At 40.1% G+C, this 57,036-nt stretch carries 64 protein-coding genes (2 of these 64 running past the window's edge); 35 read left to right on the top strand and 29 right to left on the bottom strand.

Annotated features, from left to right (window positions below; translation table 11 throughout):
- The 3 genes in view from RIC88_RS03655 to RIC88_RS03645 are tightly spaced (at most 10 nt apart) and all read right to left on the bottom strand, a layout consistent with a single transcriptional unit that may run on beyond the window.
- Positions 1–361, bottom strand: the 5' portion of a protein-coding gene (locus RIC88_RS03655; protein WP_350216116.1) for an MCP four helix bundle domain-containing protein. Its footprint begins 281 nt before the window's first position; 361 of the gene's 642 nt are visible here — the first part of the coding sequence; its start codon is at positions 359–361; its stop codon lies off the left edge, out of view.
- Positions 362–371: 10 nt separating this feature from the next.
- Positions 372–545, bottom strand: coding sequence for a hypothetical protein (locus tag RIC88_RS03650; protein WP_350216115.1), 174 nt, complete (start codon positions 543–545; stop codon positions 372–374).
- Positions 546–555: 10 nt separating this feature from the next.
- Positions 556–1,131: a hypothetical protein gene (locus RIC88_RS03645; RefSeq protein WP_350216113.1), complete on the bottom strand. Its 576-nt coding sequence runs from the start codon at positions 1,129–1,131 to the stop codon at positions 556–558.
- A 161-nt stretch (positions 1,132–1,292) separates the two neighbouring features.
- On the opposite strand from RIC88_RS03645, the gene RIC88_RS03640 reads away from it, so the two are divergent.
- Positions 1,293–1,649, top strand: coding sequence for a hypothetical protein (locus tag RIC88_RS03640; protein ID WP_350216112.1), 357 nt, complete (start codon positions 1,293–1,295; stop codon positions 1,647–1,649).
- Positions 1,650–1,667: 18 nt separating this feature from the next.
- Here the strand turns inward: RIC88_RS03640 and RIC88_RS03635 are convergent, their stop codons facing one another.
- A complete protein-coding gene (locus RIC88_RS03635) occupies positions 1,668–2,447 on the bottom strand; it encodes a hypothetical protein (RefSeq protein WP_350216111.1) in 780 nt (259 codons plus the stop codon).
- 83 nt (positions 2,448–2,530) lie between these two features.
- On the opposite strand from RIC88_RS03635, the gene RIC88_RS03630 reads away from it, so the two are divergent.
- Entirely contained in the window at positions 2,531–3,682 is a 1,152-nt protein-coding gene (locus RIC88_RS03630; protein ID WP_350216110.1) for a methionine aminotransferase, read from the top strand.
- A 119-nt stretch (positions 3,683–3,801) separates the two neighbouring features.
- Here RIC88_RS03630 and RIC88_RS03625 read toward each other — a convergent pair whose 3' ends face one another.
- Entirely contained in the window at positions 3,802–4,848 is a 1,047-nt protein-coding gene (locus RIC88_RS03625) for an AI-2E family transporter (RefSeq protein ID WP_350216109.1), read from the bottom strand.
- Positions 4,849–4,942: 94 nt separating this feature from the next.
- Positions 4,943–5,506 (bottom strand): DUF3109 family protein, encoded by a 564-nt coding sequence (locus tag RIC88_RS03620; RefSeq protein ID WP_350216108.1) that lies wholly within the window; start codon positions 5,504–5,506, stop codon positions 4,943–4,945.
- Between the two features lie 119 nt (positions 5,507–5,625).
- Between RIC88_RS03620 and RIC88_RS03615 the strand changes: the two genes are divergently transcribed.
- On the top strand, positions 5,626–6,195 hold the full coding sequence (locus RIC88_RS03615; protein WP_350216107.1) for a YceI family protein: 570 nt from the start codon (positions 5,626–5,628) through the stop codon (positions 6,193–6,195).
- 298 nt (positions 6,196–6,493) lie between these two features.
- Here RIC88_RS03615 and thiL read toward each other — a convergent pair whose 3' ends face one another.
- Positions 6,494–7,525, bottom strand: a complete 1,032-nt coding sequence (gene thiL, locus RIC88_RS03610) for a thiamine-phosphate kinase (RefSeq protein WP_350216106.1) — start codon at positions 7,523–7,525, stop codon at positions 6,494–6,496.
- 217 nt (positions 7,526–7,742) lie between these two features.
- A complete protein-coding gene (mce, locus tag RIC88_RS03605) occupies positions 7,743–8,147 on the bottom strand; it encodes a methylmalonyl-CoA epimerase (RefSeq protein ID WP_350216105.1) in 405 nt (134 codons plus the stop codon).
- Between the two features lie 79 nt (positions 8,148–8,226).
- Here mce and RIC88_RS03600 point away from each other — a divergent pair, with 79 nt between their 5' ends.
- The 6 genes from RIC88_RS03600 to RIC88_RS03575 all read left to right on the top strand — a co-directional run bounded on the left by RIC88_RS03600 (position 8,227) and on the right by RIC88_RS03575 (position 11,338).
- A complete protein-coding gene (locus tag RIC88_RS03600) occupies positions 8,227–8,634 on the top strand; it encodes a hypothetical protein (RefSeq protein WP_350216104.1) in 408 nt (135 codons plus the stop codon).
- The gene (locus RIC88_RS03595) at positions 8,634–8,960 is read left to right on the top strand and encodes a HesB/IscA family protein (protein ID WP_350216103.1); all 327 of its coding nucleotides are present in this window, start codon (positions 8,634–8,636) and stop codon (positions 8,958–8,960) included. The genes RIC88_RS03600 and RIC88_RS03595 overlap by 1 nt, the downstream gene beginning before the upstream one ends.
- Before the next feature lies 1 nt (position 8,961).
- Entirely contained in the window at positions 8,962–9,501 is a 540-nt protein-coding gene (locus tag RIC88_RS03590) for a hypothetical protein (protein WP_350216102.1), read from the top strand.
- 87 nt (positions 9,502–9,588) lie between these two features.
- Positions 9,589–10,113: a hypothetical protein gene (locus RIC88_RS03585; RefSeq protein ID WP_350216101.1), complete on the top strand. Its 525-nt coding sequence runs from the start codon at positions 9,589–9,591 to the stop codon at positions 10,111–10,113.
- A 92-nt stretch (positions 10,114–10,205) separates the two neighbouring features.
- Positions 10,206–10,631 carry a MarR family winged helix-turn-helix transcriptional regulator gene (locus RIC88_RS03580; protein ID WP_350216100.1) on the top strand — a complete coding sequence of 142 codons (426 nt, stop codon included), beginning with the start codon at positions 10,206–10,208 and terminating at the stop codon, positions 10,629–10,631.
- Positions 10,628–11,338: a hypothetical protein gene (locus RIC88_RS03575; RefSeq protein ID WP_350216099.1), complete on the top strand. Its 711-nt coding sequence runs from the start codon at positions 10,628–10,630 to the stop codon at positions 11,336–11,338. The genes RIC88_RS03580 and RIC88_RS03575 overlap by 4 nt, the downstream gene beginning before the upstream one ends.
- Positions 11,339–11,417: 79 nt before the next feature.
- Here the strand turns inward: RIC88_RS03575 and RIC88_RS03570 are convergent, their stop codons facing one another.
- The 15 genes from RIC88_RS03570 to RIC88_RS03500 form a co-directional block, all read right to left on the bottom strand.
- A complete protein-coding gene (locus RIC88_RS03570) occupies positions 11,418–13,304 on the bottom strand; it encodes a class II glutamine amidotransferase (RefSeq protein WP_350216098.1) in 1,887 nt (628 codons plus the stop codon).
- Entirely contained in the window at positions 13,297–14,730 is a 1,434-nt protein-coding gene (locus RIC88_RS03565) for an NADH-quinone oxidoreductase subunit N (RefSeq protein ID WP_350216097.1), read from the bottom strand. The genes RIC88_RS03570 and RIC88_RS03565 overlap by 8 nt, the downstream gene beginning before the upstream one ends.
- Positions 14,727–16,310, bottom strand: coding sequence for a complex I subunit 4 family protein (locus RIC88_RS03560; protein ID WP_350216096.1), 1,584 nt, complete (start codon positions 16,308–16,310; stop codon positions 14,727–14,729). The genes RIC88_RS03565 and RIC88_RS03560 overlap by 4 nt, the downstream gene beginning before the upstream one ends.
- Before the next feature lie 10 nt (positions 16,311–16,320).
- Positions 16,321–16,746, bottom strand: a complete 426-nt coding sequence (locus RIC88_RS03555; RefSeq protein ID WP_350216095.1) for a putative toxin-antitoxin system toxin component, PIN family — start codon at positions 16,744–16,746, stop codon at positions 16,321–16,323.
- Entirely contained in the window at positions 16,727–16,954 is a 228-nt protein-coding gene (locus RIC88_RS03550; RefSeq protein ID WP_350216094.1) for a hypothetical protein, read from the bottom strand. Before RIC88_RS03550 ends, RIC88_RS03555 begins: the two co-directional genes overlap by 20 nt.
- 49 nt (positions 16,955–17,003) lie before the next feature.
- Positions 17,004–18,941 carry an NADH-quinone oxidoreductase subunit 5 family protein gene (locus RIC88_RS03545; RefSeq protein WP_350216093.1) on the bottom strand — a complete coding sequence of 646 codons (1,938 nt, stop codon included), beginning with the start codon at positions 18,939–18,941 and terminating at the stop codon, positions 17,004–17,006.
- Positions 18,890–19,717, bottom strand: a complete 828-nt coding sequence (locus RIC88_RS03540; protein ID WP_350216092.1) for a sulfurtransferase — start codon at positions 19,715–19,717, stop codon at positions 18,890–18,892. The genes RIC88_RS03545 and RIC88_RS03540 overlap by 52 nt, the downstream gene beginning before the upstream one ends.
- Entirely contained in the window at positions 19,714–20,025 is a 312-nt protein-coding gene (gene nuoK, locus RIC88_RS03535) for an NADH-quinone oxidoreductase subunit NuoK (RefSeq protein ID WP_089356123.1), read from the bottom strand. Before nuoK ends, RIC88_RS03540 begins: the two co-directional genes overlap by 4 nt.
- The gene (locus RIC88_RS03530) at positions 20,018–20,512 is read right to left on the bottom strand and encodes an NADH-quinone oxidoreductase subunit J family protein (RefSeq protein WP_350216091.1); all 495 of its coding nucleotides are present in this window, start codon (positions 20,510–20,512) and stop codon (positions 20,018–20,020) included. Before RIC88_RS03530 ends, nuoK begins: the two co-directional genes overlap by 8 nt.
- Entirely contained in the window at positions 20,509–21,159 is a 651-nt protein-coding gene (locus tag RIC88_RS03525) for a 4Fe-4S dicluster domain-containing protein (protein WP_350216090.1), read from the bottom strand. The genes RIC88_RS03530 and RIC88_RS03525 overlap by 4 nt, the downstream gene beginning before the upstream one ends.
- A gap of 1 nt (position 21,160) precedes the next feature.
- Entirely contained in the window at positions 21,161–22,135 is a 975-nt protein-coding gene (nuoH, locus tag RIC88_RS03520; RefSeq protein ID WP_350216089.1) for an NADH-quinone oxidoreductase subunit NuoH, read from the bottom strand.
- Positions 22,136–22,192: 57 nt separating this feature from the next.
- Positions 22,193–22,681, bottom strand: coding sequence for a hypothetical protein (locus RIC88_RS03515; RefSeq protein ID WP_350216088.1), 489 nt, complete (start codon positions 22,679–22,681; stop codon positions 22,193–22,195).
- 9 nt (positions 22,682–22,690) lie between these two features.
- Positions 22,691–23,515, bottom strand: coding sequence for a glutamate racemase (gene murI / locus RIC88_RS03510; RefSeq protein WP_350216087.1), 825 nt, complete (start codon positions 23,513–23,515; stop codon positions 22,691–22,693).
- A gap of 94 nt (positions 23,516–23,609) precedes the next feature.
- Complete coding sequence (locus tag RIC88_RS03505; RefSeq protein WP_350216086.1) at positions 23,610–23,963, bottom strand: four helix bundle protein; 354 nt, start codon at positions 23,961–23,963, stop codon at positions 23,610–23,612.
- Positions 23,964–24,099: 136 nt separating this feature from the next.
- Positions 24,100–25,473, bottom strand: a complete 1,374-nt coding sequence (locus tag RIC88_RS03500) for a cystathionine beta-synthase (protein WP_350216085.1) — start codon at positions 25,471–25,473, stop codon at positions 24,100–24,102.
- A 152-nt stretch (positions 25,474–25,625) separates the two neighbouring features.
- Here RIC88_RS03500 and RIC88_RS03495 point away from each other — a divergent pair, with 152 nt between their 5' ends.
- From RIC88_RS03495 to RIC88_RS03475, 5 genes are read left to right on the top strand one after another with little or no spacing between them, the layout of a single operon-like run.
- Entirely contained in the window at positions 25,626–26,789 is a 1,164-nt protein-coding gene (locus tag RIC88_RS03495; protein ID WP_350216084.1) for a T9SS type A sorting domain-containing protein, read from the top strand.
- Between the two features lie 43 nt (positions 26,790–26,832).
- On the top strand, positions 26,833–28,185 hold the full coding sequence (locus RIC88_RS03490; protein WP_350216083.1) for a M24 family metallopeptidase: 1,353 nt from the start codon (positions 26,833–26,835) through the stop codon (positions 28,183–28,185).
- Positions 28,182–29,000: an AraC family transcriptional regulator gene (locus tag RIC88_RS03485; protein WP_350216082.1), complete on the top strand. Its 819-nt coding sequence runs from the start codon at positions 28,182–28,184 to the stop codon at positions 28,998–29,000. Before RIC88_RS03490 ends, RIC88_RS03485 begins: the two co-directional genes overlap by 4 nt.
- A gap of 53 nt (positions 29,001–29,053) precedes the next feature.
- Positions 29,054–29,461 carry a DUF1761 domain-containing protein gene (locus RIC88_RS03480; RefSeq protein ID WP_350216081.1) on the top strand — a complete coding sequence of 136 codons (408 nt, stop codon included), beginning with the start codon at positions 29,054–29,056 and terminating at the stop codon, positions 29,459–29,461.
- Between the two features lie 8 nt (positions 29,462–29,469).
- Positions 29,470–30,453: a TolB family protein gene (locus RIC88_RS03475; RefSeq protein ID WP_350216080.1), complete on the top strand. Its 984-nt coding sequence runs from the start codon at positions 29,470–29,472 to the stop codon at positions 30,451–30,453.
- Between the two features lie 142 nt (positions 30,454–30,595).
- Here the strand turns inward: RIC88_RS03475 and RIC88_RS03470 are convergent, their stop codons facing one another.
- Complete coding sequence (locus RIC88_RS03470; protein WP_350216079.1) at positions 30,596–31,003, bottom strand: DUF1761 domain-containing protein; 408 nt, start codon at positions 31,001–31,003, stop codon at positions 30,596–30,598.
- 157 nt (positions 31,004–31,160) lie between these two features.
- Here RIC88_RS03470 and RIC88_RS03465 point away from each other — a divergent pair, with 157 nt between their 5' ends.
- The 3 genes from RIC88_RS03465 to RIC88_RS03455 all read left to right on the top strand — a co-directional run bounded on the left by RIC88_RS03465 (position 31,161) and on the right by RIC88_RS03455 (position 35,978).
- Complete coding sequence (locus RIC88_RS03465; RefSeq protein ID WP_350216078.1) at positions 31,161–33,428, top strand: ATP-dependent helicase; 2,268 nt, start codon at positions 31,161–31,163, stop codon at positions 33,426–33,428.
- A gap of 34 nt (positions 33,429–33,462) precedes the next feature.
- Positions 33,463–35,304 (top strand): PLP-dependent aminotransferase family protein, encoded by a 1,842-nt coding sequence (locus tag RIC88_RS03460; RefSeq protein ID WP_350216077.1) that lies wholly within the window; start codon positions 33,463–33,465, stop codon positions 35,302–35,304.
- A gap of 98 nt (positions 35,305–35,402) precedes the next feature.
- Positions 35,403–35,978 (top strand): hypothetical protein, encoded by a 576-nt coding sequence (locus RIC88_RS03455; RefSeq protein ID WP_350216076.1) that lies wholly within the window; start codon positions 35,403–35,405, stop codon positions 35,976–35,978.
- A 137-nt stretch (positions 35,979–36,115) separates the two neighbouring features.
- On the opposite strand, the gene RIC88_RS03450 is transcribed toward RIC88_RS03455, so the two are convergent.
- Positions 36,116–36,838 (bottom strand): tetratricopeptide repeat protein, encoded by a 723-nt coding sequence (locus tag RIC88_RS03450; protein ID WP_350216075.1) that lies wholly within the window; start codon positions 36,836–36,838, stop codon positions 36,116–36,118.
- 78 nt (positions 36,839–36,916) lie between these two features.
- Between RIC88_RS03450 and RIC88_RS03445 the strand changes: the two genes are divergently transcribed.
- The 4 genes from RIC88_RS03445 to RIC88_RS03430 all read left to right on the top strand — a co-directional run bounded on the left by RIC88_RS03445 (position 36,917) and on the right by RIC88_RS03430 (position 40,217).
- Positions 36,917–38,527, top strand: coding sequence for a VRR-NUC domain-containing protein (locus tag RIC88_RS03445; RefSeq protein ID WP_350216074.1), 1,611 nt, complete (start codon positions 36,917–36,919; stop codon positions 38,525–38,527).
- Between the two features lie 37 nt (positions 38,528–38,564).
- Positions 38,565–38,771: a hypothetical protein gene (locus tag RIC88_RS03440; RefSeq protein WP_350216073.1), complete on the top strand. Its 207-nt coding sequence runs from the start codon at positions 38,565–38,567 to the stop codon at positions 38,769–38,771.
- Positions 38,761–38,970: a hypothetical protein gene (locus RIC88_RS03435; protein ID WP_350216072.1), complete on the top strand. Its 210-nt coding sequence runs from the start codon at positions 38,761–38,763 to the stop codon at positions 38,968–38,970. The genes RIC88_RS03440 and RIC88_RS03435 overlap by 11 nt, the downstream gene beginning before the upstream one ends.
- A 125-nt stretch (positions 38,971–39,095) precedes the next feature.
- Entirely contained in the window at positions 39,096–40,217 is a 1,122-nt protein-coding gene (locus tag RIC88_RS03430) for an NAD(P)/FAD-dependent oxidoreductase (RefSeq protein ID WP_350216071.1), read from the top strand.
- Here the strand turns inward: RIC88_RS03430 and RIC88_RS03425 are convergent.
- On the bottom strand, positions 40,207–42,000 hold the full coding sequence (locus tag RIC88_RS03425; protein ID WP_350216070.1) for an ATP-binding protein: 1,794 nt from the start codon (positions 41,998–42,000) through the stop codon (positions 40,207–40,209). The genes RIC88_RS03430 and RIC88_RS03425 overlap by 11 nt on opposite strands.
- A 138-nt stretch (positions 42,001–42,138) precedes the next feature.
- On the opposite strand from RIC88_RS03425, the gene RIC88_RS03420 reads away from it, so the two are divergent.
- The 9 genes from RIC88_RS03420 (at position 42,139) to RIC88_RS03380 (ending at position 50,346) form a co-directional block, all read left to right on the top strand.
- Positions 42,139–42,795 (top strand): hypothetical protein, encoded by a 657-nt coding sequence (locus RIC88_RS03420; RefSeq protein WP_350216069.1) that lies wholly within the window; start codon positions 42,139–42,141, stop codon positions 42,793–42,795.
- Positions 42,795–44,111 carry an ABC1 kinase family protein gene (locus RIC88_RS03415; RefSeq protein ID WP_350216068.1) on the top strand — a complete coding sequence of 439 codons (1,317 nt, stop codon included), beginning with the start codon at positions 42,795–42,797 and terminating at the stop codon, positions 44,109–44,111. Before RIC88_RS03420 ends, RIC88_RS03415 begins: the two co-directional genes overlap by 1 nt.
- 49 nt (positions 44,112–44,160) lie before the next feature.
- The gene (locus RIC88_RS03410) at positions 44,161–44,727 is read left to right on the top strand and encodes a YkgJ family cysteine cluster protein (protein ID WP_350216067.1); all 567 of its coding nucleotides are present in this window, start codon (positions 44,161–44,163) and stop codon (positions 44,725–44,727) included.
- 90 nt (positions 44,728–44,817) lie between these two features.
- A complete protein-coding gene (gene nhaC, locus RIC88_RS03405; protein ID WP_350216066.1) occupies positions 44,818–46,308 on the top strand; it encodes a Na+/H+ antiporter NhaC in 1,491 nt (496 codons plus the stop codon).
- Positions 46,301–46,897: a 3'-5' exonuclease gene (locus tag RIC88_RS03400; RefSeq protein ID WP_350216065.1), complete on the top strand. Its 597-nt coding sequence runs from the start codon at positions 46,301–46,303 to the stop codon at positions 46,895–46,897. The genes nhaC and RIC88_RS03400 overlap by 8 nt, the downstream gene beginning before the upstream one ends.
- 74 nt (positions 46,898–46,971) lie before the next feature.
- Positions 46,972–49,188, top strand: coding sequence for a DUF5916 domain-containing protein (locus RIC88_RS03395; RefSeq protein WP_350216064.1), 2,217 nt, complete (start codon positions 46,972–46,974; stop codon positions 49,186–49,188).
- Between the two features lie 23 nt (positions 49,189–49,211).
- Positions 49,212–49,562, top strand: coding sequence for a hypothetical protein (locus tag RIC88_RS03390; RefSeq protein WP_350216063.1), 351 nt, complete (start codon positions 49,212–49,214; stop codon positions 49,560–49,562).
- Entirely contained in the window at positions 49,559–50,017 is a 459-nt protein-coding gene (locus RIC88_RS03385; RefSeq protein ID WP_350216062.1) for a YybH family protein, read from the top strand. The genes RIC88_RS03390 and RIC88_RS03385 overlap by 4 nt, the downstream gene beginning before the upstream one ends.
- Positions 50,014–50,346, top strand: a complete 333-nt coding sequence (locus RIC88_RS03380; protein WP_350216061.1) for a cupin domain-containing protein — start codon at positions 50,014–50,016, stop codon at positions 50,344–50,346. Before RIC88_RS03385 ends, RIC88_RS03380 begins: the two co-directional genes overlap by 4 nt.
- Positions 50,347–50,396: 50 nt before the next feature.
- Here RIC88_RS03380 and RIC88_RS03375 read toward each other — a convergent pair whose 3' ends face one another.
- Positions 50,397–51,182: a hypothetical protein gene (locus RIC88_RS03375; RefSeq protein WP_350216060.1), complete on the bottom strand. Its 786-nt coding sequence runs from the start codon at positions 51,180–51,182 to the stop codon at positions 50,397–50,399.
- A gap of 95 nt (positions 51,183–51,277) precedes the next feature.
- Here RIC88_RS03375 and RIC88_RS03370 point away from each other — a divergent pair, with 95 nt between their 5' ends.
- From RIC88_RS03370 to RIC88_RS03350, 5 genes are all read left to right on the top strand, one after another.
- Positions 51,278–51,601 carry a TraR/DksA C4-type zinc finger protein gene (locus RIC88_RS03370; RefSeq protein WP_350216059.1) on the top strand — a complete coding sequence of 108 codons (324 nt, stop codon included), beginning with the start codon at positions 51,278–51,280 and terminating at the stop codon, positions 51,599–51,601.
- Positions 51,591–52,283, top strand: coding sequence for a Dph6-related ATP pyrophosphatase (locus RIC88_RS03365; protein ID WP_350216058.1), 693 nt, complete (start codon positions 51,591–51,593; stop codon positions 52,281–52,283). Before RIC88_RS03370 ends, RIC88_RS03365 begins: the two co-directional genes overlap by 11 nt.
- Positions 52,280–53,680, top strand: a complete 1,401-nt coding sequence (locus RIC88_RS03360) for a pyridoxal phosphate-dependent decarboxylase family protein (protein WP_350216057.1) — start codon at positions 52,280–52,282, stop codon at positions 53,678–53,680. Before RIC88_RS03365 ends, RIC88_RS03360 begins: the two co-directional genes overlap by 4 nt.
- Positions 53,681–53,720: 40 nt before the next feature.
- Complete coding sequence (locus RIC88_RS03355; protein WP_350216056.1) at positions 53,721–55,460, top strand: ABC transporter ATP-binding protein; 1,740 nt, start codon at positions 53,721–53,723, stop codon at positions 55,458–55,460.
- A 171-nt stretch (positions 55,461–55,631) separates the two neighbouring features.
- Complete coding sequence (locus RIC88_RS03350; RefSeq protein ID WP_350216055.1) at positions 55,632–55,847, top strand: YgaP family membrane protein; 216 nt, start codon at positions 55,632–55,634, stop codon at positions 55,845–55,847.
- Here RIC88_RS03350 and RIC88_RS03345 read toward each other — a convergent pair.
- Positions 55,839–56,525 (bottom strand): LytR/AlgR family response regulator transcription factor, encoded by a 687-nt coding sequence (locus tag RIC88_RS03345; RefSeq protein WP_350216054.1) that lies wholly within the window; start codon positions 56,523–56,525, stop codon positions 55,839–55,841. The genes RIC88_RS03350 and RIC88_RS03345 overlap by 9 nt on opposite strands.
- A gap of 5 nt (positions 56,526–56,530) precedes the next feature.
- Positions 56,531–57,036 carry the 3' end of a sensor histidine kinase gene (locus tag RIC88_RS03340; protein WP_350216053.1) on the bottom strand. It continues 529 nt past the right edge of the window, so 506 of the gene's 1,035 nt are visible here — the last part of the coding sequence; the start codon falls outside the window, past its right edge; the stop codon is at positions 56,531–56,533.

Below are 57,036 nucleotides of genomic sequence, written 5' to 3'. Positions count from 1 at the left end.
ATTCAACTGATAGATTTATATCATCCTTTAATTTCCTTAGTAACATATTCTCTTCTTCTGTCAATCTGGTCTTCTCATAACTTTCCAAAAGTTGATCTATGGAATGATTGGTTAATGTAATTGACTCTATCAATTCATCCTCTGCAGTACTCAATGCAACTTTCTTTGAATCAATCTTTCTTGACAAATCGAAAATGTAATCCTTGGCAACTAATCTATCCTTATAAATAGTGGTAATCGATTCTTCCAGATCAGATAGATGTTTATTGTGCATAGAGGCCACCATCGCAATCATCAATAGTACCGAAAATAGGATCAGTGTTTCGTTTCGCTTTTTATTTAGTATGCTTTTCCATTTCATGGCGATTCATTTAATCAATTTTCATTCCGTTTATTCTTAACCATTGCTTGAGTTCTGCCTGATCATTTGAGCTTAAATATTTAAGTCCTTTTCTATATTCTTTTTCAATTAACTCCTGATCGAAACTGAGCTTACTTAAAAGAACCTTGCAGTACTCCAACATAGTCATCGTATTCTTTTGCATTTTGCCCATATTAAGTTGTTTGATATTCATGCTCCCATACCTTTCGCCGAATGTAAAAGTGCTCTACATTCCTTTTAATACTTTTTACTCTTTTGGTTAACCGTTTTAGGTACCTGTACATTACCACTTCCTGGGCATATACCCTTCCGCCATAAGAATGCGTCCCAAATCCAGCTTTATAATGGTCGGAATACTTTTCGATTTTTGATTGGAATGAACATTGATCTTTAAAGAAACTAGTGAAGCTTTCAGGGTTGAATTTATGATCCAGCTTGTCCATGTGATTCAAAATTCGCTGGATCGTCCGTTTGGAGTGATTGTAAGTAGTGGCTTGAAGATCCTTTTCCAGCATGTCATGATACTCATGAATTTGATCCAGCATACCGAAAATTGTCTGCCGGTAACTACTTTCATTACAAAAGGCTTTTAGGTTTTTATACTTAGAAAGCTCCATCATTTCAACATCAAGGTTTACTGACAATAGTAAGATCCTTTTCTCAACCTTGTAAGGTTCGGATAGATGAGTTCGTTTGGCGTGTGCCGTAAATGAAACTAAAAACAATATTTGGATAATTACAGCTTTCATATATCAAATGAACGCAGTTTACTTAAATGAGTGAATAGCAATTATTTGGTAATTTTTTTGCTCGAAATACGTATGCGAATAATAGCGTTTAAGCTCTTGTTTTACGAATTAATACCTTTCATAAACTCAATATGTATAGTTTTAACATTTAAAAATCGTCCATGCCTGTTTCGTACATTACCCATAAAGGTCGGAGAATCCTATATGTCAATTTTAAAGACTTAAAGTCAAAAGAAGTTGTGCTGGCCAATCTGGAAGAGATGAAGAAATTCTATTTGGAGGCAACTGAAAAAATCTATTTGCTTCTGGATGTTAGGGGTACATTCACAGATCCTGAAGTCATGGATCGTCTCAAAAACTATGGCAAGCAATACTTTAATGGGAAATCTGAAAAACGTGCTGTTCTAGGTATTACCGGAGTGAAAAAAATTCTACTAAAAGGCTATAATTTGGTGACAAAGACAGAAGTGGCCCCATTCGATTCAGAAGAAGAAGCAAAGGATTATTTGGTAGGGTAAGGATCTTTGGGTGTTACATTATTGAGTAGTAGTAATAACTAAATGTGATTCTCCAAAATAGTAATCTTTTTCTGAAAGCTGTATATCCAACTGTCGCTTTCTAATTTCTTCAATGTTTTGACTGAAATCTTTAATAACAACCTTAAATCCATTATCATCTTTTTCAGTTGCCATTGGTATCAAAGGGTTTTTTTCAGCAATCAATTTGATGTATTCGGTCCCACATGGACACTTAACATCCCATTCAAACGGTAATTCAATGGTTTGATTGATACGATCTTTTCCAATGTAATAATTCTCCATCATCAAAACCTGGGTACCATCATCCCATATATTAAGCAGTGTTATAAAAACAGGGCGGGTAGCACTCACATATAAACTCAAATTGTCTCCGGATCCAAAAACAAGCCTTCTTGTACCCTTTTGAGTGACAAGATCCACCTGAACTCCTCCATTTGCCTCATTCAAAAGAAACTCTGATCGTACCCTCGAGACATGGCGATCATCCGGGTAAAACACAAGCCCCTTCTCCAAAAGATCGTCTTTCGGTATGAAAACTGATTCTGATGCAAAAACTTTAACGGCTTCTTCCCCATCAAATTGTTTTAGCGAAAAAGCAACCAGAATATTTTCGTCTTTTAACCAATAGGAACTGATTAGTTTAAACTTAGATTCGCTAACGACTTCCACCTCTTGTGTAGGCAATATTGTGCGTAATTCATCTTCTAAATAACTCGAGAAGGTGCTGACCAAATCGGTGTTCTTATAGGTTATCGGCGTTACCTCAAATTGATTCATTTTCGATTCTTTTAGAATCGATTGCACCATAATTTTGAGACGATCACTTAGAAATTCTCAACTAACTTTGAATTATACCAAATATGATCAAAACAGTATCTAAGCTGCCCTCCTCCGGCACCACCATTTTTACGGTGATGTCCAAACTAGCATCCGAGTATAAGGCAATAAACCTGGGTCAGGGATTTCCTGATTTTGAATGCGATGAAAAGCTCAAAGACCTGGTAGCCAAACATGTGAAAGAAGGGAAAAACCAGTACGCCCCTTTAGCAGGATTGCCAAAACTAAACGAGACCTTGAGTAAAAAAATGAAGCATGTCTATGGCATGCCTATTGACCCAAATACTCAAATCTGTGTCACCGCAGGAGCTACGCAAGCACTTTATACTGCTATTATGGCTTTTGTGAATAAAGGAGATGAAGTAATCATCTTTGAGCCTGCCTATGACTGCTACACTCCTCAGATTCAGTTGGCAGGAGGAGTTGTGAAACCATATACCATGACTTATCCGGATTATGGGATTGACTGGAATAGGGTCAGAGACATGGTGAATAACAGGACACGAATGATCATCATAAACACCCCTCATAATCCTAGTGGAACTATACTAACAAAGCAAGACATGGAAGCTTTGGAAGCAATTATAAAGGATAATAATATAGTAGTACTTAGTGATGAGGTATACGAACACCTAATCTTCGATGGAGAACAACACCAAAGTATCATGCGATTTCCTAATCTATTTGAACAGTCAATGGCCGTGTTTTCATTTGGGAAGACGCTCCATGCTACAGGATGGAAATTGGGGTATATCGTTGGGCCTGAATACCTGATTAAAGAGTTTAAAGTCGTACATCAATGGAATGTATTTTGCACCAATTCATTTGTTCAATTTGCCATTGCAGATTATTTGGCTGATCCTAAAAACTACGAATACCTTCCCTCCTTTTTTGAGAAGAAAAGAGACAAAATGAACGGACTCTTAAAGGATGTTCCATTAATCCCTAAAGTGGCAAAAGGAACCTATTTTCAAGCTTATAATTACGAAGAAGTTAGTGATTTAGGTGATCTAGAATTCGCCAAGTACCTCACCGCAGAAATCGGTGTTGCTGCCATCCCAATGTCTCCTTTTTATACGAATCCCCCGGGGGATAAAGTCATTCGATTATGTTTCGCTAAGCAGGAAAAAACAATTGAAGCTGCAGCAGAACGATTAATAAAATTGAAGGCTTAATTAAGGGGTCTATTGTTTAATAGATTCTGAAACAAGTTCAGAATGACTCGGATCATTAATTTCCTACCCCACAATCATCCGCTTCAGCACCCGCAAAAAGAGGAACAATTAAATCCGTATCATGCCAAACTATTCCTTGATTTACCAGATATCAATTCCGAAATGACTTTTGTGCGGTCAGATTGATCAAAAAGTATTTTAAGAAATACCGTAATAGGAATAGACATAATCAATCCCGGGATTCCCCAAACATATCCCCAAAGCATCAGCATTATCAAGATCGTGATCACATTGATAGAAAATGATTTTCCCATAAAAATTGGTTCTAAAACACCTCCAAATAAAGTTTGAACCCCCGTTGTTGTAAGAACGAATAAGAAAAGCATAGATGCTGACTCTATTTCCACAAAAGCAAAAATAGCCAGGAGTACCACCGTGATTACCGATCCAATCATCTGGAGGAAATTGATCATAAAGGCGAACAATCCCCAAAAGATGGGAAAGCTTACACCGAAACCCCAACAGGCAATTCCTATACCTATGCCGGTGAATAAGCTTAGAAAGAATTTTACCTTAATGAAGGTAATTAACTCTTTCTCTATCTTCATGAAAGTTTTGACCGATGAAAAGTGCTGCTTCAGAATAGTGCTGTTCAATACCTTTTGCATATCAATAGAACCTGCCAGAAAGAGGACCACAAAGAATATCGTGACAAGTGTCATAGAAACTGTATCCGTAATAAAGCCCACTGTAGGGGCAAAGTTTTTGATGATCGTATCTTTTTGAATCAATGAACCTAAGGTATCCTCTCCTTGCAAAAAATCAACGCCGAAGAATACTTCAAGTGAATTCAATAATGTGGTGAGTTTAATCTTCGCTTTTTCAAAAAAGGCATTGTCAGTAGCTAAGATCTCTCGGCTGGAAAGTTGAATCAATTCACCACTTAGCTTAAAGAAAGCTGCTATAATTAGAATTACGATCGTAATGCTCAAGACCTTAGGCACGCGTTTCTTTTTAAACCATCTCATTAGAGGTAAAAAAAGCAACGCAATAAACATCGAGGAAACCAACGGAATGAAAATAAAAGAAAGTGTTTTAAGTAAATAAAACACCAGCGGCACGACGATAATTAAAAGTAAGATGTTGGTGGTTTTTCTATCGTTCATGCTTATTGAATGGAATATAATGAGAGTAATGCCTATTGGCCTAGTTTAGTTCAACCAGATTTCTTTCAGAAGAAATATACGTATGATCAATAACTCAAGCCTCGTTCACGCGCTCCTCCAACTCCGAATACCAATCCGCTCCATACTTTCGGATCAGGGCTTCTTTAAGAAATTTGTAGACAGGAACTTTTAGCTCTTTTCCCAGATCACATGCGGGTGAGCAGATTTGCCAGCGATCATAATTGAGTGCTTCAAAATCAGGAAGTTTTGAAATTCTGATTGGATATAAATGGCAAGAGATTGGTTTCTTGAAATTGGTTTTTCCTTCCTTATGAGCTTGTTCTATACTACACTTCAGAATTTTGTTTTCATCATAGAAAGCAAACGCACACTCTTTTCCATTGATTGTGGTAGTAGACAGGTCGCCATCTTCGTCTAAAAGATATCCTCCCTCCTTTTCCAACACTTCAATTGCTTCGTCTGTAAGGTAAGGCTTAACCAAATCAATCACTTTATCAATCTCTTCCAGTTCTTCCTCCAACAGCGGTGCACCCAGGTCGCCATCCACACAGCAGGCTCCTTTACACTTTGTCAAATCACAAACAAATGCTTCCGAAACTACATCATCGGAAATCAACGTTTTCCCTACCTCAATCATGACTTTCAAATTTTCTTCAAAATTATGGAACAATTTTGAACTATGTACGTTACTTGTTTGTACATTATATGTATATACATTTAATTTGTAAGTAAAAGAGAAATTTAAAACACAGAACCATGATTAAAGCATTTATGATTTTTGCAGCACTGTTAAGCAGTGAGGCAAAAGAAACCTACAAAGTGAACATTGAGAAAAGCACAGTGGAATGGGTAGGTAAAAAAGTAACCGGCCAGCATAACGGAGTTATCGACCTTAAAGGTGGAAGGCTAGAAATGGAAGACGGAAAACTTGTTGGTGGAATCTTCACCATAGATATGACTACTATTGAAGACAAAGACCTTTCCGGAGAGTATAAAGGTAAATTGGAAGGTCACCTGAAATCTGATGATTTCTTTGGAGTAGAAAAATATCCAACTTCCACATTCGTCATTACAAAAGCAGTCCCACAAGGACCTGGCAGATACAAAGTGATAGGAAATATTACGATTAAGGAAAAAACAGAACAAATTCAGTTTACAGCTAATGTTGAAGAAAAAGAAGGTAAAATATACGCTTCTGCTACATTAACAATTGATCGTTCAAAGTTTGATGTTCGATTTGGTTCAGGAAGCTTTTTTGACAACCTGGGTGACAAAACGATCTATGATAATTTCGATCTTACCGTCAACCTTGTAGCAAACAAATAAGATACAGAGTAGTGATTAGGTGATTGGGCCGCTCCGAGCAATCGGGCGGCTTTTTTTATGCAAGATTTCAAACTCAGAATGCAAAATATTAAAGTCTGTTCAGTCAACTTTTGCGCAACAGTCATCAACTAGTTACAAACGTGAATTTTAATGAGCGCCTGAGGGCGAAACCAATCACATTGATTTATAATAAGATCTATGACGAATGGAGGGTATACAGAAGTAATACCTTACTGTTTATCGGCAATAAATCAAATTGCCAAAAATTTATTTCGGAAACGCAAGAGCCTGAGAATCCTTAGAAGTGCTTCCAACCCTGCGCCTGTAGCTCTACTACATTCTGACTTCTGGTTACAAACGTTCTCCCTTTCTCCTTTGCCTGCATATAGCCAATCGTATGAATGTCAGCATGATTTTTAATTTTCTCAAAATCATCCTGACCGATGGTGAATAAAAGTTCATAATCTTCCCCTCCATTCAGTGCGCATGAGTTTGGATCAATGCTAAATTCTGCAGCGGTTTCATACGCCTGTTTTTCAATTGGAAGCTTATCTTCATAGATGGCAACACCCAGCCCTGACTGCTTGCATAAATGGAAAGCTTCTGAAGCCAGTCCGTCCGATACATCTATCATTGAGGTCGGTCTAATGCCCAAGTCCTTAAACTCATGGATGATATCCATACGTGCCTTCGGTTTCAACTGACGTCCAACCACATAATCATACTTGTCAAGCTTTGGTTGCATGTCCGGGTTGGCCATAAATTCTGCTTTTTCTCTTTCCAGAACTTGCAACCCTACAAAAGCTCCTCCAAGATCGCCGGTTACACACAGGATGTCGCTTTCCATCGCACCATTTCGATACACAACTTTATCCCGATCTACTTCACCAAGTGCGGTAACAGAAATCACTAAACCGGAGGAAGACGAAGTGGTATCCCCTCCTACCAAATCAACATTATATTCATCACAGGCAGCCTTTACACCCTCATAAAGTGCCTCCACAGCTTCCACAGAAAACCGATTGCTCAATCCCAAATTCACAGTTATTTGTTTTGGAGTGCCGTTCATTGCAGCTATGTCCGAGATGTTTACTGCCACTGCTTTGTATCCCAGATGAGGTAAGGGCATATATGAAAGGTCGAAGTGCACCCCTTCTAGCAGCATGTCCGTTGTAGTCAGGAGGTATTTGTCACCCATATCATATACTGCCGTATCATCACCGATCCCTTTGACAGTCTTTTCGTTTTTAGGTTCGAACTTTTCAGCTATTCGGTCGATCAGACCAAACTCCCCTATTTCACCAATTTCTGTTCTTTTTTCTTCGCTCATATTTTTTATTTAATCGCAGAAAAAACTGAGAATAAACAGAGACATCTGTGAAAAATCAGTTTCTCTATTATTTTTTTAATCTTAACCCAAAGATCGCTGAGAAACGCACGGCGACCTCAGAGACCAACTCGACTATATATCATTAACCCTAAATTGAGAAAGACTCAAAGAGCTCAGAAATCTCTGCGTAAAATCTCTGTGTTCTCTGTGGTTATAATTATTTAATTTCCTGACACAACTCCACCAGCACGCCATTAGCTGATTTTGGGTGTACAAAACATACCAGTTTATTATCTGCACCTTTAAACACCTCAGGCTTTGTAAACTGAAAACCATCTTCTTGCAGGCGTTTCAATTCATGGTGGATATCTTCCACTTCAAAAGCAATGTGATGAATGCCCTCCCCCCGTTTCTCTATGAATTTAGCAATAGCACTGTCTTCTCCATTTGCAGAAAGAAACTCAATCTTCGTTTCTCCAACCTTAAAAAAGGAGGTGTCCACTTGCTCGGAAGCCACAGACTCCAACTTGTAAGGAGGTTGTCCGAAAAGTCGGGTATATACCTCATTTACATGCTTCAAATCCTTAACCGCTATGCCGATATGTTCTACGTTTTTCCACATTTTGCTCGTTCTCTAGTAACTTTGCAAAAATGCAGGAACTTTCAGTCGATCTGAAAAGTTTACCAACATATTGACAGAAATGGAGCTACGATCTGATGTACATGTAGAATCTGCAAAGATTCAGAATGAAATAAAGAACTTTCTTGGGCTGAGAAGTGATGAAGTGATTTTTGAATTTTCCAACGCCGATGGAAAAATGAAACTTGATTTAATCACGATCAACCCACGACACAATCAGTCTTTCTTGTTTAAAACCATAACCGGTTTTGACAAGACAGATTCACTTCACAAAATGCTCGATTATGTTCGTACGCACAAGGACAAGGAAAGCTCTTTCACCATTCAATGGATGATGAAAGGGATGAACGAACTGCAAACGTCCTATTTCCGCGCAAAAAACATGTATGATGCTATGGACAAGCTCTATTATGGTCGAGACATGAATAACTTGACTGTTTTTAGCATTGTATTAAACCCGGTAGCCTGATGATAAATGTAACTGACAAAGCGAGAGAAGAGATTGTGACCTTGCTGACTAAAGAGGGTAAATCACTGGAGAACAACATTCGTGTTTCTGTAAAAGGAGGCGGATGCTCGGGATTGATGTATGATTTATCATTCGATCCGAAGATTCATGCTGCGGATGAAGTGTTTGAAGATAAAGGGGTGAAAATTCTCGTTGATAAAAAGAGCCTTTTGTATCTTCTAGGAACCACATTGGATTTCTCTGATGGTTTAAATGGTAAAGGGTTTCAGTTTGTAAACCCGAATGCTTCAAGGACTTGCGGTTGTGGTGAGAGTTTTTCTGTGTAGCATGAGAGGAATTCTGTTTGCAATAATTTTTGCTATTTTCTTCCAATCATATTCACAAAAACTAGAAAATGGCGTTTATCCTACGGTAAGCTCATTTATTCTAAACAAACCAATAGATGGAATCTCTATAAATGAAATAGCTACACCAAAAGCAAAGAAATCGCTTAAGGCTAATTCTATCGAGACGAATCCAGAATTTAATCTTAATTCTAGTAGGATATTTGGTTTGACGGACGGAATTAATTTTTATATCAATTCAAATGAATATGACCCTGGAAACCTAGTGAGATATACAAGGCTTCTTTATTGTGGTTTTAGGTTAGGATATTTCTATAAGACAACAGAACGTTATGGAGCTGGTTATACAATAATAGATTTTAAGACCGGACATACTTATCCAATGAATAAAAATTCAATTACCAAAATGTTAAATGATAGACCGGAATTAAAAGAAGACTTTTTAAAAGAAAAGAAAGGCATTGAAACCTATGCTAAATATCTAAAGTTGTACGATCAAACTATGTTTCAACAGTTTAGATAAGAAAAGATAGTACCCATAAAATACATATAGATCATTAATTCAAATACTCATTTCGTCTAATACGCTCCGTATGGCTATTTTAGTCACATGAAAAAGTGGTCTTCAGACAGATGGCTAAGCTTAGTTGCTATCATAGCCTCACTCGGCACATTATTTACCATTGTTTATCAAACAGATCTGATCCGGAAGCAGCAATATGCCTCTGTTCTTCCCTATCTGGAAATGTGGAACTCCCAGCCTGGACGACCGGGTGAATCATATATCTACCTTTTAATGAACAATGGCATAGGACCTGCATTCATCAAAGAAGTTAAGATTCATTACAAGGATTCTGTTTACAATCACGACCCTGCAAGTTTTACCTTTAGCGTAATCAAACCGATTGATTCGATCACCAATGTATCCTATTCAAATATTAAAAAAGGAAGACTGGTGCCTGCCGGTGAGCAAATGGAACTGGTTGGTGTTACCAAAGACACGGTGAATGCTCCTATTCTTAAAAAATGGTTTTCAGATCAGGATGTTATCCAGGTCGAAATCATCTACGAGTCTGTATATGGAGAGCGATGGAGTGCCAGGGGAATTGCCAGCGAGCCGATGAAGCTATACTAGCATTGTCATTTATATAACCTCACCTAATGTAGTAAGACCATGAAATAATAACCTTTTTACAAATTTTTCGTAAAGTTGTATATACAACCTATATGAGCTATCCATTACTTGAATCCACAGACCCCACAACATGCCTCTCCGGGAAAATGAGTCGGATAAGCAGAATAACGGCCAAAATCTTTAGAAAGCACATCAAAGAGCATGGATTATCCAACAGTCAGATGAGCTTGCTTTTCATTCTTTCAAAGCGCAGTGATTTGACTCAGAAAGAACTATGTGATATTCTATTTATGGAAAAATCGACCCTCAACCGAAACCTAAAACGGTTGGTAGATCACGGGTATGTCACTAAAAAAGACTTTCCTGCTTTAAATATTAGCGAAGCAGGAAAGGTGCAACTTGAAAAAGCCATTCCGGCATGGCAAAAGGCTATGGAAGAAATTCGTTCTCTCCTTCAGGATGATGGAGAAGAGGCTGTCAATACTGTCTTGTCTAAATTAAAAACCACACAACCATGATGCTAAAACTTGGCTATATCGGATTAACAATCGCGGTATGCGTACTCTTAATCCACTTTGGTTTTACTGCCATTGATAAAACTTTCAATGAAGAAAGTAGGAAAAGAAAAAAGACTATCCTGATTTCAGGGCTTGTATTGTGGCAGGTCTATATCTTTTTTGTAGCCGCTTCAGGATTTATTCAAACCTTTTCATTTCCACCACGATTTGCATTATCGATGATCATTCCATCGTTCATTTTCATCGGAATGTTCGTTTATCAAAATCGTGATAAAAGCTGGATCATGAATATTTCTCCCAACTGGCTATTCTTCTTTCAATCTTTCAGAATCCTGGTGGAGTTGCTTTTCGTTGGATCGGTTGCTGCCGGCTTTCTTCACAAAGAGGCGTCTATTGAAGGCTATAACTTTGATATGGTTTATGCTTTTACCATTCTGATCGTTGGCTATTTTGTGTTCGTTAAGCAAGCCGCAGGATTGAGACTCATTCGAGCATGGAATTATCTTGGATTATTAGTACTGGCTTCTATCATTTTCGTATTCATGTCTACAATTTATAAGCCTGAACTTTATGGGGCTACCGAGCCAATGTTGCCAATAGATGGTTTGACTTATCCATATGTGCTTGTCGCCGGATTCCTAATGCCTGTGGCCGTGTTTATACACGTGCTTTCCATAACACAATTAAATAGGTTGATAAAGAAGTAATATTTGGTAGTGTCGTAAAGTAAAAATTTTAGTCATCCTGAACTTGTTTCAGGATCTATTTAAAGTTTAAAACTTTTTTTTAATAAGCCCTTACTTCTACGCCTTTCATGTAGTTCACAAAGGCCCTATTCACTACTTTGTTTCCTCCTGAAGTAGGGTAATTACCCGTGAAGTACCAATCACCCAGGTGATTTGGACATGCTTTATGGAGATTATCCACAGTCTGATATACCACCTCTACCTCCGCCTTAATTCCGGCAGGCTTTACGATCTCTGTGATCTTTTGTGAGACCTCTTCATAACTAAACGGCTCATAGAGCTCATTCACATAGTTCTTAGGATTTTTCTCAGACTGACTAGTCAGGCACTTATCAAAAACCACATCCAAAAGATCTTCTTTGTTGTGCTCTTTTAGCAGAGCCAGAACTGCCCTGAACGCAAGGAATTCTTTCATCTTGCTCATATCAATTCCATAGCAATCAGGGAAACGGATTTGAGGTGCTGAAGAAACTATTACGATCTTCTTAGGCTCCAATCGATCGAGTAATGTAAGAATGCTCTTCTCGAGTGTAGTCCCCCTCACAATACTGTCATCGATCACAACCAGTGTGTCTGTGCGTTTATTGATCACCTCATAAGTGGTGTCATAAACATGAGAAACAAGCTCATCCCTCCCCTTATCATCGGTAATGAAAGTCCTCAACTTAGCATCCTTCAACACCAGCTTCTCAACCCGAGGTTGGAAATTGAGCATTTCCTCAATTGAATCTGCGGTAGGTTTCCCTTCTAAAATGACTTCTTTTCTTTTTGCAATCAGATACTGCTCTACTCCTTTCATCAAACCAAGGAAAGACGTTTCTGCAGTGTTAGGGATGTAAGAAAATACTGTGTTTCGAAGGTCAAAATTGATAGACTTCAATACCTGTGGAACAAGTAACTCACCCAGCTTCTTTCGCTCTTTGTAAATATCAGGATCAGTACCACGCGAAAAATAGATGCGCTCAAACGAGCACGATTTTCTTTCTAAAGGCTCAATAAACTGTTTTTGCTCGTAATCGCCATCTTTTGATATGATAAGCGCGTGTCCGGGCTTCACTTCCTGAATTTCAGAGTATTCACAGCCAAATGCTGTTTTGATGGCTTGCTTTTCGGAAGTAACAACCACAACCTCATCATCTGCATAATAGTAGGCCGGTCTGATACCCGCAGGGTCTCTGGCTACAAAGGAAGCACCGTACCCAATGATACCTGCCATCGCGTAACCACCATCAAAATCTCTACATGAGCGATGGAGTACCCTTTGAAGATCTATCTCCTCCTCTATTTTGTAGGTAATCTCTTCGTTGGATAGCTTGTCTTTATACTTATCAAAAATTCGTTGATTCTCCTCGTCAAGGAAGTGGCCGATCTTTTCCATTACCGTCACCGTATCCACTTTATCTTTTGGAAACTGACCCAGCCCAACAAGGATGTTGAATAGCTCCTCAACATTGGTCATATTGAAGTTTCCGGCCATGACCAGGTTTCTACTCCGCCAGTTATTTTGTCTAAGAAACGGATGGCAGTTTTCTATGCTATTCTTACCATGTGTACCATACCTCAGGTGGCCCAACCAGGACTCCCCGGTGAAGGCATAATTTTCTTTCAACCACTCGGCATTCGTATCATCGCCACTCGGGTCCTTTTTAGCTTTCAGATATTTTTTACTGATCTTTCCAAAAATCTCTTCAATCGGATTCGAGCTAATTGTACGGTATCGGGAAATATACCTCAGCCCTGGTGGGATATCGATTTTGATACTTGCAACTCCAACTCCATCCTGCCCGCGATTACTTTGCTTTTTCATCAGCAGGTACATCTTTTTGGCAGCATAAGCAGGCGTGCCGTATTTGTCAATGTAATATTGGAGGGGTTTCCTTAAGCGGAGGTGGGCTATGCCACATTCGTGTTTTATCGGGTCACTCATGGACGTTGTTAAGCAATTGTTGCGCTTCCATTACCATCTGAGGTACAAAGAACAACAATAACAACACAATACAGAAAAGAGTTGCCAGAATTTTCGTCGATAAATTCAAATTGATTGATTGGGTGTCTTCTGACTTGCTTAGAAATATCTCTCTTGGAATTCGCAGGTAGAAAAACAGCGATCCAACAGTGGCTATTACTGAGACAATTAAATACCACAACATCTGACTGTTTCCAAATGAAGAATATCCTTCCCATAAGGTGGTGAACTGGAACAGTTTAGCTGTAAAACCGGCCAATGGCGGTAACCCCACAAGCGATACAAGTATCAATGAAAATGTCGCTCCTACCCAAACAGATTTAGAGGTTTGTTTGTAATCATCGATTTCATCGATTCCTTTTCGCTCATACATATCCAATAGATAAAAAGCTGCCATATTCATGACAGCATAAACAACAGAGTAATACCAAAATGACTCATATGCAGTGGACGATTGGATCAATGCAAACGGCAATAAAAAACCGGAATGAGCAATAGCTCCAAAGCTGATCATTCGCCTGGCGTTTCTTTGTCTGAAAGCTCCTAAGGTGCCTACAATAATCGTGAGAATCCCTAGCCCCAATACAAGACTGTATACCCAATGGTCTGAGACAAAAATTTGTAAATCAAATATTCTCTTTAGCAGCACAAGGGCTGCAAGCTTTGGAACGATGGACATAAATGCAGTTGCGTCCGCAGGTGCTTCCTGGTAAGTGGCTGGTACCCATAAATGTGCTGGTGCAATTGATATTTTGAAGAAAATTCCAACTAAAAGCAGAACGAACCCTACCTGAGGAAAGAGGGCATTAAATGTTTCAGAGCTCCATTCACTAACCAAAAAGGTTCCGGTAGATCCATAGATCATCCCAAGACCAAATAGCATAACGGCAGAACAAATTGCTCCAAATAGTAGGTATTTTATGCTTGCTTCGAACCCCTGCTTTTTAAATGAAAAATTGGTTAGGATGTATGAAGAAAATGAAACGAGTTCAATGGATAAGTAGATGATGAGCAAGCTATTAGCCTTCATCATGAACAAACTCCCTGCCAACATCGAGAGGATGAAGAAGTGGTACTCGGTGATGTGCTCTGCTCCTCTCTTGAAAAGCAGCAACAAAGAAGCTACCATTAGAAAAAGGCTTCCAAAAGTGGCAGTCTGACCCGAAAGCGATACTGCATCAGAAAGGATTTCACCGCTTAATACATTCGATAAGTTCAGATAGAAACCTATCAATAAAACGATCAGAAATAATGCTTTTGTTAAAATGGAATTTGATTTGATCAAACCTAGTATCAAAACAGCGATCCCCCCTAGCATCAAGGCACTCTCCGTCCATGCGCCCTGCAGGTCAGCCAATATTCCATTTAATTGGTCAATCAAACTCATGGTTGACCGATGCTAAATTGCTGAATGAAAAAGTTGATGGTTTCATTGCTATAATCCAGCACCAACCGTGGGTAAATACCCAAAGCAATCACCAGAATGGCCAGCGGAATTAACATGAGTTTTTCTCTGGCTGTGAGATCAAACATATTACTCTCCCAAGCTGATTCCCGAACAAAGTATTTTCCATAAAACATACGCTGGATCGTCCACAAGAAGTATGCGGCTGATATAGCTATACCTAATGTAGAAAGAATGCCAATCCAAAGTGAGAACTTTGAGCTTCCAAAAGCTCCCATTAATACCATCAACTCACCCACAAACCCTGAAAGTCCAGGCAATCCCAATCCTGCAAAAAAGAATACAGCCATGAAAAAAGTATAGACCGGCATCCTGGCTGCCAATCCACTAAAATTCTCCATTTGTCTGTTACCCGTTCGATCATAAATCACCCCGGCAATCAGGAAGAGTGCGGGAGAAATCAATCCATGCGAAACCATGTGAAAAAGTGATCCTGAGAAACCCACAGCTGTCAGTGATGCCAAACCCACCAATACAAACCCCATGTGCGAAACAGATGAGTAAGCGACCATGCGCTTAAGGTCTCTTTGAGCTAATGCATTCATTCCTCCATACAGGATGGAAATCACCCCGATGATTGCCACAAAACCGGAAAAGTCAATCGCTACATCCGGGAATATTCCATAAGCGATGCGGAGTAATCCATAAGCACCTACCTTTAGCAAAAGGCCAGCTAACACTACGGAAATTGGTGTTGGTGCCTCAACGTGCGCGTCAGGTAGCCAGGTATGAACCGGAACAGCCGGCAGCTTAATTCCGAACCCAATGATTAAGAAAATGAAGGCCAGTACTCGCGCTGAATACCCAAAAATCAATTGCGGAGATCCCGGGTCTAGCACAGTATCTGAGGCATAAGAACCATCCAGCATTTTCACCATACTAAAGGTGTTTGCATCTCCATCTACTACGCTCAAATAAAGTCCAATCATCACCACCAGAATGAACAATGAACCTAATAGTGTGTAAAGAAAAAACTTAATGGAGGCATACGAGCGCCTTGCACCTCCCCAAATTCCGATAAGGAAAAACATCGGCAGCAGCATGAACTCAAAGCACAGGTAGAAAAGGAAAAAATCCAGTGCAATGAAACAGCCTATGATACTCGAACTCAGAATCAAGTACAGGATGTGATAGCCTTTCGCTTTTTCTTCAATGTTCCAGGATGAAATCACCCCGATAAGCAGAACAAAGCTTGAAAGTGCTACCAATGGCATGCTGATGCCATCAACGCCCAAGTAATATTGGATGCTAATCGTGCCTATACTTCCAAGGGACATATTGATCCAGTTTACTTTTTCTACAAACTGAAAGGCTCCTTCCCAACTTTCTGGAACCAGTGATTGATCAAAGTTGATCATCAGTATGATTGAAAGCACCAGCTGGATTGCTACAGCAGCAAAAGATAGCCTTCTAAATACTTTCCATCGCTCGGCCGGGATGAAAAGCATAACCAGTGCAACAAGCAATGGAAACAGGAATATATAGGTGAGGGTGTTTTGCATTAGTGATTAATCATTCATGATTCGGTCGATAGTTTTCCCAATATTCAGTAGGGTTCAAAATTATCGTTTCTTCAATTCTATCAAATGTAAAATCCGATGAATTGCCTGTGATCAGATACTGGGCTTTAGATTCAATAGCAAGCTCCAACAATCTATTATCATTGTCATCATGAATGATTTTTAATTTCTCTTTGGGAGTTATCTTTCTAGACAACTCATAAATTCTAAATAACACAATTTCAGCATTTACCACAAATTCCGGATATTTTGAGAATTTAGGTCTTGAGAGAACCTCCAAGTATTCTTTAAAGACTTCATCAGAAAGCTGTACTTCCACTAAATCATTTAAGATCAAGTCATTGATTATCTTAAAAGGATAGCCTTTTGAAATTAAAGAAGAAACGATTACGTTGGTGTCAACGATTATTTTTTGCATCTCTCATAGCCTTGACTTCATCATTGATTTCCTTCATGGTCATTCCTGATAAATCGGATGTTGAGGCAATTTTTTGACACTTTTTCATGGCTTCCCTTGCAAGAGTATTTCTAACCTTTTCAACAAATTTTTTGAAAGAAATATTATCAGAATCAAATTGATACTTTTCAAAATCCTTATCTGATAAATCCAGGGTTATTGTTTTCATAATGCCATTTAAACCATTTTATAAGATACTATAATTTGGGCTTATAAGTTCAAATTAGAAGTATCCAACTTAAAATCAAAATAACTCCTACAAGTAGCCAGGCCAATTGTGTTTGTATATCACGTGAACTCAAACCTGCAAAACGCCTCCCAACGAATGCTGAAATATGACCAAACAGGTTTACTGGTCCGTCTACCATGAAACGATCTACCAGGGCGATCACTTTAGATAATACCACTGAACCAACACCAACGAAATGAATGAATCCATCTACGACCTTTTGATCGACAGCAAAAGTGAATTGTGAAACCTGACTGAAACCTCTTCCGATAGATTGATACAATGCTACCAGATAAAATCCATTGAAAGCTAATTTGAACTTTCCAACTTTCAGCCTGGAGTACGATTGCTCATAGTTTGATCCCGGCTTGAAAAACGAATACGACAAAACCAATCCTGCAGCTGCCAGCAATATTGACAATATCATCACCATCACCGAAATAAAATCGCTTGAATGGTTTGAAATACTCTCCCAATAGCCAAAAAGCCAGCTTTTATGTGCGAATGGGTTCCAGTTATAGAAAAACCAAAGTGATCCCAATGCCAAAACGACCAATGGAATTTTCAATGCCAAATTCTCAGAAAAAGAAGAGATCTTTTCAGTTAGCCTGCTTCCACCATGAAATACCAACAAAACCATTCTTCCAACATAGAGCGCGGTAAGAAAAGCCGTAATCAATCCGATATCCGGCACGATGTACGCCCAGGTACCTACCTGTTCTGCCCACTCCCACCCGGCAATGATGATTCCTTCTTTCGACATAAATCCGCTAAAGAATGGTATGCCCGCAAGCGCAAGTGCACAAATCAAAAAGGTACGATAAGTCCATGGAAGTGCTTTTCTCATGCCTCCCATATTTCGCATGTCTTGTGCATCGCTTTCAGTAGCCTGATGCATGAAATGAATAATGGCACCTGCACCTAGAAATAATCCTGCTTTGAAAAAAGCATGCGTAAACAAATGAAAGATGGAAGCTGATCCGGCCCCTACTCCAATCCCCATTACCATATAGCCCAATTGAGAAATGGTAGAATAGGCCAATACTTTTTTTATATCATGCTGAAACAGCGCACACAAACCACCATAAAACGCGGTGAAAGTTCCAATCAGTGCGACAATGATCAGTGCGCTTTCATGCATAAATGGAGCAACTCTAAATAACAGGTAAACACCAGCAGCCACCATGGTAGCAGCGTGTATAAGTGCTGATACCGGCGTTGGGCCCACCATCGCTTTTGTTAACCAGCCTGAGAAAGGAAGCTGAGCAGATTTACCAAAAGCACCAATGGCTATTAATATTGAAGGCAAGAACATCCAGGTACCACTCAGTTCAGAAATATTGAGTGATCCGACCGTATTTATCATTAAAATCCCTCCAAACAAAGCAACATCAGCGATTCGGTTGACCATAAATGCCAGTCTGGCGGAAGAAGGAATCCCATCCTTTTTGTACCAAAACCCGATCAATAGATAAGAGGTAAGTCCAACCAGTTCCCAGAATACAAATAGCAGAATTAGATGATCTGCCAATAGTAATCCAATCATGGAAAAAGTGAACAACCCCAGCTTGACAGAGTATCGATGCTTTCCATTGTCTTCCCGCATGTATTCGAGAGAAAACACGTGCACCAAAAGGGATATCAGGGTCACCAGGCATATAAGGATGGCAGCTGTACTATCTAGTTGAATTCCAAGTGAATAATTCGGTAGCCATTGGATGGCTGTATTGAATCCAATGTCTTTAAAAATGACAAACAAGGAGGCAGCAAAAGAAAGCCCTATGCCTGCTATTGAGAAAGAAGATTTTTTCGATAGCAAACAAAAAACTCCTCCCAGAAGAGGTAAAAATAATAGCGATATGATCAATACTTCATTCACGATTCCTTTGTGCTTATAGGGCCACCGCTTTGTGCCCACTCGGTCCATGATCCGTCATAAACAGGGCTTATTTTATTGGAGATAAGCGAATAAGCAAGTGATACAATACACGCAGTAAGACCTGATCCACAAGAAAAAGTAAGAGTTTCTTCAGAACTGGTATGTTTGAATAGTTCTTTTAGTTCATCCGGTGATTTGAAATAACCATCCTTCAAGACATCTTCAAATGGAATATTTGATGAATTTGGAATATGACCTGATTTCAACCCTTCCCTTGGTTCAGGAGCAGTTCCATCAAACCTTCCTTTGGAACGGGCATCTACAACATGGAAGCTTTTTACAGTTAGGTTCTTATTTACATCCTGTCTGCTTTTTACCAAATCCTTATTGAAAGCAGCTTTGAAATTGTCCGATCGATCCACTTTACGTGGCGCTTCATTAGTTGCCCGATTTTCTTTTATCCAGGCAGGTAAACCACCATCCAATACTGCTATATCATCATGTCCCATCACCTGGAACATCCACCAGACCCGTGGGCTCCAGTAAATTCCAGCATTATCATAAACCACAATTTTACTATTGCTATTGATTCCAAAATCACGACATTTTCGCTCGAAATATTCAGGACTTGGTAGTGTGTTTGGTAGCTCGCTAGCCTGATCTGAAAATTCCTTCAAGTTAAAGCGAATTGCCCCCGGTATATACTTACCCTGGATAGCATTTTCCTGTTTGTTTACACTTGTTGACTGACTTGCATCCAGAATCAATAGTTCCGGATCGTGGAGATGTTGCTCGAGCCAGTTTGTATCTACCACCTTTTTCATGTGTTTCCAATTTGGTTTAACTCATCCAGGTTTGAGACTCGGGATTTGCGGTAAATATTTAACAGGATAGCCAGCGCGATTGATACCTCACAAACAGTGAGAACCACCGCGAAAATGGCAAAAATTTGGCCGTTCATTGCCGGGTCAAATTGTGAAAATGAAGCAAGCACTACGTTAGCTCCATTTAGCATCAACTCCACTCCTATGAGTACAAAAATGGCGCTCCTTCGTGTAAGCACGATGTAAGTCCCTGATGCGAACAAGAATGCAGCGAGGTAGAGATAATATGTCAACATTTGTTCACTCATCCGCAGCATTTTTAGCAAGGTAGGCAGCCCCTACCAGCGCAACTAGCAAAACAAAAGCGATCAATTCGAAAGCAACAATATGATCAGTCAGAAAACTAACTCCAATCTGAGCGATCTGATCTTCATTCTTTTCAACCGAAGTGGTTTGGAAAGGTGAGATTGAAATTAGATAACACAAGCCAGCAAACACTCCCACTGAAATGATCCTTCCAACCCATTTATTGTTTGATCCGGATAGTACTTTTTCTCCTCTTAACCGATTGGTCATCATCACTCCAAATGCCAAAAGTATAACCACTCCGCCAGCGTAAAGCATGATTTGCACAACGGCCAGCAATTCAGACATCACCAGCACATATACTCCGGCAATACCAAGTAAAGTAAGACACAAGGCATACGCCGCATGTACAATATTTCGGGTAAAGAGTATAATCCCAACTCCTGCAAGTACCATCATCAAAAGAAATATCTGAACTGTAATGATCATTTCTTTTTAGGGATTCGCGGTTTAAATACTGGTTTTGCTGCTGGCTTTTTCATTACATCCGATTCCTTCTTTATGGCCGGCAGTTCAGGCTTAGCCTTCAGTTTGTCTGCCTGGTAATCTTCAAATTCCTGTTTCTTCTCTGCTATCTCCTGATCAGTCATCTTGCTGAAGGAAAAGTTGTGATCTAAAATGTCATTCGTACTGAAATCAAACTCCTTTGTCATTGTCAGACACTCGGTCGGACAAACCACAGTACAGAGACCGCAGAAGCAGCACTTTGCCATGTCTATGTCAAACTTTGCCGCATGGATTCTGAGTGGCGTTCCGTCTGAAGTTTGCCCAAATACCTCAGGCGACCGAATCGGTTCAATATCAATACAATCGACCGGGCAAACTTTTGCACACTTGTCACAGACAATGCAGTCATCTATTTCATTGTGGAGCTGATATCTCCCATGATCCGGTACAGGTATTTGCTCATGCGGGTATTGAACTGTAAAAGTACCGTTTGCTTTTTCAAAGTAGTTATCTTCTGTTATCGACTCTTTTTTTCTACCCTTTCTGGCCTGAAAGAAGTACTGAATGGAAAGCATCATGCCTTTCCACGTCGTTAGAATCCCCTGTGATATGTTACCGAAATAGCTCATTTCAACTCATCAACCATAGTTTCCACAATGCACATGCAAACAACATCACAATCGCGATTGGAGTTAGGTATTTCCATGACAAACTCATCAACTGATCGACTCTTAACCGAGGTAATGTCCACCGAACCCACATTTGCACAAAGATCAAAAGCAGCGATTTGGATAACAACCAAAATGTACCCCAAATAGGTCCATTGGCTATATTTTCTATTGGAGAATTCCATCCTCCAAAAAACAGGATCGTTCCAAGAATAGAGAGCAATAGCATCATTCCGTACTCCGACAACATGAAAATACCCCAACGGAATCCGGAGTATTCGGTATGATATCCTCCAATAAGTTCTGATTCGGATTCAGGTAGGTCAAAAGGTGCCCGGTTCGATTCTGCCAGTCCGGAAATGAAGTAGATGATAAATGGAATGATGAGTACCGGATGACTGATGATATACCATGATAAAACTCCCCCTGATTGAAGGACACTGATTTGATGCAAATCAAGCGTGCCAGAAATGATAATCACACATAATACACTTAAGCCAAGCGGCACTTCATAAGAGATGATCTGTGCAACTGAACGCATTGCGCCATACAAGCTGTATTTGTTATTGGAAGCCCAGCCAGCCATCAATATCCCAAGTACATCTAATGAAACAATTGCCAGCAGGAAAAACACTCCGCTTGTAACTGTCGATCCTGAAAGTTCTGCATTGACCGGTAATACCGAAAAACCCGTGAATACTGCTGCAAAAACAATGAATGGTGCCAATAAATAGGGAATGATGTCTACGGCATTTGCTCTGATGTCTTCCTTTTGTAGCATTTTTAGCAGGTCTGCTACTGTTTGTAGAATGCCTTTCGGACCTACCTCCATAGGTCCCAGTCTGTTTTGAATGAATGCAGCTGTCTTTCGCTCAGCATAAACAGCAAAGACCACAAAAATTAAAAGGAATCCCAGGTAGAAGGCGAATGAAATCACACTCGAATTTACCTCTCAAGTGGGTTTAAGAAAATATTATTTAGGATTATATATGAATTATCCTGGAAGCCAACCAACATTGACATTTTCCATGCGCAAATAATCAATAGTCATACCCTCAAAGACGACTTTTTTAAGGACAACAGTGACCTTATATGGATTGCCTTTTTTCTTCTCCTCTTGTTGGGCTTCATTGACTAGCAACTCTACAACCCCATCTGTGGCGATTTCTTCAAGAAGTTCTTCGGGTTTGTCAGACATTACATCATTGCACAGTGATGAATTTATTGGCCCATCAAACTTCCTGCGCGTCACTATCACCACATCTGCTTTACCAATTGCATAAGCTTGCAGGTTCTCAACTTCAATAGCGGACATATCTATGATTACTGAAACATACTCCTTATTGTTATTGGCTAGCTTGTAAATGATAAAATCTCCACAACCAATGTTGTCGCCCGAATATGGATGCATGGTTTTAGTACTTTTGGTCACTGCACACGCAGAAAACAAGACCACAAGAAGAGAAATCAGAAACTTATTCATAGCTTAAATCTAACTCAATTCATCCCAAATTGGGATTTGCTCGAGGTGAACTTCTTTACCAAAAAAGGTCTTTGTAGTATGCTCAAACGATTCAGTGAAATCAGAAACCAAAAATTGGTGGGTTGGGAAGCCGGCCTTATTTACCAACTGATGATATTCAAGAAACGATTTTAACGCTAATGCTACCGTTTCAGCTGAGTCAATGATTTCAACATCCTCGTTTTGGTTCTCATAATGCCTTCTTATCTCCTCTTTGATGATTGGATAGTGTGTACACCCCAGAATTAACGACTTGATTCCCTCTAGCATGGGATCATTTAAGTATTTCTCAATGATGTCGTGGCTTATTTTGTCGTTATAAATACCTTCTTCAATCATCGGCACCAGCAGTGGAGTGGCCAGCGATGTAAATGAGATATTCTGCTTCAACTCTTCAATTTTGCGAGCATACACACCGGCTGAAACAGTCTGCTTTGTTCCTATCAACCCTACTTTATCATCATGATGATTTTCCCTAATGAAATCAACTGTAGGATTGATCACATCAAAAACTTTGGCTCGCTTGCCTACATATTCCGTTACCAAATCATAGGCCGCTGATGAAGCGGAATTGCAGGCAATCAAAATCACTTTACATTTTTCTTTCAGTAACATCTCAGCAATTCGGACCGAGTATGCCTGTATGGCTGCAGTTGATTTGTCCCCATAGGGCAAATGAGCGGTATCACCAAAGTAGATGATGGATTCATTCGGTAGCACTTTTTTTACAGCTCTCGCCACAGTGAGTCCGCCTATTCCACTATCAAATATGCCTATGGGTTGATTTGATTTCATGTATTTCAGTAACCTTCAAATTTCAAATAATAAATGACAAACAAAAACTCAATAAATCAAATACCAAACAATAATCAACTTACAAATTCAAAATTCAACCAGATTTGCTGATAATGGCAGACAAGATTTTCTTCAACTCTGTGGCTTCATCAAAATGGGTTTTTATTTCAATAGAAAATTCTTGATCATTCGTCTCTAGAATTAAGCGCAACCAATATGCGCTTTCTTTGGCCTCTTTCCGAGAAATTTTAACACGGAACAGAAAATCTTTCTTACTCAAAGCTTCATTTGCTTCGATATAGTTTGCACCAATAGAACCTGAAGATCGAATTACTTGCTTTACATCTTCAATATTAGCAGGAGTTTTTGGCAATTTCTTAGCCAACATTCGAATTGATTTAGCGAATTGAAATGTTCGCTCTTCTAGATCGTAAACCTTTTCAGACATTGAAATTTGAACGTTTATTTGGGATTTGGTTCTTGGAATTTGGAATTTCTATTACAAAAAGAAAACCCCTCAGTAAATTAAACCAAGGGGCTGCAAGTAAAGAGTTAAAAATTTAAATGTGCTAATTCAAATTTAATCAATTCGTCATCGCAACCAAAAGATCACTTTGTGTGATGATGTGCGGATTGTTGTTTTCATCCCTGATCATTAAAGCTTTTTTCTCTTTGCTCAGCATGGATGACATAACGTCAATCGGCTCCAAAGAAGAAATAAACTGAAAAGGGGCTTCCATTATCTCAGCCACAGGCTTTCCTTTCAATTCCGGATTTTCAACTAAGCTTTTAAGCAACAAGCTATCTGAAACACTCCCCACAAATTCATTTCCATCCACAACAGGTGCCTGATCAATGCCTTTTTGATTCATAAGTTTTATGGCCTCTCCAACCTTCATTGACTTCTCTATGGTCACTAAATCTGAAGAGCCATTCTTGCTCATAATGATGTCCTTTGCTGTTGCAAACTTTCGATCTTCAAGGAAGCCGTGATCTTTCATCCAGTCATCATTGTAAACTTTTCCTAAGTACCTGGTGCCATGATCCGGCAGGATGATAACCATCACATCATCCTCTTTCAGGTTCTCTTTTGCATACTCCAGTGCCCCATGAACAGCTGACCCGCATGACCAGCCAATGAAAAGTCCTTCCTCACGAGCAAGTCTTCTGGTCATAATCGCTGCATCCTTATCGGTCACTTTCACGATATGATCCACCATATCAAAATCCACATTCTTTGGCAGGATATCTTCTCCAATTCCTTCGGTCAGGTAGGGGTAAATCTCTTTCTCATCAAAAACGCCTGTTTCTTTATACTTTTTAAATACTGATCCGTACGAATCCAATCCAATGGTAATCACATTCGGGTTTTGCTCTTTCAGGTACTTAGACGTACCACTGATGGTTCCTCCTGTACCCATTCCAGCCGCATAATGTGTGATTTTGCCGTCTGTATCATTCCAGATTTCAGGACCAGTTGTTTCGTAATGTGAGATTGCATTTGCCGGATGGTCGTATTGATTGGGGTAGAATGAATTTGGAATGTCCTTTTCCAGCTGCTTTGCAACCGAATAGTATGACTTAGGATCATCCGGTGCTACGTTTGTAGGGCAAACCACCACTTCAGCTCCCATTGCTCGAAGCACATCCATTTTCTCTTTACTCTGCTTATCAGCCAGGGTAAAAATGCATTTGTAGCCTTTGGAAATAGCCACTAAAGCCAACCCCATACCTGTATTTCCTGAAGTACCCTCGATAATAGTCCCTCCCGGCTTAAGAATGCCTTTTTCTTCCGCATCCTCAATCATTTTCAGAGCTATTCGATCCTTAATAGAGTTTCCCGGATTAAAATACTCTACTTTAACTAAAATCGTCCCTTTTATGCCTTTATTTACGCTATTCAGCTTCAATAGTGGGGTATTTCCTATTCCCTCCGTTAGATTATTTAGATACTTCATTATTGAGTTTTAGAATGAGACGCAAAGGTAGAAAAACACGCTTCAACTTCCTATTCGAACATTTCATCGAAATAAATGCCTTTCACTCATTCTTAGCAAAACTAATTGCAATAACAACTACGTATATTCGCTTTAATAATCACTTGATAATAATGAAACAGGTCATATCCCTTTTATTGTTGATTGGTTCTTTCGCTTTAATAGCTCAAGAAACTTCGCTTAATAATTACACAGGAGATTGGGGTAATAACGCTTCCTGGTCTGGCGGATGGACCGATGGTTCGCCAGCTTTTTTAAACCTTCCCGAGACCAATGCCGATATTACCATCCAGGGAAATATAAAAGTTGGTACTACTGTCACAGATCAAGATTTAACATTTTCTGCTAACAAAGAAGCTTATGATTTTACTATCAATGACACGTTGATTGTACATGGAGATGTGACTTTTGCAAATAAAGCAATGAACTTAAACTTGGGTGACGATGCTGTGTTTATCATATTTGGTGATCTGGTAATGAACAATAGAATCAACATCGCTAGTGGTGGTACATTGGTGGTGACGGGGAATTTTCATAAAAATGGATCTCAAGGAACATACACTGGAGATGGAAATGTGTATGCTGGATCTTATAGCGGTGATGCTCAATCTACCATTGACGATGGTACTGGTGAAGATAGTTCATTTACTATCGATGAATTATCTGATGATGGATTTTCTGAAATTGAAGAGTATGTGAACGGAGGAGGAGCAACTCCACTCCCCGTAGAATTGTTGTATTTCAATGCAACTCCAAAAAATGGAGTCTCTCTGTCCTGGGCCACAGCAACAGAAATCAACAACGATCACTTCATTATCGAAAGATCCGAAGATGGCTCGCATTTCTATGAAATAGGTAAAGTGGATGGAAATGGAGATTCTAATGAAACAATTGAGTATACATTCACTGACAAATTTGCTTTTGCACCTGTTGAGTATTACCGTTTAAAGCAAGTAGATTTTGATGGCCAATTCGAATACTTTGAAGTAAAACGGGTCGATACCGGAATAGAAAATGAGAAGAGTCAAATCATTGCCTATCCTACTACTGTTAAAAATGGAGTCATTCAGCTGACATCAAACACTCCATTCCAGATCAAACAAATTACACTCTACAACCTGTCAGGTGGTGAAGCTAAAAGTTTGTCACAGAATACTGTTCTGGAAAACTCGCTTAATTATCTTGTGAATACTGCAGATATAGGAAAAGGCTATTATTTCTTAAAAGTAACCACTTCCGATGGGAGTGAATTAGCCACTCGTATAATTGTAGAATAAGCTCCGAGTTGAATCATTATCTTTAGTGCTCAAACAATAAAGCATGAGATCAATTTTTACTCTATCCCTTATTATTCTTGGCACTACCCTTTGGGCTCAAAACCCATATTTTCCAAAAGTTCTTTCCATGCGTGAGCGAGCGGAGGTCATTGACAATTGGCTGGAGGAACGGGTGCAAACAATACTTCCTGAAGTGATGAGGCGATCCGAAATAGACATGTGGATCATCATAGCCAGGGAATACAATGAAGATCCGGTCATCAAAACACTGCTGCCCGCCACCTGGCAATCTGCTCGACGAACCACGATGCTCATCGCTTATGATCCTGGTGAAGGCAAGCCTTTAGAGACATTCGGAATGTCCAGGTACAATACTGGTGAACTTTTCAAAACAGTCTGGAACAAGGAAGAACAACCGGATCAATGGAAAGCACTGGCTGATATGATTGTCTCCAAAGACCCGAAGAAGATTGGGATCAATAAGTCCGAAACATTTGCTTTGGCTGATGGAATTTCTTCAACGCATTATGACATGCTGATGAACGTGCTTCCAAAAAAATATCAGTCACGTGTTGTAAACGCCGAAAATGTAGCCATCGGTTGGCTCGAGACCCGCACAGAAAACGAGATGATCGTGTATCAAAACATTGTGCGAATGGCTCATCAGATCATTGCGGAAGGATTTTCAGAAAAAGTGATCCAACCGGGAGTTACAACTACTGACGATGTGGTATGGTGGTATCGTGATCGGATAAGAGAGCTAGGATTCACTGCATGGTTTCATCCATCGGTATCCATTCAGCGAAAAGATCCGGAATCATTTGACCACCTTCGGTCCTTCTCTGAACGTCCGGAACAGCAGGTAATTTATCCTGGTGATCTGCTACACGTGGATTTTGGGATCACTTACCTGAGACTCAACACCGATACCCAACAACATGCGTATGTTTTAAAATCCGATGAGAAGGAAGTGCCCTCATTTCTAAAAGAGGCATTTAAAAAAGGGAACAGAGTTCAGGATATCCTGACTGATAATTTTAAGACAGGACGAAGTGGTAATGAGATTCTGAAAGCAACATTGGATCAATGCCAAGCAGAAGGCTTAAAAGGCGTGATCTATACCCACCCTATCGGTTTCCACGGACATGCAGCCGGGCCAACCATCGGTTTATGGGATCAGCAAGGTGGCGTGCCAGGGAAAGGTGATTATCCACTCTATCCAAATACTGCTCATTCCATCGAATTGAATGCTGGAGTATATTTGGAAGAGTGGGGAAAAGAAATTCGAATCATGCTGGAAGAAGATGCTTTCTTTGATGGTGAAAATGTGAGATATATTGATGGCCGAGCTACAGAGATTATGACTATTCCCAGAGTTTTGCATCCAAACGAATGAATTTTCACCTTCACATACCGGAAGGACAATTAGCCTTACACATTCAATCAATTGCTTATTTTGATACTTACAGTCCGGATCATAATAAAGAACGTTTGCTTCCAGATGGATGTCAGACCCTGATCATTGATCTCACAGAAACACCGAAGCGTATTTTCGATAATATTGACCTGACAGCTAAGCAGGCATGTAAACACTATTGGTTCTCAGGTGCCAGAAATGAGCTCCTCACCATTGATGCCGGAGGGATCAACTCCAGCATGCTGGTCATCAACTTTACCTTCACGGGTGCCTATCAGTTTATTCATCATCCTTCAGAACAAACAAAGAGTCAGGTCATAGATGCAGATGTCTTTTTTAAATCTCAGATTCACTCTCTGAGAGATCAATTACTTAACACATCCAAGGTACAGACAAAGTTTTCATTAACAGAGCATTTTTTAAAACAGCATTTGCTTGACCAAAGCCCTCCTGAAGCTATCATAAGTGCTTCCAATCTCATAGCCTCCAATCCTCAAGTTGGAACGTTGAAGTGGATATCTGAAAACAGTGGATTCAGTCAAAAGCACTTCATTGGACTGTTCAAAAAATATGTTGGCCTCACCCCAAAAGGCTTCCAAAAAATCATGCGATTTCAGAAGGTGGTGAAAGATCTTGAATCAGTCAAAACCATTAACTGGACTCAACTCGCATTGGATTGCGGTTATTATGATCAGGCACACTTCATCAATGAGTTTAAAACCTTCTCCGGGTATAATCCACAACAATATCTTTCCGAGAAAGGGCCCGATCTTAACTATATTCCACTGAGGTAAATTTTTTCCAATACAGAGTCTTCTTCACCACCTACTTTTATCCTAAAAAACGTATGGAAGACATGTACATCAATCACTGGGCAGTCCTCGTCGCTGCAATTTCCAACTTAATTGTTGGAGCAATCTGGTATTCACCGGCGCTGTTTTACAATGCCTGGAAAAGTGAAAACAACAAAACAGACGATGATTTTAAAGATATTAATCTTGGAAAACTCTTTGGTATATCTACCATTCTTTCGGTCATCATCTGTTACAACATGGCCTTTTTTCTCGGGGATGCAAACACAGATTGGATTTGGGGAACAACAGCAGGATTTCTTACAGGATTCGGTTGGGCAGCAATGATCTTCGTTATCATTGCCATGTACGAACAAAAATCTATCCGCTATATGCTGATTAATGGAGGCTACATTGTAGTGTATTTTACTCTGATTGGATTTATATTAGGAATCTGGAGATAAAAGAAATTATGAAAAACCTAACTTATTTATTTATCACAATGATTGTCTTTACTTATTGCTCAAGTCCAAAAAGTGAAGAGTCAGTGGCAGAATCAATGCAATACAGAATAGCCTATAATGTTTGGACTGACAAAGAAGGAGATAACTATGAAGTATTCAGCATGAAAACCGATGGTTCTGATGCTAGAAATATCACCAATCTGTCAGGTGTTGAGTGGACTTATTTCGCGAGTGGATCAGACGTACTTTATATCTCTGACAGAGACACCTGCACGAGGTGTTATTTCCTCTACTCAACAGATGCTTATGGTACCGAGCACTCCAAAATTGGCGGGCCGCAACTAAAAGATAGCTGGATGAGCACACGTAAGGGTGGAGAGGAGATCATTGTAAACCCCAGAGTTGAAGGCGATAGTGCATTTTACATTATCAACAGACAGGGTGCGTTGGTCCAGAAAATCTACACCGGTCTCTCTTACTACAGTGATCCATGTTTTTCGCCAGATGGAACTGAGATTGTATTTAGAGGATCTGAGAAGCGTTTTCGTCCCAACATTGGCTATCAGGATGAACTATATATAGTCGGTGTTGATGGCAGCAACTTAAGACAACTGACCTACTATCCTGAAGGAGACACCACTGCAGATTGGTACAGCTACCACGCAGGCCCTCCCTATTGGGAGCCGAATAGAAATATTATTACGTATCACTCTAAACAGCAAGGTGGATCATATTTATTCCAAATCAACCCGGATGGATCAGGTTTGAAAAAACTAACGCCAGACTCAATCACCATCGGATGGCATTCCTGGTCTCCTGATGGAAAGCTGATCGCTTTTGATGCTAATTCGGGTGGCAAAGAGGGGAAAATGAATTTCGACATCTTCACAATGGATTATGAATCAGGTGATATCACACAGGTTACGACTGATACCTTATTTGAGCAGGCTCCTGTGTTTGTGGAGGTTAGAAAAATCAACAAAAACCTATAATACTACGTCACTCAGAGCCTTTTGCGAAGATAATAGCATTGGCAAGGCGTGGAGTCTTTTAGATCAGGGAGATTCCACGGCCTCCATCGCACACTCGACCCAAGGTGCCTCTGAATGACGGTTTTTGTTGATTTTTAAGAAATTACATCACAGTCAAAATCACTCCCATCAATGTAAGCAGTACTACAAAGTAGAAGCCATTGATGAACCAAAGCTTGAGCGATGTTCGTGAAAACAAGGCATTTACTCCCATGGACAAAGCAATGAAAAAGAACCCAATGTGAAAACCATAAGCAGCTCCTTGTCCAACCGATGGTTCGGTTCCTCCATGTCCTAAAAAGAAAGCGAGCTGCAAGGCAATAATAAATTCCAGAACAAAAGCGGTCCCGTAAATTTTTGCCATGTTGGCATCCTTGAGATCATCCTCGGTAAAGCCCATTTCAGCCATCCAGGCTTTGCCAAACAGTGGCCCGTACCAGATACCGCCTACAACAAAAGCTGAAACAGTCGCTACCACAACTGCCAACCAGTTAATTGATGAAAAATCCATAATGAATGTAGTTAAGTTAGTTATTGAATGATTCAAGATAGAAATTTTCCATCATTAAATAATCATTCAGCAACCCCCTCTTCATTTTTTCAAACCAGGGGTTAGAATTACCCGTCTGTCTGAAAAACTTATTCTCTAAATCAAATAGATTTGCCGGATGGCAGAAGCGCAGGCAGATTACCTTGATCAACTCAATCCCCCACAAAAAGAAGGTGTAGTAAATGTAGAAGGTCCTTCCATGATCATTGCAGGAGCAGGATCCGGAAAAACACGTGTTTTAACCTTTCGAGTGGCGCACTTGATGCGGGCACACAATGTAGATCCTTTCAACATTCTGTCATTGACTTTTACCAATAAAGCCGCACGGGAAATGCAGAAGCGTATTGAGGAAATGGTGGGGTCCGATGCTAAAAACCTGTGGATGGGGACATTTCACTCCGTTTTTGCCAGAATTCTGAGAGCAGAAGCCGGAAAGATTGGGTACCCCAGCAATTTCACCATTTACGATACAGACGATTCTAAATCGCTCATCAAACTCATTGTCAAAGAGTTTAACCTCGATGATAAAGTCTACAAGCCTAACATCATTTACAATCGCATATCCAGCGCAAAAAACAGACTAGTTTCCTGGAGAGAGTATCAAAACAATCCGATCTATCTGGAAGACGACACGCAAAATATGCGACCTGAGATGGGTCGGATTTATAAAGCCTATTCAGAGCGATGCTTTGCTGCGGATGCGATGGATTTTGATGACCTCCTTTTCAACACCAATGTTCTGTTTCAGGAACATCCGGATGTTTTGAATAAATATCAGCAGCGCTTTCATTACGTCATGATTGATGAGTTTCAGGATACCAACATCTCGCAGTACCTGATTGCTAAGAGGCTCGCCGCGGTGCGTCAAAATATTTGTGTTGTTGGTGACGATGCTCAGAGTATCTATGCGTTCCGTGGTGCCGATATTCAAAACATTCTGAATTTTGAAAGGGACTACCCGGATTTGAAAACTATCCGGTTGGAACAAAACTATCGGTCTACCAAAACAATCGTGAATGCTGCCAATTCTGTGATTGGGAAAAATACTGCACAGCTTAAAAAGAATGTCTGGACGAATAATCAGGATGGTGACCTGATTGAATTGATCAAAGCTACTTCCGACAATGAAGAGGGCAAACTGGTAGCTTCAGCCATCTTCGAGACGAAGATGCATAACCACTGCTCCGACCAATCATTTGCAGTACTGTATCGAACCAACAGCCAGTCCCGGGCAATTGAAGAAGCGCTAAGAAGAAACAACATCAAATACCGGATTGTTGGCGGACTTTCATTCTATCAACGCAAAGAGATTAAAGACCTTCTCGCTTACTTTCGATACACCGTCAATCCCAATGATGAAACGGCCATGCGCCGAATCATCAATTTGCCAAAACGTGGCATTGGCCCGGGCACGATCGATAAGATGGTAGTTGCTGCTAACGAGCAGGGAAAAACACTGTGGGAGATTATGGAGAAAGCCAGTTCTTATGTTGGTGGCAAGGGTGGTACACAAGTAGAAAACTTCGCAACACTCATCAAATCGTTCAGGCTGACGAATGAGAAAAAAGATGCCTACGATACTGCCTCACAGATTGCCAAGACCTCAGGCTTGTTAAAGGAACTCTATGAAGACAAAACCATAGAGGGGATGAACCGCTATGAGAATACCCAGGAACTCCTCAATGCCATCAAGGAATTTACCGATGATCCCGAAAGAGAAGATAAAAGTCTTGGATCCTTCCTTCAGGATGTAGCCCTGCTCACCGATGAAGATCGAAATAACAAGAACCAGGACGCGGTAACGCTTATGACCATCCACATGGCAAAGGGTTTGGAGTTTCCTTATGTGTTTATTGTCGGATTGGAGGAAGAGCTATTCCCCTCCCAGATGATGCTGAGCAGTCGGGCCGATCTGGAAGAAGAACGCCGACTTTTCTATGTGGCAATCACCCGGGCAGAGCAAAAGCTTTTCATGAGCTATGCCCTAAACCGGTATCGTTTTGGTAGACTAAAGACTTGTGAGCCAAGTCGATTTCTGGAGGAAGTAGATCCGGCATTCATAAAGGTAAACCGTAAGTTCTCATCCAAAGATCCGGTATCTCCGGGTGAGAATTACATCACCAAAAACTTCGTTTCAAATCTAAAAAAGGAAAATAACACCAAGCGTTTTGCCGCCAAGGTAAACCATAAACCGAGTGCCGATTTCGAACCGAGTGACACAACTAATTTAGCTGAAGGCATGAAAGTCGAGCACCCAAAGTTCGGTTTTGGTGTTGTTACCAATATTGATGAACAGGGTGCCAATAAGAAAGCTAAAGTAGACTTTGAGAAGGCCGGTGAGAAGACACTGCTATTGAGCTTTGCCAAGCTTCGAATCATGGATTAGCGCCTTACAAAATCAAGACATTTTAGAATTGGATATGAAAGAAAATAACCTGCTTAATTATATCAAAAACGTATTAGAGAACGTTCCCTCCGACTGGTTGAAACTAACCACACACCGACTTGACATCTACAATGAATCTTTAGCTAAAACTGAATTTATAACACACTTTGAAGACTTATATAAAGCAAATAATTCGGATACTTCAGCCCTAAGTGAGCTACCAACCGCTTATGATTACATCAGATTGGGACATCCACTGTCTTCTGTATTGGAATGGGCCATTGCTAAAGCGAATGATGTTAAGCCGGATCATGTCATCAGTTTTTCTTCGAGGATCACTCCCATTTTAGCAGTTCTACGAAAGAACCTTTTCGAAAAAAAGAATACCCAAATCTTATACACGGGTGAATTGCCGTATGCATTTAATGCGGAAGTAGTAAAGCGTGTTTATGGCTATCGGTTTGATTTAAAGAAAGTGGAGAGTCAGGATGATGTTTCTGAGTTTGATGGAAGCACTATATTTATTTCACACCAGTATAATGTAGGAGAGTTTCATCTCAACACGGCTATTGATTTCCATATCAATGTTCATCCTGATTTGGGAAGTATCCTATTGGTCAATGGTGAAGCTAACAAGTCATACATCTCTGAAATTCAGCATGTAAGAAGACGAGAGACCATTGCGATGACACCTTCCAATTGTTTCACCGCCTTACAAATGTTGACCGGAGAATCTTCTTCTCGGAAGAAAAGCAATGTGGAGAAAGACAAGACCCATGTCATGGATACCATCCGAGAAGTCACCGGAACCAATTCAAAAGCAGTGATTGGTTCAAGTGGGTTATCCATTCAATACGCCATCATGATGGGACTCATTGACTATGCGCTGCAGCAGCATCCCGGAAAAGACATCAAAATCATTGTGCCTCCTAACTGCTATGGTGGAACGAACGACCAGGCCCGACGAGTGGCTGCTTGCGTAGAGAATGTGGAGGTTTTGGATCTACTGGTTGACGGTGATCATAACATGGTTCAAAGCATTGATCAGGTATTGGATCAGGTAGCAAAAGTGGATGCCGTTCCGTACATCATAGCAGAAATTCCAACCAACCCTCGGGTGGAAGTTCCGGATCTTGAAAAACTTAAAGCAGTTTTAAGTGCGACCCGAAAGACTGCTAGCGGTGAAGTAGCTATTGACCCTGTTTTTATTCTGGATCAGACATTCTGCCCTAACATCCAATTCTTGAAAGAAGGAGGAATACTCTCAACCATCAGATCTATTTCTTATGTGAGTGGATCAAAATTTCCAAGCGGAGGCAAATGCACAGCAGGCTACTGCGTAGCGAATAAAGAAGCAGAAGGGTTGATGGATAGAGTTGACCAACATCTAAAACTCTGTGATAACGAAGCGACCGATCTTCAACTCGAAATTCTGGCAGAGCAAATGCCATCCATGAATCAGCGAATTGTGGATGCATATAAAAACACTCGTGAATTTGTCAATTTCATCAAGGATACGTTACCGGCAGCTAAAATCAATTTCGTTTCCGAAGAGCTGGCCAATGAAGGCTTTACCCCCTCTGTTTTTTCATTGGATCTTCCTACTAAAGGAAACACCGATCAAGAAAAAGAAGATTACAAACGTGCGCTGAATAGTAAGCTGATCACTATGATGATCAGTGAGATTCCTAATGACAGCAAGTACTGTGTCAGCTACGGACAGCTAAAAGGATGCTACTGGACCATCCCGGCTACCTCAACACAAGGAACAACCAAAGAGTCTGACAAAGACTACATTGCTCGTGTGTCTGTCTCTCCGGATTTAGATCTGGAACTACATAAGAAGGTGTTTAGGGATTTTGTGGGGCAGATGTGATTGCTTTGATTAAATCGTAAAACAGGTATATTTGAAAGACGTATACCACCACACTTTTTGTGTGATACATAAAATATGTTGGCCATAATTACCTCCCCATGAACCTCCTATTTATACCGAAAGACAAAGCAGAAGACCTAATGAACTTCGAAATTGACGAAATCGAGTCAACTGAACTTGAGGATATTCAAAAAGAACTAAGAGAACTGGATAAATCATTCCAACTAAAACCTGCCAACTTGGGAACAGGTGCTGATTGGATTTTAATTATGGCAATTTTGAATGGCTTAACAACTGTTTTCCTACTTGGAGACAAGATTAATAAAGGGATCGAAGGGTGGATTTCAATTGGCAGCAGAATAAAGAATATCTTCAAAAAATCCGATCGAGTTTACGTTGATAAGGACTTAGCTAACATAATTGGAATTGAATTCCTATCTCAAAAGTTCGAATTAAAATCGATAAAAGTTGTCCGTGAACATTCAATACATGCTTTGGACTTGAGTGGCACTTTTAAGGACAGAAAAACTGGTGACTTTCTTGCCCATCCTTATACCGTATTCATAACGACATTTGAAATTAATGATCGATGGACTATAACTCTAGGAATAAAGTCAAACGGTGAAATAGACGAACTCTACTCTTTTGACAACTACAGTCCTATTCCATTCTAATCTTAAACTATGCCTAGCTCGCGCTCGTTTGAAACGAGTGTTCAATTCCTCCGGTCGACTTACTTAATAAAAAAGTTTTACTAAATTAAAATTTCTCCCCCTACCTTCGAAGCGTCGAACCGCTCCAGAGGGGGATATTAACCGCCTGAAAGTTTCATCAGCTTCTCATATTCAGCAATGCGATCTACATCGCCGAGTCGCTTGGAGATCGTCAGTAGGTCTTCGATGATCTCTTTTGAAAATGGGTCGTCGTATCGGGCCAGCTCATAATATTTCAAAGATTCTTCATAGTACTTCTTGGCTTTCTGCATTTCCAGCACGTTGGTGGTGCTATTGAAAATAAGGTCTCCGGCCTGCTTATTGGTTTGGCCTAGATACAAATGTACAAGCGAAGAAACCCCTAATTTCTCAACAAGCATAAGCTTGTCTATTCGTTTATCCAGGATGGCAGTCTTCTCATCCACCCCATCCGCTTTCTTTTCCAATTTAATATAGCTGTCCGCCTCATTCATGAGCAAAGTGCTTAACTGTTTATATGCTTTATTGACGGATTCCTCCCAATCTGTATCTAACCTCATTGCGGTGGATAGATTGTCATAGGCCAATTGCAAAAAATCCTGCTCTGAACTATTCCCTCCGGATTTTTCAGCTTTGCTCAACCAAATCAAACCGGTATAAAAATATATTTTAGCCTTAGCAGACTCGGTGAGCATGGACTTAATCTCCTCAGCACTTTCAAAATCAACCAACGCTTCATCATACTCTCCCAGATTGAAGTGTCGAATACCGGAATCAACGTAACTTTGGGTATACACCATTGATGCCGTTATTAAGGATAATACAAATAAAATAGGCTTCATGATGAAAAGTGACGGTTTTCTATAAGTATAATACTAATTAAACGAATTCTGTAACCCATAAAGATGCTCGAGTTGTAAATGCCTAAGAATGATCCAATCATATTACCTGAAAAGTACTATTTAGACTATTTCAATTATGTCCTGGAGTTTGTAGAGCGGCAATATGATCACATTTTGGATCAACCCGAGCATTTATTCTACCAGACATTCAGAGACTTGTCCGAACCCGCACAATGCCTTTACCTGCGGTTCCACAACAGACGGGGTGACTATTTCAGACTAAGTAAAATTTCTTATGCGGAAATTCCTGACGTACATGAAGCAAAAGAAGAGCTATTACATCATGGCTTTATCCGGGTCAACGAGAGTGCAGAGGTGAATCAGTTTCGTCTTTTCACCAAACAGGAGCTCATATCTATTTATGACTTCTTACGTCCAAGCCAAAAGAAAGAAGAAATTCTCACAGAACTCACCGAGGTTGATGTCCCTGTACTTCATGAATCAGAGGAAATAGCCCAGGTGCTTAAAAACGAAGAAGTTGATTTTATTAAGCTTCTTTTCTTTGGCCACAGAGGTGGGCGAATGACGGATTTTGTTGTGAGGGATGTAGGGAATGTAAAAATTGAAAAGCTGGATGAAACCAAGTTCAAGCCCTGGTTTCAATCTCGGGAGGAAGCACTTTCAGTAATGCACATTTCGCAACTAAGGAGAATGATTTATGAGATTCAGGAGGCCGGCCTGCCACTGGAAGACTATCTGGAAGAGATGCCGTGGGAAACCTGGCTCTCCTACCCTCGTTCTGCCAAATCAGCTGAGAAATTACTGCTCAAAATCGCATACTATTTTGAACAAATTCAGCAACCTGAACAAGCCCTCCACTACTATTCCTTCACCGACAAGTCCCCATCAAAAGAACGAAGAGCACGGCTATTGGATAAACTCGGGCAAAAGGAAGAAGCCATAAGTATTGCCAATCAAATGGCTGAAAATCCTGCCAATGCATCAGAGCTCACATTTGCCAATGACTTTCTAAAGAGGAAAGGCATTCGGATTAACCGCAGTATGACAGAACGTCTTAAAAATGCACCGCAGATCAGCATATCAAGACCAACGGGCAAAGTAGAAGATGCTGTTCTGGATTACTTCATTGAAAATGGATGGGACGGTATGCATTCAGAGAACTTTCTATGGAGAGGGCTTTTTGGCTTGGCGTTCTGGTCAATTATCTTCGATGAAAATCATGGCTCATTTCACCACCCGCTTCAACGGCAACCTTCCGATTTGAATGATACTGTTTTTTTTGAATCCAGACAGGAGTTACTAAATGATCAATTGAATAAGTTGAAAACCAGAAAGCAGTTCATTAATCACATTAAAAGTATTCACGATGAAAAGTACGGAATAGCCAATCGCTTTGTCTACTGGCATGAATCCTTGCTTTCCACACTTGAGATGATGATTGAAAAGCTGCCGCTTAAAGGGTTGAAAAAGGTATTGCTTGAAATGTCGAAAATCATGAAAGAAAACAGCGCCGGGTTTCCGGATTTATTTCTATGGCAGAAGGATGACTATCAATTTTATGAAGTAAAGTCCCCGAATGATCAGCTCTCAGCTCAGCAGCTATTTTGGTTGGACTTTCTGTCCTCTTCAAAAATCAAAGTAGAAGTTCTGAGGGTCAACTATGTTTAAACAAAAATCGTAACTTTGATAATTCTGATATTGAAATATGAAAGTACTATTAGAAATACAGGACAATAAAGTTGATTTCGTGATGGAATTGCTTAAAAACTTGAAGTTTGTAAAAGCTAAGCCACTTGATTCTGAAAAAGATGAGCTTGTTGAAGCTATAGAAGAATCAGTAGACGAATTGAATCAAATGAAGTCCGGAAAGCTAAAAGGAATTCCAATCCAAGAGTTGTTAGATGAGCTTTGAGATAATAGCAACTCCTCGATTCCAAAAAGAGATTAAAAAGCTTTCAAAAAAACATAAATCACTTAAAAGTGATTTTGCAGAATTGATAGCGAAGTTAAGAATTAACCCAACACACGGAACCTCACTTGGAAATGATTGCTTTAAAATACGACTTGCAATCTCCTCAAAAGGAAAGGAAAATCCGGAGGAGCTAGAGTAATTACACACTTTTATTTTGATGGAAAGCAATTATTTCTACTTAGCATTTTTGATAAATCACAACAAGAATCACTCACGAAAAAGGAACTTCTATCACTCTTGAATAAGATTAAATAAACAATCATTTTGCATAGCCTTTGGGAAAAACAATCATTTCTATCACCCGATGTAGTAATTGTGGGTGCCGGCATTACCGGACTATCAGCTGCTGCGACACTAAAAGAGCTGTCTCCTGATTTGAAAGTAACCGTGCTGGAAAGAGGTGTGCTGCCCACAGGCGCCAGTACGAAGAATGCAGGGTTTGCCTGCTTTGGTAGTGTGTCTGAACTCCTAAATGATATTGATGCGCTAGGTCCTGAAGGCATGGTGAGCCTGGTAGAAAAAAGGTGGGATGGCCTCCAAAAAACCTGCCAGCGACTGGGCAGAAGTGCGATAGACATTCAGGTCAAAAGTGGGTATGAACTGATTTTTGAAGAGGATTCCGAAATTGTAGATAAAATTGATGATGTCAATCAGTTGCTCAATCCATTCTTTCAGGAAGATGTATTTAAACTGGCTGATTCTAAAATCGAGACGTTTGGTTTAGGTCAAACACATCATTTAATTGAAAACCATCTGGAAGGTCAACTGGATACCGGTAGGTTGATTTCCACACTTTGGAAATACTGTGCTGAATTAGGGGTACAAATTCATACCGGGTGCAAAGTAAGCAGTATCACAGAAGAAGAAAATGGAGTTGCCATCTCTTGTGGAGATGTTAGTTTTTTTGCTGAAAAGGTAGGAGTATGTACCAACGCCTTTACCAGTCAACTTCTCAAAGGGGAGCTTGATATTGTCCCCGGACGAGGTATTGTCATGAGTGTAATACCTGAAAAAAAGCTTCCGTTTGAAGGTACCTTTCACTATGAAGAAGGATACTATTACTTCCGGGATTACTACGGAAAACTGCTCTTTGGTGGTGGTCGAAACCTTGCACTTGAAGAAGAAAAAACAACCGAATTTGGGATCAATGATAAGATCCGAAAAAAGCTGCTCTCGGATATTGAAAATATCATTTTGCCAAACCAGTCTTATGAAATAGAAATGGAGTGGACCGGCATCATGGCGTTTGGACAAAACAAAGCCCCAATAGTCCAAAAAGTATCTGATCGAATAGCCATCGGCGTTCGGCTTGGAGGGATGGGTGTAGCCATCGGAAGTCTCGTGGGTGAAGAGGTGGCTGAATTGGTTTTGAACCCTATACAGTAAGCTTTACAAAAAAAGTACTGCCTTTTCCTAGATCAGATTCAACCCAAACCTTTCCACCCAGGTCCTGAACATACTTTTTTACAATGGACAACCCCAGTCCGGTAGAAACCTCTCCCGCCGTAGGCTGTGCGCTAAGCTTTTGAAATTTGTTGAAAATTTTCTTCTTGTCCTCCTCCGAAAAACCCGGGCCTTCATCAGAGACCTTAAATAAAACACTGTCGTACGTACATTCAGCTTTCAACTCTACGGTGGTCTCTGGATCGGAGAATTTCACTGCATTAGAGATCAGGTTCTCTAAAACCAGGAGCAAAAGCAAGTGATCCGTGCGGATCATGTAGTGATTTTCGCAAAGTTCTACAGTTAAGTCAATGTTTTTCTTCGCAGCAATAGGCCTATACCTTTGTGAAACATCTCGCATAATATCTCTTACATCTACGCGCTCCTGCAAAACCTTTATTCGGTTTTCTTCCAGACTATCAACATCCAATATTTTGTTGACCATTTTATTAATTCGTTCAGCACTCGGAGTAACCTGAGAAAGCATCTTCACTTCAGTTTCAGAAAGCTTCTCTTTCATGCCTTGATTCACAATATCCATCACCATAATGATCTGCCCCAGTGGGGATCGAATATCATGCGCTAATATTTTTACCAAATTGTTTTTCTCCTCATTTAAGGCTACCAACTGAGCGTTTCTGTTCATTAGCTGCTCATTCTTTTGGCGAATATCCTGTTGCTGATCTTCGATTTGCTCTTTTTGGCCAAGTAATAGATTTGTGGTTTTTTGATTTCTGAAAAAGAGGTAGGCAATAGCGAATAGTAGGAGTAGTGCAACCCCGATGCTAATAATTAAAATCCTCCGAACCGCTTGTTCCTGCTCAAGTCTAAGGTTTACATTTTTGATCATCTCAAGTTGCATTTCCTTTTCTTTGGTAAGAATAGAAGTGCTCAACTCTGATCCGTATAAATTGTCAATAAATTCGTATAATTCCCTGCCCAGGTACTTTGAGATGATTTTAGAAATAGCTGCCTGGGAGCTTGGGTCAGATAAAAATTCATCTAAATCCTCTTTCCAACTGCTATTATTTGGTAGGATAAATGCATAGCCATCTCCCTGAGTAGTAAAGAAATTTTGTCTGGTCACTTCCCCCCCATTCCGAATAAGCATTAAATAGATTGGAAGATCAATGAAACCAAATCGATCATTGGTTTCCATCACACCGTCCAGAATATTCAAATCACTACTTAAATAAATAACCATAAAATCAACTCCGGTTTCCTGTTTCAGATTATTCAAAAGAGTTTCATACTTAGTTCCTTTGATGGTTACTGCTTTTAAGGATTCCATCATTTCAATTTTTTCCTTGGTGGAATGAACAATAGGTGTTCCCTCACTTGAAACCAGAACGGTTACATCAGGTAAATAAGAGTTAGTAAACTGCGCATAACTCTTCCTGTCCTTTGTGATCGAAAGGGCCGAGGCTCCAACGATATTCGGGTTGTCATTTTTTCTTACAGCATCCAGGATATCACTGAAATCTTTAGCTTTTGTAAAAACTAAATCGATTGGTTCTCCTCGCATGTTCCCCATATAATCAGCAAAGAGCTTAAACATTTCGGGCTCAATACCGGATATATTTCCATTCTCATCCTCATAAATGAACGGAGTAGAAGTAAACCAAACCACTTCCAGTTTCCTCACTTTCTGTGGTGATGGATCGGTCGCTAATGACGTGTGAAAGAAAAAACTATTTAATAATAAGAATACTAAAAGGCGGTGCATAATTTAAAGATGATCAATTTGAAGCTATTGAAAAATTTGCTTATAATGGTTAATATTAATCAACCCGATAAATAAATTCAAATAATTAAAACCATTGCTCTTACTTGGTTGTTTATCACTTTAAGAAAAAGAAATGTCATGGCCAAAAAATCAATTACCAGAGTTACTATTCAAAAAGGATTTCAAGATTATGTGCTTGAGGAGGGTAAAACCCCGGAGACGGTACGTATTTTCACTAAATACCTCAAAATAAGTGATGAGGATTTCTTTAAGCATTACGGTTCTTTGAAAAACATTGAAGCATCAATCTGGGATGATTACTATCACAAAACATTGAAAGTTGTTCTAAATGATCCTGATTTTGAAGAAATGAATTCCCGGGAAAAGCATCTCTCATTTCTTTATACCATACTTGAAATCATCAAGCCCGATCGGTCTTTCATCCTTTACAAACTGGAGAATAAAAAGCCTCATGAATTACCGTCAGAGCTAATCCAGACTCAGAAAATCATTACTCAATCGGAGATACATTGGGCTAAAACATTTGAATTTCTACCTGAAAAAGCACAAAAGTCAAGTCAAAGCGCTTATAAAAAAGTGCTCTGGTCACACACCATAGCTATGATTCTATTTTGGGTTAGAGATGACTCAGGTGATGCAAAAGACACTGACGCATTCATTGAAAAAAGTACAAGAACAGCGTTTGATGTTGGGGAATTACCTGCGCTGGATTCCATCATTGATTTAAGTAAATTTTTTCTTCAAAAAATGGGGTTTTCAAAAGCCACTGCATAATGTCAAAAGAACTCGATCGAATTCCTATTGGAAAGGTTAAAAGAGCCAGCAAGTTCGTAACCACAGGTGCTAAAGTTGGTGCTAATTATGTGAAAGCATATAGTAAGGCTGCTATCAAAGGTAAGCTGAATAAGGAGGAGCTGGACAGTGACAATGCACGCGATATTTATGATTCACTCAGTGAACTAAAAGGCAGTGCATTAAAAATGGCACAGCTTCTCAGCATGGATCAAAACGTTTTGCCTAAAGCATATTCGGATAAGTTCGCAATGGCGCAGTATAGCGCCCCACCACTTTCCTATCCTTTGGTCAAAAAAACATTTAAAGAAAATCTAGGGAAAGACCCAAACGAAATTTTTGACTCCTTTGGTAAAAACGCCAGCAACGCAGCATCCATGGGACAGGTACATAAGGCTGAGCTGCATGGAAAGCAGTTGGCCGTAAAAGTGCAGTATCCCGGGGTGGCTGATAGCATCAAAAGCGACCTTAGGCTTGCAAAGCCATTTGCCTTGAAGCTTATGAAAGTAAAAGGAAAGGAAATTGACCCCTATTTGCAGGAGGTAGAAGGAAAGCTTCTCGAAGAAGCTGATTATGGGCTAGAATTACGTCAATCGATGGATTTTGCAGAGAAGTGTAGCAATCTACGCGGGGTGTTTTTCCCAACTTACTATCCGGAGCTCTCGGCTTCACAAATTTTAACCATGAGTTGGCTCGAGGGAGAGCCAATTGGAGCATGGATGAAACGGGAGCAAAAGCAAGAAGACCGGGATCAACTTGGACAGATACTTTGGGACTTCTATATGCATCAAATGCATGAATTGCGCATGATGCATGCCGATCCACACCCCGGTAATTTTATCATTGATGATAAAAATAAGCTTGGGGTAATAGATTTTGGATGTATCAAACATATTCCTGACAACTTTTACCAGGCTTATTTTGAACTTGCCAATCACACTACACTCAATGATGAAGATCGGGTTGATCAACTTTTCAAGGAATTAGAAATAATCAGGCCTACTGATACTGAAAAAGATGTAAAAATTGTAACCTCCATGTTCAAAGATTTGATAACGCTGCTATCCAGACCGTTTAATCAAGGGGTTTTCGACTACAGTGATGATAAATACTTTGCAGAAATCTATCAAAAAGGTGAGGCCATTTCAAAAGATCCTGACATGAGCCGATTGCAGGCTCGTGGCTCTCGTCACTTTATTTATTTCAATCGTACATTCTTTGGTTTGTATAACATTCTGCATTCGCTAAAGGCAAAGGTAGACTGCTCAAAAATTGATTTTCTTAAAGTGGCGTCCTAGCTATATCTTCGCGCAGTTTTTTATGACCCTGTACCGAAAAGTCCAGGCGGTGGAAAAAGTTTTTCGTCACCTGGAGAAGGATGTAGCCACCTTTCAGCAAGCTACTTCGCTTAAATGCAAAGACGCATGTGGCTTGTGCTGTCTGAAGCCAGATATTGCAGCTAGTCCATTGGAATTTTTACCGCTGGCTTATCATCTCTATAAAACAGGAAGCGCACATGAGTGGCTTGAAAAAAGCTCACAGGAAAATCGTAAAGTCTGCGTGAGTTTAAACACTTTGATTGGAGGAACCAATGGTGGATTCTGTGGTAACTATGCATACCGTGGAATGATTTGTCGATTGTTTGGGTTTTCAGCCATGCTTGGGAAAAACCGAGCTCCACAGTTGGTAACCTGTAAAACCATCAAAGGTGAGTTTCCTGAAGATGTTCAAAGAGCAAATCAGCACATCAAAGAAAGAAAACCCACACCTATTATAAGCAATTACTATCAGCAGCTTCGTTCCATAGACACTGAGCTTGGTCAGAATCTAATGCCTATCAACAAGGCAATTACAGAGGCTATCAAAGTAGTCCTGGCATATTATGCGTATCGTCATCCAAGGCTGACCGGATAAAAAGAAAGAGCGATTTAGGATTTATTCACTTATGGTTATCTCAAATACCCTTAAAACACCTATTTTCGAGAGTTGGAGAACTAACCTAGAATGGCAACAAAACGAGAACCCACTTTATTCGAATCCTTAATCCCTATTATTTTTCTTATTCTCCTACTTGTGGTAAACGTAGGAATCTTTGGTAGCGAGGCACTTGGAGGATCTAATCAAATTGTACTGATACTTTCAGCCGGAGTGGCTGCCATAGTGGCCATCCGAATTGGGTACAAGTGGGAAGACATTCAAGATGGCGTTGTAAAAAGCATCAGTTCAGCAATGGCCTCAATACTTATTTTACTTCTCATCGGTTCACTTGCAGGAACCTGGATGCTTAGCGGTGTGGTCCCCGCCATGATCTATTACGGACTTCTGATTTTAAACCCTACCATATTTTTAGTAGCTGCATGTATTGTATGTTCCATTGTGTCGGTAGCAACCGGTAGCTCCTGGACTACCGCAGCAACGGTCGGGATTGCGCTGATTGGAATTGGTCAGGCACTTGGTATTTCTGAAGGACTAGTGGCCGGCGCTATACTTTCAGGTGCATACTTCGGCGATAAAATGTCCCCACTGTCTGATACCACTAACCTTGCCCCTGCAATGGCTGGAACGGATCTTTTCACCCATATCAGATATATGACCATTACCACCGTTCCATCAATTTTACTGTCACTTGCAATTTTCCTGGTTATAGGACTTTCCAATTCAGCTGACGGTGCGATTGAAGGCAAAGAGGCAATTCTCTCAGCCATTGATGGAGCTTTTAATATCAACGGGTGGTTATTCATTGTTCCTGTTGTTGTAGTCGTGCTAATCGTTAAAAAAATGCCAGCCCTCCCGGCGTTACTAATTGGAACCTTGCTGGGTGCGGTCTTCGCACTCATCTTTCAGCCCGATCTAGTGGCACAGGTTGCAGCTACGGCCAGCTTTGATGGAAAACTCTACGATGAATTCTTTGGTATCTCTCCAGCTACGACCAATGGATTTATTGGAACCATGCAAGCCATGTTTGGTGACATTTCATTTACAACAGGTAATGCTGTATTAGATGATCAAGGCCTATTAAGTGCATCGGGAATGGCGGGAATGCTTGGCACTATTTGGTTAATTATTTCTGCAATGATTTTTGGTGGAGTGATGGAAGGTGCTGGAATGTTGAAAAGAATTGCATCCGCGATTATATCTAAAGTAAATTCAACAGGTTCACTCGTCACATCTACAGTCGGCACCTGTATATTTTTTAATGGAACAGCATCAGATCAATACCTCGCTTTGGTTGTGCCCGGTAGAATGTATGCAGATACCTACAGAAAGAAAGGACTGGCCCCTGAGAACCTAAGCCGTACACTGGAAGATTCCGGTACTGTTACATCGGTATTGATACCCTGGAACACCTGTGGAGCTTATCATGCAAGCGTATTGGGTGTAGCCACCGGAACATATTTTATGTATTGTTTCTTCAATATCATAAGCCCTTTTATGACAATTCTGGTAGCGTATACCGGATACAAGATCAAGAAACTCAACGGAAAAGGTGAATAATCAATTCGCTGAGCATATCACCAAAGAAGACATGCGTGCGCTACCGCTGCTTGCATTCGAGGGAGAAATTCATGTGCTGGATACAGAAGAGGATTGTGTAAAAGCTGTAAACGAGCTTCGCAAATTTGATGTGCTGGGTTTTGACACAGAGAAGAAACCAACCTTCAACAAAGGTGAGTACAACCATACAGCCATGGTGCAGCTTTCCACTATGGATGATGCCTACCTATTCAGACTAAACAACATGGGGTATCCAGCTTCCCTTTTTGACTTCATGTCGGATTCGTCAATCCTCAAATTAGGAATCAGTATTGACGATGACTTAAAAGATTTAAATCGTGCACGAAAATTCAAACCGAAAAACTTCACAGATCTCAATGATGTGGTTCGTGAACTGGGGGTTAAGCACATGGGTGTGAAGAAGTTGGCAGCTGTTTTTCTGGAGTCAAGAATTTCCAAAAATCAACAGGTTTCAAACTGGGAAGCAGAGATACTCTCTCCACAGCAACAAAAGTATGCTGCTACTGACGCCTGGATTTGTCTGGCTATTTACCAAAAATTGAAAAATCAAGGATACCTAAAGGCATAGGTATATCAACTCAATATTCCACTCATCAAAAAGTATAAGTCAAAAATTGAGTTGGCCAAATACATTTGCCGCTCATGAAGAGAGTTTATTGGCTATTACATCTTTTCTTGCCTATTTTTTTACAGGCTCAGGAAGACGCATATCACATTTTTTCAACAGATCAACCTATTAAAATAGATGGTATTATTGATGAAGAAGTGTGGGGCAATGTTCAAGTTATCAAGAACTTCAAACAATATTTTCCTAGCGATTCAACTGCTGCTGAGTCGACAGTAGAAATTCGAATGACCTATGACGAAATCTATCTATACGTTAGCGCTAAAATGTATAATCTGACAGAGGATAGGGAATATGCGGTACCGTCATTACGAAGAGACTATCGAGGAAATTTCGACGGTATTACAATTGAAATTGACCCATTTCAAGATAACACCAATGCCTTTCAGTTTGGTATTAATCCATTTGGTGTTCAGCGCGAAGGTTTAATTAGCAATGGTGGGGTCCGGGGCGATGACCTGGCACTTTCATGGGACAACAAGTGGCTGGCTGAGGCAAAACAATACCCCGGATTTTGGGTCGCTGAGGCTGCTATTCCATTCAAGACATTAAGGTTTAAACCTGGAAATGACCGATGGAACATCAATTTCTACAGAATTGATACAGAACAGGGCGAGCGATCCACCTGGACGCACATCCCAAGAAACTTCCTTATTCTGTCCTTGGCCTTCATGAAAGAATTGGTTTGGGATAAACCGCTCGAGAAATCAGGCCCTAATATTTCACTAATTCCTTACGTTTCAGCAAGCACCCAGCAAAATAATGAAGCGATTGATCCTGATCGCATCAATGACTTTTCCTATGGTGGTGACGCCAAAATCGCAGTAAGTCCATCACTCAATCTTGACCTGACTTTTAATCCTGACTTTTCCCAGGTAGAATTGGATCAGCAAGTGACTGACCTGAATCGATTTGAGCTCTTTTTCCCTGAGAGAAGACAATTCTTTCTGGAAAATGCTGACCTGTTTGAAAGTTTTGGTCATCCATTCTACTCCAGACCATTTTTTTCCAGAAGAATTGGTATTGCCAGAGATGAGTCAACTGGTCAAAATATTCAAAATCAAATTTATGCTGGTGCAAGACTAAGCGGTAAATTAGATAACAATTGGCGTATTGGTATTCTCAATATGCAGGCAGCAGAAGATGAAGCAATCAACCTGCCGGGTATAAATTATACAGTTGGAGCAATCCAAAGAAAGATTTTTGGTAGATCAAATATCGGAGCAATATTCGTAAATAAACAGGCTTTTGAGAGCTATGCTGAAAATGATACAACCCCGTATGGCGGCTGGAACAGGCTGGCTGGTATAGACTATAATATAGCTTCCAGTAATGGAAGGTGGAATGGTAAAGTGATGTATCATCACTCATTTGATGAAAGTGGGACTAAACCTAAACAAGGATCTCACACAGGATTCATTGGATATTCGTCAAAAAAGTGGATAGGGAGTTGGGCGCATGTTTATGTAGGGGAAAATCATAATGCTGAAGTCGGGTTCGTCCCAAGGCCTGGTATTTTCCGTATCAATCCGGATTTCGGAAGAAACTTCTTTCCTTCCAAGGGGTTTATTAATTCTATAGAACTGAAAGTTGAAACTGAGTATATCTGGACTGTTGATGGACAAAAAACCGACCATAAATATGCAATAAATATGAATTCCGGGTTATCCAACACTGGTAGGATGAGTGCCTCAATAGAACAAAATCATACTTTCTTAATTGATCCCTTTGACCCAACACAAACGGATGGAAGGGAGCTTGAAGCAATGACCGGCTATACCTATCATAACTTTAATTTCTCATACATTTCAGACCAAAGAAAACTATTCAATTACCAAATAAATGGTTATCTGGGTGAATACTTCAATGGTAATCGACAAAGTTTGGGTGCTAACCTGGGGTACCGTTTTCAGCCAATATTGGACATCAATGTGAATGTTGTCTACAATCGAATCAGGCTCCCTGCAGATTTTAATGATGCGGATTTATGGCTTTTAGGCCCCAGGTTTGATCTTACTCTTACCAAGTCGATTTTCTTCACCAATTTCATCCAGTACAATAGTCAAATAGATAATATTAATATCAACTCAAGGTTTCAATGGCGATTTGCACCAGTTTCCGACCTTTTCATTGTTTACACAGACAATTATGGAACGGAGCAATTTTCCGATATAGGTCTAAGAAGGAAAAATCATGCTTTGATATTAAAAATGACGTATTGGATTAACTTGTAGGTAAAAACCAATACATAAACAACATGGCTAAAAGTCTGGCATCTGAAGAAACGTTTAAGCTATATTCAGATTTATTAGCTACTGTTGGACTCGAACAAAAAGGTAAAAACATGCCCTATACTTCTATGAATGGGAATATGTATTCCTTCGTTACAAAAGAAGGGTATGTAGCTATACGACTTTCCGAAGAGGACAAACAAGAGTTTATGGATAGGTACAATGCAGGGCCGGCGATCTCCTATGGTGCGACTATGAGAGGCTATGTCCATGTTCCTGACGAAGTTTTGAAAAACACCAAAGAGCTTGCTGCGTATATGCATAAGAGTCAAGAATTTGCCAAAACCCTAAAACCAAAACCGACCAAGAAAAAGTGAAGTTACTTCTACCTCTTTTGATCTTAACCCTGGCCACTGCATGTAGTAGCGATAAAAGTGGTTTTGTGGAATCAAATATCAACGAAATCAGGAAGTCATATGTGAGCGGATGGCTCGCTGGTGATAGTGAAACAGTGCTCGGACTTTTTGCAAAGGATGCAACCATCATCCCAGATGGAATGGCGCCAATTAATGGACTGGAAGCCATTGAAGACTATTGGTTTCCCAATGATAGTTCTAAAACTGTCATTCATTCCTATGAAGTGGAGTTAATTGATTTAAGAGGAACAGATTCCATGGCCTACTCCCTTGAAAAAGGAGTCTTAAATTTCACCTACGCAAAAGGTGATTTCTCAATGAGCAGGGAATCAACATCACATGCGACCACTGTATATCGGAAAGATCAAAGTGGTTCATGGAAGATTATTTCAAGAACATGGACCCAACTAAAATGATATTTAGAAAAATAGATCAAATCGACCCAAAGGAGATTCTCCCCGGATATACGGTAAGATTTGTGCACTCGGAACGTATGACCTTTGCTTATTGGGATGTGAAGAAAGGAAGTCCTCTACCGGAACATTCACATGAACATGAGCAGGTTGCTAATGTGCTGAAAGGAGAATATGAACTCACCGTGGACGGTGAAACGAAGCGATTAAAACCAGGTGATGTTGCAGTAATCCCATCCCATGTTCTTCATTCGGGAATAGCAATTACAGACTGTCAACTCATGGATGTATTTGCACCTGTTCGGGAAGATTATCTTTCTACAAGTCAATAAAAAAGCGGTCCTGTTTTTGAACCGCTTTTAATTTCAAGATATGTCTCGAATTAGTTAGATGGCCAGTTACCACTATCAGTAACATTACCTTCACTATCATAATAAGCATATGTTCCAGCTGTTCCTGTGGCATTCCATGTAGCTTCATATGTTAGCAGGCCATCCTCTTTAAGAGATAGCGAGCCAGAATGGTCCTCTTCCATATCTATAGTAAGTAGAAATTGGTTTTCTGAATCGGCAGCAGTGTAAACAATTGACCCATCTGCTGCTTCTTTCCATGTATATTTTAAATACACATCAGAATTAGAATCTTCTTCAACTTCGCCAAAGCTTCCAGCATAAATTTCCATATAACCCTCAAGTAAATCTGCTTTTGACTCTTCAGCATAAATGAATTCCTCCATTGCATTGCCATTGACGGAAACAAAAATCTGGAAGATGTATTTATCAGTTGTTTCGCATATCTGATACGCCATTGTGAAACTCTGGCCATCATCACTTGCTGTGAAAGTATAAACCAAAGCACTTCCTCCACAAGCTGAAATAGGTGTGTTCGTCTCTGTAGCTCCGGTAGGGTGCTCAAAAAGGCTCAGCCAAATGGTCATGAAATTGACTGTGGAAAGCTGAGAAGAAATTAACAATCCATTTTGATCACCAGAATTGTTTAAGTTATTGATGATTGTTTGATTGATTGGTTGTTTTGCAGATGTGAAAGGAAAAGTAACATTTTTTAGATCAATGTTTATGTCCTCATCGCCATCGTCCTTGCTACAAGAAACGCTAAATAAAAGTGAAATAACTGCTAAAAGCAGTGTGAGTTTTTTAAGGTGTTTCATACAAATTAGTTCTTTTTATATTATAAAGTAATCTTCTTAAAATCCAAAATTATAGAGATTACTGATCCTGCAAATATTTTTAAATACTTTCGGGCATGGAAGTCGACGAAATAAGGAAAAAAATCGAGGAAGAAATCAGCAAGACCACACTGCTGATACAGGAATACAAAGCTCAATCTAAGCCTGTAACTCTTGATAATTCTATCGGGCGAATCTCAAGGATGGATGCCATAAATAACAAAAGCATTACCGAATCAGCACTTAGACAAGCTGAGGGTAAACTTTCCAAACTTCATCAAGCCTTAGATAACGTTGGTAAGGTCGATTTTGGCCTGTGTATCAAGTGCAAACAACAAATACCAATTGGAAGAATATTGTTGATGCCTGAAAGTAATAAATGTGTCCACTGTGCAGTATAAAACAGCATTTTTCTGGAGTTCAGGCAAGGACTCAGCGCTTGCACTACATTATTTACTTAATGACCCTGCTTATAAAATTGAACATCTGATCACCACCATCAACAAAGATCTGAATAGAGTGACCATGCACGGAACTCCCATTGAATTATTGAAGAAACAGCTTGATTCCATAGGTCTACCCTATTCATTCATGAAGTTATCTACATCAGCAACCATTGATGAATATGAAGCAATGATGCAGTCATCAATGCACATGATCAGTAACAAGGGAATAGCCCATACGGCATTCGGAGATATATTTCTGGAAGACTTGCGTGATTATCGGATAAACCAGATGAATCGTCTTGGATTTCAACCCCTGTTTCCTATCTGGAAACGTGATACGAAAGAATTGATCCATGAATTTATAAATCATGGCTTTAAGGCAGTAATTGTTTGTGTAAACGAGGTGATGGGGCCGGACTTCCTTGGACGAGAAATCGATCATTCATTTTTGAAAGACCTACCTAAAGACATTGACCCCTGTGGTGAAAATGGTGAGTTTCACACATTTTGCTATGATGGGCCGATCTTTGGTAAACCCATTGATTTTCGATTAGGAGAAAAAGTAAAACGCTCTTACCCGAATCCGGAAGGTGATGGTGAAGTTGACTTTTGGTTCATTGATTTAATAACAATATGAAAGAAAACCAGCTTAAAGACTATCTGGAGCAGACGTGGAATATGATCCGGAGAAATGGATTTGATAATCCAAAAAATGTTCTTAAAACGAACGATCCACAAGAGATTAAAAATCTGCTCGCCAAGGATTTGCCTCAAAACCCTTCAGCTTATTCCACTCTTCTCAGGAATTTCGAACATGAGATTCTTCCAGGGCTCAACTATAACACAAGCCCAAATTTTGGTGCTTACATCACTGGCAGTGGAAACAAGATTGGTGCTGTTGCTGAATTTATAAAAGCGTTTTATAACCAGAATGGGCTAAAATGGAATAATTCACCAATTACCTCTGAGTTGGAGCAACTGGTAATCAAATGGATTGCTGAATTCTGCCTGGTTCCAAACCATAACAAAGGTGTGCTCACTTCCGGTGGTTCCATGTCCAATTTCATGTCGCTCCACTTTGCACTTGCCAAACGATTTCCTAATCGCGAAATGGAGGGGTTTTATGGAGCATCCAAATTCACCATTTACTGCTCAGACCAAACACATTCCAGTATTGATCGTGCCATGGTCTTTCTTGGATTAGGAAGAAATCAATTGCGTAAAATTCAGACAAATGCTCAGTATCAAATCGGAATTGCAGCACTTGAAAAAGCCATAAATGATGATCTTAAAATCAGCAATGTGCCACTGATGATCATTGGCAATGCCGGAACTACAAATACTGGAACAATTGATCCATTAAATCAACTAGCTAAAATTGCTAAAAAATATGATCTATGGTATCATGTAGATGGGGCCTACGGATTGCCGGCTATCAGATTACCAGAATTTTACTCTCGTTTTGAAGGGGTTGAACATGCCGATTCAATTATCATGAATCCACACAAATGGATGTATGTTCCATTTGAAGCCAGTTGTGTGCTTCTAAAAGAAATACCGGAAGCCATCCATTTTTCTCCTGATTATTTATTCACAGAAAACCCCGGTGAGAGATGGGAATCATCTAATCATACCATTGAGCTATCTAAAGAGTTTCGTGCACTAAAAGTATGGTTCACTTTGAAATATCATGGGGCTACTCAACTGACCAATTTTATAAAACATGACATTGACATGATACAATATTTGGCGGATAGGCTGGCGCCTGATTTTCACATTGATCCTAACCATGATTTATCCATCCTTTGTTTTCGCTTTAATGATTCATCCATGGAAGATGCTGAAAATGAACGCATTAATATTCATGCAATTAGAACCATTGAATCTAAGGGGAAAATATTTATAACAGGCACCAAACTTCAAGGGAAAACACACCTGAGGGTGTATTATGGAAATCCGGAAAGGACTACCAAAGATGTGGATTATATGATCAATGTGATAAAAGAAACATTTCAACATCTAGTTTCTGCATGAAGAAAGAACCAATTTTCAAATTCTCAGGTTTAGCATTTCGATGAGCAAAAATAAAAATGTCACCTTCGCCTGGGCTGTCAGAAATATCATCTGGCCAAGAAGAAAAACCATCTTAATCGGATTATTACTGATCGTTATAAGCAGACCTGCAGGATTAGTTTTACCGGTAGCTACCAAATACCTTCTGGATGATGCCGTCCCCAACAAGGATTTTGCAATGCTTAAGCTTATTGTGATTGTGATTGTGATCTCATTAGCAATTCAAGCCGTCTCTTCCTTCCTGCTCACTCGCATACTTAGCGTTGAAGCTCAGTTTTTGATCTCTGAACTCCGTGTGAAAGTGCAGAAGAAGATCCTTTCATTGCCCATCAACTTTTTCGACAATAACAAGTCCGGCTCATTGGTATCTCGCATCATGACGGATGTTGAAGGAGTAAGAAACTTGGTGGGTACAGGCCTGGTTCAACTCATTGGAGGTACGATTACTTCTGTTTTGGCCCTGATCCTCCTCATCAACATCAGCCCTTCTATGACGGTTTTTACTCTAGTACCTGTTGGGTTATTCGCTGTAATTGCATTGAAAGCATTCGGAAGGATACGACCGATTTTCCGTGAACGTGGAAAACTCAATGCTGAGGTGACAGGCAGGTTAACGGAAACATTGAATGGTGTACGAGTCATCAAAGGATTTAATGCAGAGGAATCTGAAAACAAAACATTTGAGGATGGTGCCAGACGACTCTATGAAAATGTAAAATCAAGTCTTACTGCCACAGCGGTGGTGACCAGTTCCGGTACATTTCTGATTGGATTTGCCAGCGCGGGCATCCTGGCTATGGGTGGATACTTTATGATTGAGAATGAACTGACATCCGGTGAGTTGATCTCTTTCATTTCACTTTTGGCTTTCATGATTGCCCCTATTGTACAGATGAGCAACATTGGCAGTCAGTTGACTGAAGCTTTTGCCGGGCTGGACCGCACCGAGGAAATCATGAAAATGGACCCGGAAGATATGACAGATGATCGTCCGATTATGCTGGACGAAGTGAAAGGAGATATCAAATTCATTGACGTGTCTTTTGCCTATGAAGAAGGAAAAGAGGTTTTAAGAAACATTTCCTTCCAGGCCCCTCCGGGTTCTGTGACAGCATTGGTGGGTAGCTCAGGCTCAGGTAAATCAACCACCGCAAGTCTTGCAGCGACATTTTTAAGCGCTAAGAAAGGAATCGTTTCCATTGACGGGCATGACATCACCAAAGTGAACCTTTCGAGTTATCGAAAGCACCTGGGGGTTGTGCTTCAGGATGACTTTCTCTTTGAAGGCACCATCCGTGAAAACATCCTTTTCCCGCGACCTGATGCAACTGAAGCTGAATTGCTGGATGCGGTGAAAGGTGCTTATGTCAATGAATTCACCGATCGATTTGAGGATGGACTGGATACCGTAATTGGCGAACGAGGAGTGAAACTTTCCGGTGGACAAAAACAGCGTATCTCCATTGCACGAGCATTGTTAGCTAATCCAAAAGTCATAATCCTGGATGAGGCGACTTCCAACCTGGATACCGAAAGTGAAACGTACATTCAGAAGAGTTTAGATAGCCTGATGAAAGACCGAACCACGTTTGTTATTGCCCACCGATTAAGCACTATTAAGAAAGCAGATCAGATTCTGGTCATCGAAGATGGGCAGATTGTCGAGCGTGGTACACACGATGAGCTGATTGCTAAAGAAGGACGCTACTTCGATCTATATACGTATCAAAGCAGGATTTAAATTAGCTTCTGACCTGACATAAATCAGATTTTTAAATGCATTTCCTGTCTACGTTTGAATTGTGAACAGGGAGAAAATTGCAAAACTTATCGGTGTATGCATTTTATGCGTCACTATCGTTTATGGCATTACCCTGATCATAGAATTTTTATCTAACTAAACATCAATGAGATGAAAAAGAACATGGGATCAGTGGATCGGATTATTAGAGTAATACTTGCCGCGATTATGGCATACCTCTACTTCACTAATGTAATCACAGACACATTAGGCTTAGTATTGATCATATTGGCTGGCGTATTTGTGCTTACCAGCTTTATCAGTTTCTGCCCGTTATATGCTCCGTTTGGTATTAAAACCTGTAAGACACAGAAGAGATTAATTTGAAAATTTCTCTAAGACTTCCTTTCGATATGATGATCCTATCGGAATAGTCTTGTCACCTATCCGTAGTTGATGTGCCTCTACTTTATTCACTTTTGAAGTGGCTACAGCATAGGAACGATGCGTTTGAATGAATCGCTCGTCCACTTTGGAAAGTGCATCTTTCATCGTGCACAAGACCATGATGGATTCTTTATCAGTTACGAACTTGGTGTAGTTGCCATCTGCTTCCAGATATAAAAGGGTATCCAAATCAATCCGATGAATGATTGTGCCGCTTTTGACAGAAATCACTTTTCCCTGCTTTATTGTTTGAGCAGCAGGTGCAGATTCTACACGCTTTTCAATTGTGTCAGCTTTATTCACTGCTTTCAGAAATCGACTAAAGGATATCGGCTTCATCAGGTAATCCAGCGCATCTACTGAGTAGCTTTTTACTGCGTAATCGCTGTAAGCAGTCGTGAAAATGACCTGAGGTTTGTGTGTTAGAGATTCCAACAATTCAAACCCATTCAGGCTCTGCATATTGATATCCAGAAAGATCAAATCCACCCGATTCTTTTCCAGAAAGTCAGCCGCCTGTACCGGGTCGGTAAACGTCGCAACCATTTCCAGCTTCTCCACCTTCTCGGCATGCAACTCAATGACCTTGAGCGCATGTACTTCATCATCTATGGCCACACACCTCATAATGAATTCAAAATAACTAATCTAACCCGAAATAAGTCATCGCTTTCGTTCACACTTAATGAGTGTTTATCACTGTAAATGAGGTTCAATCGCTTTTTCACGTTATCCAATCCTACCCCACTTGAAGGGATCGTTTCGGTTCGCTCAGCCTTTTGATTCTTTACTTCAAATACAAAATGACCCTCCTCAAATGCAATTCGTATCTCAATCGTGGTTTTGGCATGATTGGAAACACCATATTTAAATGCATTTTCCACAAATGGGATCAATAGCATCGGAGCAATGTGGAAATTTGAAACCGACTCAGGATGATCGAATTTGACCTTTACCTGCTTATTGAAGCGAAGCTGTTGCAGATAAATGTAATCGCTGATGTATTGAACCTCTTCCTGTAGCGCGACCTTATCCTCCCCTGTTTTATCAAAGACGTAGCGCATCATTTCAGACAATACACTGATCCCTTCTGCGGTTTTTTCATCTCCCGATTGCAGCGACATGGAAT

It is taken from the genome of Ekhidna sp., from assembly GCF_040220215.1.
Lineage (GTDB): Bacteria > Bacteroidota > Bacteroidia > Cytophagales > Cyclobacteriaceae > Ekhidna.
The sequence above is the reverse complement of the archived record's forward strand: the minus strand, read 5'-3'. Positions and strand labels throughout refer to the sequence as shown.

Coding starts and splice junctions, on each gene's coding strand:
- RIC88_RS03650 (WP_350216115.1), bottom strand. CDS start 545: ATGCAAAAGAATACGATGACTATGTTGGAGTACTGCAAGGTTCTTTTA.
- RIC88_RS03645 (WP_350216113.1), bottom strand. CDS start 1,131: ATGAAAGCTGTAATTATCCAAATATTGTTTTTAGTTTCATTTACGGCA.
- RIC88_RS03640 (WP_350216112.1), top strand. CDS start 1,293: ATGCCTGTTTCGTACATTACCCATAAAGGTCGGAGAATCCTATATGTC.
- RIC88_RS03635 (WP_350216111.1), bottom strand. CDS start 2,447: ATGAATCAATTTGAGGTAACGCCGATAACCTATAAGAACACCGATTTG.
- RIC88_RS03630 (WP_350216110.1), top strand. CDS start 2,531: ATGATCAAAACAGTATCTAAGCTGCCCTCCTCCGGCACCACCATTTTT.
- RIC88_RS03625 (WP_350216109.1), bottom strand. CDS start 4,848: ATGAACGATAGAAAAACCACCAACATCTTACTTTTAATTATCGTCGTG.
- RIC88_RS03620 (WP_350216108.1), bottom strand. CDS start 5,506: ATGATTGAGGTAGGGAAAACGTTGATTTCCGATGATGTAGTTTCGGAA.
- RIC88_RS03615 (WP_350216107.1), top strand. CDS start 5,626: ATGATTAAAGCATTTATGATTTTTGCAGCACTGTTAAGCAGTGAGGCA.
- thiL (WP_350216106.1), bottom strand. CDS start 7,525: ATGAGCGAAGAAAAAAGAACAGAAATTGGTGAAATAGGGGAGTTTGGT.
- mce (WP_350216105.1), bottom strand. CDS start 8,147: ATGTGGAAAAACGTAGAACATATCGGCATAGCGGTTAAGGATTTGAAG.
- RIC88_RS03600 (WP_350216104.1), top strand. CDS start 8,227: ATGGAGCTACGATCTGATGTACATGTAGAATCTGCAAAGATTCAGAAT.
- RIC88_RS03595 (WP_350216103.1), top strand. CDS start 8,634: ATGATAAATGTAACTGACAAAGCGAGAGAAGAGATTGTGACCTTGCTG.
- RIC88_RS03590 (WP_350216102.1), top strand. CDS start 8,962: ATGAGAGGAATTCTGTTTGCAATAATTTTTGCTATTTTCTTCCAATCA.
- RIC88_RS03585 (WP_350216101.1), top strand. CDS start 9,589: ATGAAAAAGTGGTCTTCAGACAGATGGCTAAGCTTAGTTGCTATCATA.
- RIC88_RS03580 (WP_350216100.1), top strand. CDS start 10,206: ATGAGCTATCCATTACTTGAATCCACAGACCCCACAACATGCCTCTCC.
- RIC88_RS03575 (WP_350216099.1), top strand. CDS start 10,628: ATGATGCTAAAACTTGGCTATATCGGATTAACAATCGCGGTATGCGTA.
- RIC88_RS03570 (WP_350216098.1), bottom strand. CDS start 13,304: ATGAGTGACCCGATAAAACACGAATGTGGCATAGCCCACCTCCGCTTA.
- RIC88_RS03565 (WP_350216097.1), bottom strand. CDS start 14,730: ATGAGTTTGATTGACCAATTAAATGGAATATTGGCTGACCTGCAGGGC.
- RIC88_RS03560 (WP_350216096.1), bottom strand. CDS start 16,310: ATGCAAAACACCCTCACCTATATATTCCTGTTTCCATTGCTTGTTGCA.
- RIC88_RS03555 (WP_350216095.1), bottom strand. CDS start 16,746: ATGCAAAAAATAATCGTTGACACCAACGTAATCGTTTCTTCTTTAATT.
- RIC88_RS03550 (WP_350216094.1), bottom strand. CDS start 16,954: ATGAAAACAATAACCCTGGATTTATCAGATAAGGATTTTGAAAAGTAT.
- RIC88_RS03545 (WP_350216093.1), bottom strand. CDS start 18,941: ATGGACCGAGTGGGCACAAAGCGGTGGCCCTATAAGCACAAAGGAATC.
- RIC88_RS03540 (WP_350216092.1), bottom strand. CDS start 19,717: ATGAAAAAGGTGGTAGATACAAACTGGCTCGAGCAACATCTCCACGAT.
- nuoK (WP_089356123.1), bottom strand. CDS start 20,025: ATGAGTGAACAAATGTTGACATATTATCTCTACCTCGCTGCATTCTTG.
- RIC88_RS03530 (WP_350216091.1), bottom strand. CDS start 20,512: ATGATCATTACAGTTCAGATATTTCTTTTGATGATGGTACTTGCAGGA.
- RIC88_RS03525 (WP_350216090.1), bottom strand. CDS start 21,159: ATGAGCTATTTCGGTAACATATCACAGGGGATTCTAACGACGTGGAAA.
- RIC88_RS03515 (WP_350216088.1), bottom strand. CDS start 22,681: ATGAATAAGTTTCTGATTTCTCTTCTTGTGGTCTTGTTTTCTGCGTGT.
- murI (WP_350216087.1), bottom strand. CDS start 23,515: ATGAAATCAAATCAACCCATAGGCATATTTGATAGTGGAATAGGCGGA.
- RIC88_RS03505 (WP_350216086.1), bottom strand. CDS start 23,963: ATGTCTGAAAAGGTTTACGATCTAGAAGAGCGAACATTTCAATTCGCT.
- RIC88_RS03500 (WP_350216085.1), bottom strand. CDS start 25,473: ATGAAGTATCTAAATAATCTAACGGAGGGAATAGGAAATACCCCACTA.
- RIC88_RS03495 (WP_350216084.1), top strand. CDS start 25,626: ATGAAACAGGTCATATCCCTTTTATTGTTGATTGGTTCTTTCGCTTTA.
- RIC88_RS03490 (WP_350216083.1), top strand. CDS start 26,833: ATGAGATCAATTTTTACTCTATCCCTTATTATTCTTGGCACTACCCTT.
- RIC88_RS03485 (WP_350216082.1), top strand. CDS start 28,182: ATGAATTTTCACCTTCACATACCGGAAGGACAATTAGCCTTACACATT.
- RIC88_RS03480 (WP_350216081.1), top strand. CDS start 29,054: ATGGAAGACATGTACATCAATCACTGGGCAGTCCTCGTCGCTGCAATT.
- RIC88_RS03475 (WP_350216080.1), top strand. CDS start 29,470: ATGAAAAACCTAACTTATTTATTTATCACAATGATTGTCTTTACTTAT.
- RIC88_RS03470 (WP_350216079.1), bottom strand. CDS start 31,003: ATGGATTTTTCATCAATTAACTGGTTGGCAGTTGTGGTAGCGACTGTT.
- RIC88_RS03465 (WP_350216078.1), top strand. CDS start 31,161: ATGGCAGAAGCGCAGGCAGATTACCTTGATCAACTCAATCCCCCACAA.
- RIC88_RS03460 (WP_350216077.1), top strand. CDS start 33,463: ATGAAAGAAAATAACCTGCTTAATTATATCAAAAACGTATTAGAGAAC.
- RIC88_RS03455 (WP_350216076.1), top strand. CDS start 35,403: ATGAACCTCCTATTTATACCGAAAGACAAAGCAGAAGACCTAATGAAC.
- RIC88_RS03450 (WP_350216075.1), bottom strand. CDS start 36,838: ATGAAGCCTATTTTATTTGTATTATCCTTAATAACGGCATCAATGGTG.
- RIC88_RS03445 (WP_350216074.1), top strand. CDS start 36,917: ATGCCTAAGAATGATCCAATCATATTACCTGAAAAGTACTATTTAGAC.
- RIC88_RS03440 (WP_350216073.1), top strand. CDS start 38,565: ATGAAAGTACTATTAGAAATACAGGACAATAAAGTTGATTTCGTGATG.
- RIC88_RS03435 (WP_350216072.1), top strand. CDS start 38,761: ATGAGCTTTGAGATAATAGCAACTCCTCGATTCCAAAAAGAGATTAAA.
- RIC88_RS03425 (WP_350216070.1), bottom strand. CDS start 42,000: ATGCACCGCCTTTTAGTATTCTTATTATTAAATAGTTTTTTCTTTCAC.
- RIC88_RS03420 (WP_350216069.1), top strand. CDS start 42,139: ATGGCCAAAAAATCAATTACCAGAGTTACTATTCAAAAAGGATTTCAA.
- RIC88_RS03415 (WP_350216068.1), top strand. CDS start 42,795: ATGTCAAAAGAACTCGATCGAATTCCTATTGGAAAGGTTAAAAGAGCC.
- nhaC (WP_350216066.1), top strand. CDS start 44,818: ATGGCAACAAAACGAGAACCCACTTTATTCGAATCCTTAATCCCTATT.
- RIC88_RS03395 (WP_350216064.1), top strand. CDS start 46,972: ATGAAGAGAGTTTATTGGCTATTACATCTTTTCTTGCCTATTTTTTTA.
- RIC88_RS03390 (WP_350216063.1), top strand. CDS start 49,212: ATGGCTAAAAGTCTGGCATCTGAAGAAACGTTTAAGCTATATTCAGAT.
- RIC88_RS03380 (WP_350216061.1), top strand. CDS start 50,014: ATGATATTTAGAAAAATAGATCAAATCGACCCAAAGGAGATTCTCCCC.
- RIC88_RS03375 (WP_350216060.1), bottom strand. CDS start 51,182: ATGAAACACCTTAAAAAACTCACACTGCTTTTAGCAGTTATTTCACTT.
- RIC88_RS03370 (WP_350216059.1), top strand. CDS start 51,278: ATGGAAGTCGACGAAATAAGGAAAAAAATCGAGGAAGAAATCAGCAAG.
- RIC88_RS03360 (WP_350216057.1), top strand. CDS start 52,280: ATGAAAGAAAACCAGCTTAAAGACTATCTGGAGCAGACGTGGAATATG.
- RIC88_RS03355 (WP_350216056.1), top strand. CDS start 53,721: ATGAGCAAAAATAAAAATGTCACCTTCGCCTGGGCTGTCAGAAATATC.
- RIC88_RS03350 (WP_350216055.1), top strand. CDS start 55,632: ATGAAAAAGAACATGGGATCAGTGGATCGGATTATTAGAGTAATACTT.